This window comes from Burkholderia sp. S-53, from assembly GCF_025560745.1.
GTDB classification, from domain to species: domain Bacteria; phylum Pseudomonadota; class Gammaproteobacteria; order Burkholderiales; family Burkholderiaceae; genus Burkholderia; species Burkholderia pyrrocinia.
The window spans coordinates 1,873,731-1,931,092 of sequence record NZ_CP090484.1 but is presented as its reverse complement, the minus strand read 5'-3'; the positions used below and the strand labels follow the sequence as shown (position 1 = coordinate 1,931,092).

Below are 57,362 nucleotides of genomic sequence, written 5' to 3'. Positions count from 1 at the left end.
CGGCGATCCGCCCGCCGCGGATCGCGAGCCAGCCGTCGTCGACCACCTCGCGCGCATCGACCAACCGGCCGCGCACCACCTGCTCGAATTCGCTCATCTCCACCTCCTGCATTTTTGATCACGAGCAGTTTAGGCAGCGCTCTGCCAGAATGTCTCATGCCGATTTATCGCCCCCACATAACATGGAGTTAAGGCTGTGCGTCTGAACCTGCGCCAGATCGAGGTGTTTCGCGCCATCATGCTGACCGGCTCGATCAGCGGCGCCGCAAAGCTGCTGCATGTGTCGCAGCCGGCCGTGTCGCGGCTCATTTCGTATGCGGAGCAGCGGCTCGGCCTCGCGCTGTTCGAGCGCATCAAGGGGCGGCTCTACCCGACGCCGGAAGCGCAGCGGCTGTTCGTCGAAGTGAATGCGGTGTACCAGGGCGTGCAGCGCGTCAATGAAATCGCGGAAGACCTGATCGAGAACCGGATGGGCCACCTGCGCATCGCGTGCAGCCCCAATCTCGGGCAATCGCTGCTGCCGCGCGCGATCGCCGCGTTCTACGAGCGCTTTCCCGACGTGCGCATCATCCTGCACACGATGATCCCGAGCGTATTGCTGCAGGCCGTGCTCACGCAGCAGGTCGAGCTCGGCATCGCGTTCCTGCAGGACACGCACCCGAACGTCGAGAGTCAGCTCCTGTATGAAAACCGGATGGTCGCGGCCGTGCCCGCATCGCATCCGTTCGCGCGGCGCAAGACGCTGGCCGTGCGCGATCTCGCGAACCAGCCGCTGATCGGTTATGGCAGCGACATTCCGCTCGGGCAACTGGTGCGGCGGCTGTTCAGCGACGAAGGCCTCGTGCCGCAGGTCAGGATCGAAGTGCAGCAGGCGCACGTCGCGTGCGCGCTCGCGCAGGCCGGCACCGGCATCGCGCTGATCGACGAACTGACGGTCGCGGGGCCCATTTGGCCGCAGATCGTCGTGAAGCCGATCGTGCCGACCATCGCCGCGCCGGTCAGCGTGCTGCACCCCGTGCTCGCGCCGCTGTCGCGCCTCGCGCACGAGTTCATCGACACGCTGCACGCGCTTTCCGCAGACGCATGAATTGCGCCGTCAACGCGCCATCGCGGGATTACCCTAGCCTTAACATCGCGTTATGAAGTCTCCATAAAATAGCAATAACGCTCAATATTCGGCGTCCCTAGAATCGTTTGGACAGTACCGCCACACAAGGCTTTCAGCCCGGCGCGTACAGCCCTTTTCCTCACTCAGGACAAACGACAAATGGGACGCATTCTGTCTTCGAAGGACGTCGAAGCCGCCGTCAAGGGCGGCTCGGTTTTCGCATGCGGCGGCGGCGGCTGGGCCGACCACGGCCGTGAACTCGGCACGCTCGCAGTCACGATCGGCCGCCCCGAACTGGTGGCCATCGACGAATTGCCGGACGACGCGTGGATCGCCACGGCCGCCGCGATCGGCGCGCCGGGCGGCCTCACCGACTGGCAAATGCTCGGCGCCGACTACGTGAAGGCCGCGCAACTCGTGCAGGAAGCACTCGGTGCGCCGCTCGCCGGGCTCATCATCGGGCAGAACGGCATGTCGAGCACGCTGAACGCATGGCTGCCGTCCGCGCTGCTCGGCACCAAGGTGGTCGACGCGGTGGGCGACATCCGCGCGCATCCGACCGGCGACATGGGCTCGCTCGGTCTCGCATCGAGCACGACACCGATGATCCAGGCCGCGGCCGGCGGCAACCGCGCACAGCACGCGTATATGGAAGTGGTCGTGCGCGGCGCGACCGCGAAAGTGTCGCCGGTGCTGCGCAAGGCGGCCGACATGGCCGGCGGCTTCATCGCGAGCTGCCGCAACCCGATTCGCGCGTCCTACGTGCGCCAGCATGCGGCGCTCGGCGGCATCAGCCGCGCGCTCGCGCTCGGCGATGCGATCATCGACGCCGAACGGCGCGGCGGCAGCGCGGTGATCGATGCGATCTGCGCGGCCACGCACGGCGAGATCATTGCGAGCGGCAAGGTCGAACGCAATACGCTCGAATACACGCGCGAGGCATTCGACGTCGGCCTCGTCTATGTCGGCAGCGGCGCGCAGCGCGCGGTCATTCATGTGATGAACGAGCACATGGCGGTGGACGACGCGCACGGCGAGCGCATCGCGACCTACCCGGACGTGATCACGACGCTCGATGCCGAAGGCCGCCCCGTCAGCGCCGGACAGTTGAAGGAAGGGATGGAGATCCACGTGCTGCGGGTCGCGAAGGCGCACATTCCGCTTTCGTCGTCGGTGTTCGATCCCGCGGTCTACCCGCCGGTCGAAGCCGCGCTCGGCATCTCGATCGCCGACTATGCGCTCGCGCGCTGAACGGAGGGCAACAACCATGACCCGCACCTTCGAAGTCACGTCCGGCACGACGCTGCGCTGCAAGGGCTGGCGCCAGGAAGCGCTGCTGCGCCTGCTCGAGAACGTGCTCGCCGTCGGCGAGGATCCCGAACAACTGATCGTCTACGCGGCGCTCGGCCGCGCGGCGCGCGACTGGCCGTCGCACGATGCGATCGTACGCACGCTGAAGACGATGGACGAGGACCACACGCTCGTCGTCCAGTCCGGCAAGCCCGTCGCGCTGCTGCGCACGCATGCGAGCGCGCCGCTCGTCGTGATGGCGAACTGCAACCTGATCGGCCAGTGGGCGAAAGCCGAGCACTTCTACGAACTGGAACGGCGCAACCTGATCTGCTGGGGCGGGCTCACGGCCGGCGACTGGCAGTACATCGGCTCGCAGGGCGTGATCCAGGGCACCTATGAAATCTTCTCGCGCATCGCCGAGCGCCATTTCGACAACGACCTGCGCGGGCGCTTCATCCTGACGGCCGGCCTCGGCGGAATGGGCGGCGCGCAACCGCTCGCAGGCCGGATGGCGAATGCGGCGACGCTCGTCGTCGAGATCGACCAGACGCGCATCGACAAGCGGCTGCAGATCGGCTTTCTCGAACGGCAGGCGCACGACCTGGACGAGGCGCTCGCGCTGATCCGCGACGCGCAGGCGCGGCGCGAGCCGATCTCGGTCGGCCTGCTCGGCAACGCGGCCGACGTGTTCCCGGCAATCCTCGCGCGCGGCGTCGTGCCCGACATCGTCACCGACCAGACGGCCGCGCACGATCTCGTGTACGGCTATGTACCGTCGGGCTACACGCTCGACGAAGTGCGCGCGCTGCGCGACAGCGACCGCACGCAACTGATGGACGCGAGCCGCGCGTCGATCGTGCGTCACGTCGACGCGATGCTCGGCTTCAAGGATCGCGGCGCGATCGTGTTCGACAACGGCAACCTGATCCGCACGCATGCGAAGGACGGCGGCGTGGCGCGCGCGTTCGAGATCCCGGTGTTCACCGAGGCGTTCCTGCGCCCGCTGTTCTGCCGCGCGATCGGCCCGTTCCGCTGGATCGCGCTGTCGAACGACCCGAACGACATCCGCATCATCGACGACTACCTGCTCGAACACTTCCCGGACAACCGGATCGTCACGAACTGGATCCGGCGTGCGCGCGAATGCGTGCCGTTCGAAGGCCTGCCGGCGCGCATCGCGTGGCTCGGCCACGGCGAGCGCACGCGGCTCGCGCTCGCGGTCAACGCGATGGTGCGCGACGGCGTGCTGGCCGGGCCGGTCGCGTTCACGCGCGACCACCTCGACGCCGGCGCGATGGCGCACCCGAACATCATGACCGAGAACCTGCGCGACGGCTCCGACGCGGTGGCCGACTGGCCGCTGCTGAACGCGATGATGAGCTGTTCGTCGATGGCCGATCTCGTCGCGATCCATTCCGGCGGCGGCGGCTACAGCGGCTACATGACGAGCGCAGGCATCACCGTCGTCGCCGACGGCAGCGCGGCGGCGAACGAGCGGCTGACGCTGTCGATGACCAACGACACCGCGCTCGGCGTGATCCGCTATGCGGACGCCGGCTACGAAGAAGCGCTCGACGAAGCGGAACGCAAGCAGATTCCGCATATCCGGCTGTAATTCCGTCCCGCACGACAACAGGAGATCGAAGTGAAGCAATCTGCCGTTCCCCTCGACACGGCCACGGCCGTGTCGCCCCCCGCTTCGAGCGCCCGGCGCGCGATCGCCGCGGCCTCGATCGGCAACGCGCTGGAATGGTATGACTTTTCCGTCTACGCGTTCTTTGCCGTGTATATCGCGCAGAACTTCTTCCATCGCGGCGACACGGGCACCGGGCTGATCGAGGCGTTCATGGCGTTCGGGATCGGCTTCATCGCGCGGCCGCTCGGCGCGCTCGTGATCGGCGTGTACGGCGATCGCGCAGGCCGCAAGGCCGCGCTGACGCTTACCATCCTCGTGATGGCGGCCGGCACCGCCATCATCGCGTTCGCGCCGCCGTTCACCGCGATCGGCATCGGCGCGCCGCTGCTGATCCTGTGCGGCCGCCTGCTGCAAGGCTTCTCGGCCGGCGGCGAAGTGGGCGGCGCGGCGGCATTCCTGATCGAGCACGCGCCGGCGGACCGCAAGGGCCGCTACGCATCGTGGCTGCAGGCGAGCATGGCCGCGTCGAACGTCCTCGCCGCGCTGGTCGCCACCGGCGTGACGCTCACGCTGTCGCACGAACAGATCGGCGACTGGGGCTGGCGGATTCCATTCATCCTCGGTCTCGCGATCGTGCCGGTCGGCCTGTGGCTGCGCAAGACGCTCCACGAAACGCCGCATTTCCGCGCGGAGATGGCCCGTGCCGCGCACGCGCCGGCCGAGCGCAAGACGCCGCTGCTGCAGGTCGTGCGCGACTATCCGCGCGCGCTCGTCGTCGGCACCGGGTTCTCGGTGTTGTGGGCCGTCTGCGTGTATGCGCTGGTGATCTACATGCCGACGCATGTGCAGCGCGCGCTGCACTTCGACGGGCGCGACGCGTTCATCGCGTCGCTGGTCGGCAACTGCCTGATGGCCGTCACCTGCGTGTGCGCGGGCGGCTGGTCCGATCGCTTCGGCCGGCGCAAGGTGCTCACGGCCGGCGCGGTGCTGATGCTCGTGTCGGTGTATCCGTTGCTGCGCTGGCTCGCCGACGTGCACACGCTCGCCGCGCTGATCGCGGTGCAGAGCGCGTTCTGCGTGATGGTCGCGATCTTCACCGGCGTCGCGCCGGCCGCGCTGTCGGAGCTGTTCCCGACCCGCGTGCGCGCGACCGGCATGTCGCTGTCCTACAACATCGCCGCGACGATCTTCGGCGGCTTCGCGCCCGCGATCCTCGCATGGCTCACGCAACGGTCCGGCAACCCGTTCGCGCCTGCCTGGTATGTGATGGCCGCGAGCGTCGTCGCGCTCCTGTCGATCGCCGCGCTGTCTTCCACGTCACGTCACGCCTGAAATCGGAGAACTGCCTCATGCAACGCTTCCTCATGCGGAGCGCGGTCGCGCTCGCGCTTTTCGCCGCCGTCCCGGCCTTCGCGGACGTCACGCTCGACGGCCGTTCCGTCACGCCCGAATCGATCGCGCGCATCGCCGACGGCGAGGCCGTGTCGATCGCACCGGCCGCCCGCCAGCGGGTCGTCGCCGCGCACGACGTGCTGCTGAAGGCCGCCGCGGCCGGCCAGCAGATCTACGGGCTGACGGTCGGCGTCGGCCTCAACAAGGACCGCGAGATGGTCGATGCGCACGGCAAGCTGTCGCAGGAGGTCATCGACGCGTCCACGCGCTTCAACATCGGGTTGATCCGCGCGCACTCGGGCAGCGTCGGCCCCGACATGAGCGTGCGCGTGGCCCGCGCCGCGATGGCCGCGCGCCTGAACGCGATGCTCGACGGCGGCGCCGGCGTGCAGCCGGCGATCGTCGACGCGTACGCGCAGCTCCTCAATCGCGGCGTCACGCCGGCGATGCCGGCGGACGGCTCGATCGGCGAGGCCGACATCACGATCCTGAGCCACGTCGGCCTCGCGATGCTCGGCGAAGGCGACGTGTACTACCAGGGCCGCAAGCTCGCCGCCGCCGACGCGCTGAAGTCGGCCGACATCGCGACGATCCGTCCGTACGGCAAGGATGCGCTCGCGATCCTCAGTTCCAACGCGTATTCGGCCGGCATGGCGGCGCTGGCGCTCACCGACATGGCGCGTCTCGCGCACGTGTCGAAGCTCGTGTTCGCGCTGAGCCTGCAGGGGCTGAACGGCAACGTGTCGCCGTTCCGCGAGGACACGCTGGCGTTGCGGCCGTTCCCGGCCACGCAGCGCGCCGGCGCGGCGCTGCGCACGCTGCTCGCGGGCAGCAGCCTGTGGAACAAGGATCCGGACCGGCCGCTGCAGGATCCGCTCAGCTTCCGTTCCGGCGTCTACCTGCTCGGCGAAGAGGATCGCACCTACGACGAGGCGCGCGCGCTGCTGCAGGTCCAGCTCAATTCGAGCGACGACAACCCGGGCGTCGCGGTCGGCGTCACGCCGAAGTCGAACCGCGCGCAGGATGAGGCCGGTTATGTCGACGGCGGCGGCGCGGTGCTGCCGAGCGCGAACTTCGAGCCGCTACCGTGGGTCCTCGCGTTCGAACAGCTCGGTCTCGCGCTCGGCCACAACGCGCTCGCGTCCGCACAGCGCATCGTCAAGCTGAACGACCCGCACCTCACCGGCCTCTCGCGCTTCCTCGGCACCGAGAACACCGTGCACGCGTTCGGCGCAATGGAAAAGCCGCCGACCGCGCTCGCGATGACGGTGAAGTCGCTCGCGATGCCCGTGTCGCTCGACTACCTGCCGGTTGCCGGTGGCATCGAGGACATCGCGACGAACGCGCCCGACGTCGTGCGGCGCGTGCAGAAGCAGATCGACGCGAGCTACACGCTGCTCGGCCTCGAACTCGTCGAAGCCGCGCAGGCGATCGACCTGCGCCAGCGCAAGCAGCCGTCGTTCACGCTCGCGCCGGCCACGCAGCCGCTGTACCGCGCACTGCGCGCGAAGGTCGCGTTCCTCGAGCGCGACCGCCCGCTCACGCCCGACTTCCGGGCCGCCGATACGCTGCTGCGCGCGTATCGCGACTGAGCGGCGCACCGCCCTTCCATCGTTTCATCGCTTTACCCGCCGCCGCGATCGTCGCCCGATCGCGGTGCGGGCCTGCACGTCCGTACCTCTACACGCAACCTGATTGAACCGCCGTTCGCCCTCTTTCACCCACACCGCACCGGAACACCACCATGAAAAAACTCCTGTTCGCGCTGCCGCTCGCCGCGGCCGCCACCGCCCACGCGCAAAGCAGCGTCACGCTGTACGGCATCGTCGAGGACGGCGTCGACTTCGTATCGAACGTGCAGGGCAAGCATCTCGTGCAGCTCGCGTCGGGCGTGACGGCCGGCAGCCGCTGGGGCGTGCGCGGCACCGAGGATCTCGGCGGCGGCCTGAGCGCGATCTTCCGGCTCGAAAGCGGCTTCGACATCAACTCCGGCCGTCTCGGCAGCGGGCTCGCGTTTTCGCGCAACGCGTACGTCGGCCTGAACGATACGAAGCTCGGCACGCTCACGCTCGGCCGCCAGTGGGATTCGATCGTCGACTACGTCGAGCCGTTCACGCTGAACGGCAACATCGGCGGCTACTACTTCGCGCACCCGAACGACATGGACAACACCGACAACGGCTTCCCGATCTCGAACGCGGTCAAGTACCGCAGCCCGACGATCGCAGGCATCACGTTCGGCGGCCTCTACGCGTTCGGCGGGCAACCCGGCCGCTTCTCGGACAACGCGACGTTCAGCGTCGGCGCGAGTTACGCGGCGGGGCCGGTCGGCTTCGGCATCGGCTATCTGCGGATCAACAACCCTGGCGTGTCGACGCAGGGCTACCAGAACTATCCGGGCTTCACGAACGCGATCTACGGCAACTACCTCGACGCGGCGCGCGCGCAAAAGGTGTTCGGCGTCGGCGCGTCGTACCAGGTCGTGCAATGGCTGAAGGTGCTGGCGGACTTCACGAACACGAACTTCCAGCAGGGCAGCGCGGGGCACGATGCGACGTTCCAGAACTACGAGCTGTCGGCGCTCGTCACGCCGACACCGGCGGTGACGGTCGGCACCGGCTACACGTACACGACGGGCCGCGACCATGCGACGAACGCGGAGCCGAAGTATCACCAGTTCAACCTGAGCATCGAATACGCGCTGTCCAAGCGCACGAGCGTCTATGTGATGGGTGCGTTCCAGAAGGCGGCGGGCGATGCGCCGGTCGCGCAGATCGCGGGCTTCAATCCGTCGAGCAACCAGAAGCAGGCGGTCGGGCGCGCGGGTATCCGGCACGTGTTCTGACGTTCCTGACGGCTGACGGCCGCGCATCGCGCGTGCCGGCGGCCGGTCCGCCCGCCTTCGCTTTTTCCACACGATTCGATCAGTATGCCTATCCATTCAACCCGGAATGCCGGCCGGCGTCGTCGCCTGCTGTCTGCCGTCGGCGCAACGCTGATCGCCTGCACGATCGCCGACGACGTCGCGGCCCAGTCGTCCGTCTCACTGTACGGGCTGGCCGACGTCTATGTCGGCGCACAGAAAAGCCTCGGCAAGCAGCGCGCATACGCGATGAATTCGGGCGGCTTCACGACGAGCTTCTGGGGGATCGGCGGCCGCGAGGATCTCGGCGGCGGCTACGCGCTGCAGTTCGCGCTCGAAGCGTTCATGCGCCCGTCGAACGGCGGCGCCGGCCGCTTCGGCGGCGATACGTTTTTCGGGCGCAACGCGTATGTCGGCGTCGCGACGCCGTACGGTGTGCTGCGCGCGGGACGCAACACGACGCCGTATTACATCTCCGTCGTGCGCTTCAACCCGTTCTCGACTTCGTTCGGTTTTTCGCCGGCGCTGAACCAGATGTACAAGGGCGTATCGGGGCAGGGCCTTGTCGGCGACAACGACTGGAGCAATTCGGTGCTGGTTTCGACGCCCGGCGAGCACGCGCTACAGGCGAGCCTGATCTATGCGACGGGCAACGAGCCCGGTCACACCGGCGCGAACCAGTGGGGCGGCACCGTCACCTACGACCGGCAACGCGCGTTCAGCGCGACGCTCGCGTTCCAGCAGGCGAAATACGACCGCATACCGGGCGACCTGAACGCATCCATAACCGGCTTCACGCAGCAGGACGCCGTGCTGGCCGGCGTCGGCTACGACCTGAAGTTCGTGAAGTTCACCGCGTTCTACCAGTACGTGCACGACGCGATCGACGGCGGCGGGCTCGGCACGCACAGCGGGCAGGTGGGCGCGGCCGTGCCGGTCGGCTTCGGCACACTGCTCGCGTCGGTCATGGCCGCGAAAAGCCACGGCCGCGACCGCCCGTCGAGAACGACCTGGGCGCTCGGTTACGACCACCGGCTGTCGAAACGGACCGACGTCTACGTCGCGTTCATGCGCGATCGCGCGAGCGGATACGGGAATGGCGATTCGGCCGGGCTCGGCCTGCGCACCGCGTTCTGAGCCTGCGCGCGCCGGGGCGGCGCAACCACGGTGCGCAGACGCAGGCCGCGCATGTGGCACGCGTACTGGCTCAGGCGTTGCGCGATTGATCGCGATCTCAAAGCGCACGTGCCGCAAACGCGCAGCCCGCCTGCATCACCGCGGCTCGCCCATCCCACCCATCAGCGCCATCAACTGCTCGCGCAGCCACTGGCTACCCTGATCCTGATCGGCGCTGCGATGCCAGTAGCAGAAGTATTCGAGGCCCGGCATCTCGAACGGCAGTTCGAGGATGCGCGCCGGATAGCGCTGCAGCAGCCGCAGCGGTGCCGTCAGCGCAAGATCGCCGCGCATCGCGATCAGCGGCGCGACCATGTAGTGCTGCACGCGCATCTGGATGTTGCGGCGCAGCCCGAGGCGCGTCAGTTCCGCGTCGACGTGCCCGCTGCCCTTGCGGCGGCTCGACACGTGGATGTGCCCCATCGACAGGTAGTCGTCCATGGTCAGCGTGTCGCCCCTGAACGGGTGATCGTCGCGGATCATGCATGCATAACGATCGCGCACGAGCAGCGCCTGGTGCAGATGCGGATCGCCGATCAGCGGCGCGTCGATCGCGATGTCGACGGAGCCGTTCGCAAGCGCGGTCGCCACTTCGCGGCGGTCCATCGTATAGCTGCGCACGTGCATGCCGGGCGCTTGCCGCTGCAGCAGTTCGCCGAGCGCCGGCAGCAGCAGCGCTTCGGTCAGGTCGCTCATGCTGAGCCGGAATACGCGCTCGGAAGAAGCCGGATCGAACACGTCGCCTTCGTGCGCGCTCGAATCGAGCAGCTGCAGCGCCTCGCGCACGCGGCCGACGATGTTCTCGGCCATCGGCGTCGGCATCATCCCGGCCGGTGTGCTGACGAACAGCGGATCGTTCAGCGTCTTGCGCAGCCGCGCCAGCGCGTTGCTGACGGCCGGCTGCGTGAGGTTCAGCACCTCGGCCGCCCGCGTCAGGTTGCGCTTGTTGTAGATCGCCTCGAATACGACGAACAGGTTCAGATCAATCTTCGAAAGGCGCATCGCCGGATCTCCTTGCCGGCATCTTACGGCGGGCGCCATTCGTTCGTCCATGCCGGCCCGGCGAGCAGCGCCGGACGCGTCGCCCATCCCGGCGCGCCGCTCAACCGCGCAGCGGCGGCGTCAGGTAAGGCGCGGTCGAGCCCGGCTCGCCGTCCTTGATCTCCATCCGCGCGATCGCCTGCAGGTGCACCTCGTCCGGGCCGTCGGCGAAGCGCAGCGCGCGGCCCCAGGTCCACAGATCGGCGAGCGGCGTATCGGGGCTCAACCCCGCCGCGCCGAACACCTGCATCGCGCGGTCGCAGACGTCGGTATACACCGTCGGCACCAGCGCCTTGATCATCGAGATCTCCTTGCGCGCGGCCTTTGCGCCGACCTTGTCGATCATCCACGCGGCCTTCAGCACCAGCAGGCGCGCCTGATCGATCTCGATGCGCGAGCGCGCGATCCATTCGCCGACCGTGCCGTGCCGGTTCAGCGGCTTGCCGAACGCGACGCGCGACTGCGCGCGGTCGACCATCAGTTCCAGCGCGAGCTCGGCCGCGCCGATCGAACGCATGCAGTGGTGGATGCGGCCCGGCCCGAGGCGTGCCTGCGCGAGCGCGAAGCCGCTGCCTTCCGCGCCGAGCAGGTTGCGCGCCGGCACGCGCACGTTGTCGAACGTGATCTCGCAGTGCCCTTCCGGCGCATGGTGATTGACCACCGTGATGTTGCGCACGACCGTCACGCCCGGCGTGTCGCGCGGCACGAGGATCATGCTCTGCTGCTGGTGCGACTCGGCGTCGGGATCGGTCTTGCCCATCACGATGAAGATCTTGCAGTTCGGATGCGCGGCGTTCGTGATGAACCACTTGCGGCCGTTGATCACGTACTCGTCGCCCGCACGCTCGATGCGCGTCGTGATGTTCGTCGCATCCGACGACGCCACGTCGGGCTCCGTCATCGCGAACGCCGAGCGGATCTCGCCGCGCAGCAGCGGCAGCAGCCACTGTTCGCGCTGCTCGGGCGTCGCGAACATGTGCAGCAGCTCCATGTTGCCCGTGTCCGGCGCATTGCAGTTGAACACCTCCGACGCCCAGCTCACGCGCCCCATGATCTCGGCGAGCGGCGCGTATTCGAGGTTCGTCAGGCCCGTGCCGGGCTCGTCGTCCTTCAGGTGCGGCAGGAACAGGTTCCACAGCCCTTCCGCCTTCGCGCGTTCCTTCAATTCCTCCATGAACGACACGGGATACTGGCCCGCATGCACTTCATCGTTCCACTGACGAATGCGCGGCACGATGTGCGCGTCCATGAACGCGCTTACGCGCTCGCGCAGTTCTTCCACTTTCGGGGTGTAGCCAAAGTCCATGATCGACTCCTCGAGATTCCGTGTTCGGTTCGGTCAGAAGGCCGAGACACCGCCGTCGACGGCGACGGCCTGCCCGGTCAGGTAAGTGTTTTCCTTCGCGCACAGCGTCAGCATCGTCGCGACGATTTCGTCGGGCCGGCCGAGCCGCTTCATCGGCGAGCCCTGCGCGAGAAAGTCCTGGCGGTCGCCGATATCGCTGTCGGTGACCATCGGCGTCGCGCTGTAGAACGGGCACACCGCGTTCACGCGAATGCCGTGGCGCGCGTATTCGAGCGCGGCCGTCTTCGTGAGCCCGACCACCGCATGCTTCGACGCCGCGTACGCGGCCAGCTTCGGCGCGCCGCCGAGCCCGGCAATCGACGCGACGTTCAGGATCACGCCTTCGCGCTGCGCGAGCATCTGGCGGATCTGGTGCTTCATCCCGAAGAACACGCCCTTCGCGTTCACCGCGAAGCTCAGGTCGAGATCGGCTTCGTCGGTGTCGATCAGCGCCTTCATCGGCGGTGCGATCCCCGCGTTGTTGATGCCGACGTCGAGCCGCCCGAAGCGCGCGACGGCTTCATGCACCAGCGACGCGACGTCCGTTTCGACGCGCACGTCGCAGCACTGCGCGACGACGTCGGCGCCGGCCGCGCGCAGCGGCGCGGCCACGCGTTCGAGCGCGTCGTCGTTCAGGTCGCCGAGGGCGAGCCGCGCGCCCATCGCGGCGAGTTCGCTCGCGAGCAGCGCGCCGAAGCCGCTCGCGGCGCCGGTGATCATCACGGCCTGGCCGGCGTAGCTGTCGAGTTTCATCGCGCGCTCAGATCGTCAGGCCGCCGTCGACGACGATGCATTCGCCGTTCGTGTAGCTCGCCGCGTCCGACACGAGATACAGCACGGTGCCGGCCATTTCGCGCGGCTCCGCGTGGCGGCGCAGCGGGATCTTCGCCTTCCACGTCTCGTAGATGTCCTTGTCGGCGAACAGCGCGCCCGCGAACTTCGTCTTCGTGAGGCCCGGCAGCAGCGCATTCACGCGGATGCCGAGCGGCCCGCACTCCTTCGCGAACGCCTTCGTCATGTTGACGACGGCCGCCTTCGTGATCGAGTAGATGCCTTGCCGGTCGCCCGGCTGCAACGCATTCACCGACGCGGTGTTGACGATCGCGCCGCCGCCGTGCGTCTTCATCAGCTTGCCGGCCTCGACCGACATGAAGAAGTAGCCGCGGATGTTCACGTCGACGGTCTTGTCGTACGCGGCGAGATCGGTATCGAGGATGTGCCCGAAATACGGGTTCGCCGCTGCGTTGTTGACGAGGATGTCGAGGCGGCCGTGCTTGCCGCGGATATGCTCGAACGTCGCGGCGATGTCCTCCAGCCGCCCGACGTGGCACGCCAGCGCTTCGGCGCGACCGCCCGCCGCGATGATTGCGTCCGCAACCGCCTGGCAGTCGTCGATCTTGCGGCTCGACACGATCACGTGCGCGCCTTGCTCGGCGAGCAGCTTCGCGATTTCCTCGCCGATGCCGCGGCTCGCGCCCGTCACCAGTGCGATCTTGCCCGTCAGGTCGAACAGGTTCGTTGCCATGTTGCTGTGCTCCTCCATTGATGTGTTTGTTCGTGCCGCGGCGCCGCCTGCGCCAGCGTCGCGTTCAGCGATGCGCGTCGATCACGGCGACGGCCAGCTCGGCGAGCCGGCCGGCCATTTCGCCGACGCGCAGCGCCTGCTCGCTCGATGCGTTGCCCTGCAGCGCGCGCGCCTTCACGCCCTGCGCGATCGCCGCGAGCCGGAAGAAACTGAATGCGAGGTAGAAGTGCCAGTCGCGGATCGGCGCGATGCCGCGCAGTTCGCAGTAGCGCGCGACGATCGCCGCTTCGTCGGGAATACCGAGTTCGGCACGATCCTGGCCCGCGAGCCCGCGCACCTGCCCGCCCGTCGGCAGCCGCAGGCACATGCAGAAGTACGCGAGATCGGCGAGCGGGTTGCCGAGCGTCGACAATTCCCAGTCGAGCACGGCCTGCACGCGATAGCCGTCGCGCGCGAACATCAGGTTGTCGATCCGGAAGTCGCCGTGCACGAGTGCCGGCCGGCCCGTGTCCTCGGGGCACGCCTTCGGCAGCCAGTCGATCAGCGTCTCCATTGCGTCGAGGCGCCCGGTTTCGGCTGCGCGATACTGCTTCGTCCACACGCCGATCTGCCGCTCGAAGTAGTTGCCCGGCCGGCCGTAGTCGGCGAGGCCCACCGCGTCGACATCGACGTCGTGCAGCGCGGCCATCGTTTGCAGCAGCGCGTCGTAGCAGGTCGCGCGGTCGGCCTTCGGCAGTTCCGGCAGCGCGGGATCCCAGAAGATCCGGCCATCCTCGAAGCTCATCACGTAGAACAGGCTGCCGATCACGTCGCGGTCTTCGCACAGGTGATACGGATGCGCGACCGGCACCGCGGTGCCCGACAGCGCGGTCAGCACACGGAATTCGCGGTCGACCGCGTGCGCGGATTTCAGCAGCTCGCCCGGCGGCTGGCGGCGCAGCACGTAGCGGCCGCTCTTCGCATTCAGCAGGAAAGTCGGATTCGACTGGCCGCCGGCAAACTTCTCCGTGTCGACCGGGCCTTCGAAGCCCGGCACGTGCGTTTCCAGATAGCGCGTGAGGCGGGCTACGTCGAATTGCTGGGAAGGGTTCGTCATCGTCGCGATCGTTCGTGGGTCAGCCGTAGGTTCGCAGCGCGTGTCGTTCGGGATCCTCCAGATGCGGGATACCGTTGAACGACGCGAGGTGGAACGCGTCGGCGTTGAAGAAAAACTGCGAAAGACTGCTGTTGCGGATCTGCAGGTTCAGCGCGATCGCGCTCGACGGCGGCGCCGCGAGCACCTGCTGTACGGTAACCGCGATCGGGCCGCCGGAGCTCACCGCCAGCACGCGCTGGCCGCCGCCTGCGCGGATCGCCGCGCGCGCGTCGGCCACGCGCTGCTGGAAATGCGCCCAGGTTTCGGGGGCCGCGTCGCCAAGCTTGTCCTCGGTCCACAGCTGCAGCACCTGCCGGAGCGCGCGGAAGTGATCCTTCATCGCGCCGGCCGCGAGCCGCGCGATCTCCGGGTAGTCGCTCGCGGCGGCCGCGAACAGCCCGTGGAAATCGTATTCGTTCAGGCCCGAATGGCGGTCGACCTCGACGCCTTCGCGGCCCATCCCGCGCAGGATCGCGGCAACCGTCTGCGCATGGCGGTTCATCGTGCCGCAGATCACGCGGTCGAACGTCAGCCCCTGCCGCGCGAAGTATTCGCCGAGCCACACGCCCTGCTGGTGGCCCGCCGCGGACAGCCGGTCGTAGTCGTCCGTGCCGAACGACGCCTGCCCGTGCCGTACCAGAAAGAGTTCAGCCATTGCGCTCGCCCTGAGGGAAAACCGAAGGCCCAGCATAGCGACCAGGGATGCATTTTTGAAATTTATTTTCTGAATCAACCGGTATACATCGCATGAATTCCGCGCATCCAGACAGTGCGCTTGCGCCGGCTTTCATCGGCCCCCCCCCCCCCCCCCCCCGCGTCGCGGCACGCGAATTGCGACAGCGCACACCGTGTCGAATAAATCCAAGGAGGGATGCGATGCTCGGTACGATCCTCATCATCATTCTGATTCTGCTGCTCATTGGAGCATTTCCTGCATGGCCGCACAGCCGAAGCTGGGGTTACTGGCCGTCGGGGACCGTCGGGCTGATCGTCGTCATTGTCGTGATACTGGTGCTGCTCGGTCGTATCTGAGCACGGACGCGCGTGCCGCTGCATGGGCACGCGCGTTCCGGTCTGGCGTTCCGATCTGCCATCGTGACTTCTTTACACGCGAAAGTAAGCCGTAAAGGGAAACGCGCCTGCGTGGTCCGTATGGCCCGCGCTTACTCCCGCGTCCAGCCGTTCTCGTAAAGCTTCCCAGCCAGCACGCCGAGGCGCGACGCGAGCACGTAGTTCTCGCCGTCCTCGATCAGCGCCGAACGCACGTCGCGGAACAGCTTCTCGATCGGGAATTCGCGCGTGGTGCCGTTGCCGCCGAACAGCTGGAACGCCTCGTGCGTGATCTTCATCGCTTCCTCGGTCACGCTGACCTTCGCCTGCGCGGTCGCATAGGGATGACTCTGCGGCGACATCCGCGAGAACGCGAGGCTGCGGCGCGCGATCGCGCGCGCCATCTCGAGCCGACGCAGCATCTCGCCGATGCGCAGGTGCGTCATCTGGTGATCAATCAGCAGCGCGCCGCCCTGCTTGCGCTCGTGGCAATACGCGAGCGCCAGTTCGAACGCGGCCCGCGCCGCGCCGACGAACACCTGGCACATGTGCGTGCCCGCATACGACCACGTCGACGCAAGGTTGCCGAGATAGTCGTCCTTCAGCGCGACTGCGAAGCGCTTCGGTACCTTCACGTTGTCGAAATAGATCTCGCCCTGCGGCAGCGAGCGCTGGCCGATCTTGTCGAGCGGCTTGCCGCGCGACACGCCGGGCAGATCGAGCGGCAGGATCATCGCGATGCCGTTCGTGAACGCGCTGCGCTCGCCTTCGCCGTAGAAGCCGTCGCCGTAGTCGGCCGCCATGTACGCGAGCGCGACCTGCGCGACCGAGCCGTTCGAGATCCACGCCGAGCTTTGCCCGTTGATCACGATCTCGTCGACGCCGACCTTCGCGGTCACGTTGCCGACCGGCTGGCGGCCGTTCCCGGCGAGTTCCTGCCGATACAGGATCGCCGCGTCCGAGCCGCGATCGGGCTGCGTGTTCATCCAGCAGCCGACCTTGCCCGCGCACATCTCGACCAGCTCGACGTTGCCAACCGTGTGCGCCATCATCAGCGGCATCGTGGCCGCGCCGATCGACACGGCGAGGCCCGAATCGCCCCAGCCGAGCTCCTCGCCGATCAGCGACTCGATGCGCACGGCAGTCTCCGGCGGAAACTGCGCGATCAGTTGCGGATCGAGCCCGAGCTTCGCGCTCTCGACGATCGCGGCCCAGTACGGCGAGCCCGGCGCGATCACGTCCTCCGCCGTCATCCGGTCGAGCTCGCGGCCGATCGGCCGCAGCACGTCGCGCGCAAAACGATGAACCGTGTGCTGGATTGCGCTTTCCTCTTCGCTCAGCGGCGTCTCGAAGCCGGTCAAGCCGACCACGGGCAGCGCCGCGGACTTGTTCAGACGAATCATCTCCGTTCTCCTCCTGGACTCGAATCATGTCGGCCCGGCAGCGGACGCGCCCGGCCATCCCACATCTAGTAATACATACCAAACATAGGTCATCATGACAAACACGGGAAGCAAAAAAAAGACAGGGTATTCCCCTGTCTCCGTTCGCATGGCCGCGGCGGCGGATCGCGCCGTTATTTGCCCGCGGGCGCCGTCAGTGTGCCGTAGGCGATCGCGCGCGACGTCGCGATGAAATACGCATCGAGCGCCTGCGTCTGCCGGCCGGTGCCGTACTGCATCGCGAGGCCATCGGCCAGTGCGATCAGCATCGTCGCCGCATGCCGGCTGTCGGCCGCGCTGAACGCCGGAGTGACCGCGCGCAGCAGTTGCGCGAGGTCGCGCGTCAGCGTCGCGTACCACTCGTCATAGAGTTTGAAACACTCGGGATCGGTGGCCGCAAACGACAGCAAATGCCGGAATAGTGCGTTGTACTTGGCATCCTTCGCATCGGAGACCGAGCGCTGCATGATCTCCTCGAACACGTCGCGCGGCGACGCTTCGCTGCTGATCGCGCGCTTCATGTCGTCGAGATACGCCTGGATGACCGGCTCGATGACGGCCCGCAACACGGCGATGCGCGTCGGGAAGTAGTACTGCAGATTGCTGACGCTGATCCCTGCCGCCGCCGCAACCGCGCGCTGCGAGAACTCCAGCGGCCCGCCTTCCAGCAACAGCTTGCGTGCGACGCGAATGATCGTGTTGCGCGTGCGCAGGCCCTGCGCCCGCAAGCCGTCGGTGTTGCCGGCTGCGGCGGTGGGAGTCGAAGTGCGCCGCTTTCTCGTACTGCGCGGCTCGTTGGACACTGTCATCGTGTTCGTCGTGAAGAGGGCGTTTCGGCTTCGTCGAATGGATGCTCCGTGCCTTACGGAGCGCCAACGACTATACCCGATGCGCGCTGCATTTTCCATCGAGCCGCCCTGCGTCAGGCGGCCCGGCCGGATCCACGTGTGCGTGTCGCGAAGATCGCATGCCGCTACACCGGCCGCACCTTGCGGTTCACGCGTTCGTCGAGCAGGTTCGCGACGCCGAGCATCGCGGTCATCGCACACCACCGCAGCGGCTCGGGCGGCACCGACGGCGTCTTGTGCGTCAACGTGTCGAGCAGCGGCGATCGCCCATCGTGAATGCGCTCGGCCAGCACGCGCCCGATCAGCGATTGCGTGCCGACGCCATGCCCCGAACACCCGGCCGTGTAGAACACGTTGCCGTGCGCGCCGGCCACACCGACCACCGGCAACGCATCGCCCGCGAACGAGATGTAGCCGCTCCAGCATGCGCGCACCGGCACGTTGCCGAGTTGCGGAAAGCGCGTGTGCAGCGCCTTCAGCAGCGCGCGATACGCGTCGTCGTCCGGCACGTTCGGCGTCTGCGAGCCATACACGTAATGCAGCCGCTTGGTCGTCAGCAACAACGTGTTGCACGCGGTCAGGCGATGGCTCTCCATCGTCAGGTGCGGCGTGACGATGCCCTCGCGATTCGGCCAGCCGAGCGCCGCGAGCTGCGCGTCGGACAGCGGCTCGGTTTCGAGCGCCGACACGCGCAGCGGCATCACCTTGTCGCCGAGCAGGCCGAGCTGCGGCGTGTACGCATTGGTCGCGAGCACCAGCATCGGTGCACTCGCGCTGCCGCGTGCGGTGCGCACGCGCACCGTCTCGCCCGCGTCGAAATCGAGCAGCGCGGTGTTCTCGTACAGCTTCACGCCGGCCGCGAGCGCCGCGCGCCGCAAGCCCGTCACGTACTTGCCGGGATCGAGCGTGCCGCCGCCCGGCACGTATGCGCCGAACAGGAAGGCCGGCGGAATGCCGCGTTCGCGCATCGCCGCGCCATCGAGAAACTGCGCGGGCGAGCCGAGTTCGATGCCGGTGGCCATGCTTTCGCGCAGGCGCTTCTCCTGCGACGGATGCACGCCCGCGCGAATGATGCCCGACGCACGGTAGTCGCAGTCGATCGCGTATTCGACGAGCTTGCGTTCGACGTATGTGACGCCCTCTTCGTAGAAACCGACGATCCGCTTGGCCTGTTCGTGGCCGACCCGCTTGAGAAACAGCTCGTATTCGAGTCCCTGGCCGCCGGCGAGATAGCCGGCGTTGCGCCCGCTCGCGCCGAAGCCCGCGAATTCGCGTTCGAGCACGACGACGCTCGCGCCGCGCGCCGCGAGTTCCAGCGCGGTGGACAGACCGGCGAAGCCTGCGCCGACGACGATCACGTCCGCCTGCATGTCGCCTTCAAGCTCAGGTTGCGCGCGCTCGGGCGCGTCGATCCAGCCGCCGACGGGACGATACTTCCGCAACGCGGCGTCGGCGCGCATTTCCTCGCCCCAGCGCGCGAGCGGCCCGGCCGCGTCGGCGCCCGCCGCCTGCATCGACGCCGCCGCGCCGACCCCGCCCGACGCCTGTCGCGTCGTCTGCCCTGCCTGCGCTCCCTGCCCGAGCGCGATTGCGCCGTGTGCGTCGCCCATGTCCGCCTCCGTCAGTCCTTGCTGAGAATGTGAATCGCCAACGCGGCCTCTTCGACGCCCTGCAAGCCGCCGCCGTTTTCCTGGATCGCATGACGCGCGCCGTCCACCTGCCGCGCACCCGCTTCGCCGCGCAACTGCGTGACCAGCTCGTACAACTGCCCGATGCCGGTCGCGCCGAGCGGATGGCCCTTCGATTCGAGGCCGCCCGACGTGTTGATCGGGATGCGCCCGCCGAGCGTGAACTCGCCGCGCTCGGCGGCCGGACCGCCTTCGCCGAGCGGCACGAAGCCGAGGTTCTCGGCCTGGATGATTTCGCCCATCGCCGACGCGTCGTGCACTTCGGCCACGTCCATGTCCTCCGGCCCCACGCCGGCCTGCTCGTATGCCTGCAACGCGGCGAGCCGGCCGATGTGCTTGTGCGGCTCGTCGATGCGACGCCGCGTGAAGCTGCGGATCACGCTCGCGGCGATCCGGATGCAGCGGCTGCGATCGGCGCCGATGCGCTCCAGCCCTTCCTCCGTGCATAGAATCGCGGCCGCCGCGCCGTCCGACAGCGGCGCGCACATCGGCAGCGTGATCGGGTACGTGATCGGCGCGGCCGCCAGCACCTCGTCGATCGTGAACGGCTGGCGGAACTGCGAATACGGGTTGTGCACCGAGTGCCCGTGGTTCTTCGCGGACACGGCCGCGATCTGCCGCTGCGTCGTGCCGTACGTGTGCATGTGGTGCCGGCACATCGCCGCGTAGATCTTCATGAAGCGGCTGTACGGGCGCTCGGACTCCGAGCCGGGCGGCGGCTCGATCCCTTCGCCGAGCCGCGCGAGCGTCGCGAAATTCTCGTCGACGCGCGATACGTCCCAGCCGGCCTCGAACAGCGCGAACGATTTCGCCTTGTCCGCGACGTTCATCTTTTCCGCGCCGAGCGCGAGCGCGACGTCGCACGCGCCCGACTGCAGTTCGCGCACGGCGAGGTGCACGGCCGTACTGCCGGATGCGCACGCGTTCTCGACGTTGAACACCGGAATGCCTTCGAGGCCGATCTTGCTGAACACGACCTGGCCGGGAATCGACAACTGCCCCTGCAGCGGGCCGTTCGTGATGCCCGCATAGAACGCGGCGCGAATTGCATCGGCGTGGCAACCTGCGTCCCGCAATGCGCGTTGCAGCGCCTCTCTCGCCAGATCGTCGAGGCTGCGGTCGAGATGCCGGCCGAACACGGTCATCGCGATACCGGCGATGTAGATGTTGCTCATCGTATGGAATCCATATGAAGCAGGTTCAGATCCTGCGTTGCTGACCCTGCCAGTACTGTTCGCGCAGGTCCTTCTTCAGCACCTTGCCGGCCGTGCTGCGCGGCAGCGCCGCGACGAAGTCCACGCTCTTGGGCGCCTTCACCGAGCCGAGCTTCTCCTTGCACAGCGCGACGAGCTCCTCCGCGCTCACCTGCTGCCCGGCATTGAGTTCGACCACGGCCTTCACGGCCTCGCCCCATTTGTCGTCGGGCACGCCGATCACCGCGCAATCCTGCACGGCCGGATGCGCCCAGATCACCTGCTCGATCTCGCTCGGATAGACGTTGAAGCCGCCGCTGATGATCATGTCCTTCTTGCGGTCGGTGATGTGCAGATAGCCGTCGCGATCGAGATGGCCGATGTCGCCGGTGTGCAGCCAGCCGTCGACGATCGTCTCGGCCGTCTTGTCCGGCGCGCGGTAGTAGCCCTTCATCACGAGGTCGCCGCGTACGCAGATCTCGCCGGTCTCGCCCTGCTTCAGCAGCTCGCCGCACTCGCCGACGATCTCGACGCGCACCAGCGGGTTCGGGCGGCCGACCGACGCGAGCCGTGTGTCGGACGCGAGCTTGCCGTCGACAAAGTGCTCGGCCGGCGTCAGGTACGAGATCGACGCGGGCGCCTCGGTCTGCCCATAGCCGCCCGTCATCACCGGGCCGAACACGTCGATCGCGCGCTTGAGTTTCTCGACCGACATCGGCGCGGCGCCGTACAGGAAATAGCGCAGCGACGAGAAGTCGACCTGCTCGATGCCGGGGATGTCGAGCAGCCGGTAGATCACGGTCGGCGGCAGGAAGAACTCGGTCACGCGGTGCTTGACGATCGCACCGAGCAGCAGCGCCGGGTCCGGCTTCGGCAGCACGACCACCGTGCCGCCGCGCGCGGTGCACGGCAGCGACATCATGCCGGCCGTGTGCGTCATCGGTGCCGCGGCGAGATTCACGGGGCGCGCATCGTCGTACGTCATCGCGATCATGAATTGCGCGAAGTACGTTTGCAGCGAACGATGCGTGTTCATCACGCCCTTCGGCGCGCCCGTCGTGCCGCCCGTGGCCGACAGCGCGACGACGTCGTCCATCGCGTAATCGACGGCCGGCGGCGTCGCCGGCTGGTGCTCGCTCCACGAAGCCAGCGACGGTGCCCACGGCAGGTCGGCGTCGAGGCACACCCACAGCCGGATCTTCGGCAGGCTCGGCCGCAGCGCATCGATCGCGGCCGCGAATGCCTGATGGAAGAACAGCACTTCGCAGTCGAACGCATCGAGCACGTACTGGTTCTCGGCCACCGCGTTGCGGCCGTTCACCGGGATGTACGCGAGCCCGGCGCGCCACATCCCGAGCGCGCAGCTCCAGCCGATCACGTCGTTGTCGGCCCACACCGCCGCCTTCGCCTCCTTCGCGAAGCCGGCGGCGAGCAAGCCGTTGGCGATGCGGCACGACAACTCGCCGATCTCCTGGAACGTGTAGTTGCGATCGTCCTGGATGTACGCGATGCCGTCGGGATTGAGCCGCCAGCCGCGGTCGTAGAAATCGATAATGGCCATGTCACAAGTTCCGTTGGGTCTGGTCCGGTGCGGCGGCGGCCGTCACAGTTGCGTGACCGTCGCGCGCGCGAGCCCGCGCTGTTCGAGGAAGCCGAGCAGGTAGCGATGGCCGAATGCCTTCGAGCCGGACGCGAAGCCGGTGCGCGCGGTATCGCCGTCGAGCAGCTTGAGCACGCCGGCCGCGTGAATCGCGCCCGTCGAGATGTACGGCGTGACGCCGTGCACGGTCGCGCGCACCGCCGCGAGCTGGCCGCGGCCGATCGCGACATCGACGCTGCGCTGGATCGTCGTGCGCTCGCGCGGCGGCATCGTCGGCGTGGTCGACGCGACGACCTGCTTCAGCACTTCGTCCTGTTGCTCGCGCGGCAGGTGCTTGTATTCGGCTTCCCACTTCTGTCCGAACTGGTGCACCAGCTTCATCACGTTGTTGTCGTAGAAGCCCACGCACGAGATGCAGCTGCGCACGCGCGCATCGTGCTCGAAATAGACGGGCAGCGACGTGCCGCCCCACGGCAGGCAGAACACCGGCTGCATCAGCTCCGGCGTCGCGACGGTGAACGACGCGTCCGCGGCGTGCGGCACGAGCGCCTTCTCCCACAGGTAGCAGGACTCGTGGCGCGCGCCGTCGAAGATCGTCGCGGTCGAGCCGATGCTCACGCCGGCCGCGCCGCGCGGGCCGCGCGTCAGCGTGGCCGTCTCCAGCGCATCGATGCCCGGCGTTTCGAGCGCGAGCTCGGCGGCGATCTCGGCGAACGTGTACATGTACGCGTTCGACGACGACACCAGCAGGCCGGCCTGGCGATACTGCTCACCGAATTCGTCTCGCACCGCACGGATATACGACTGTTCGCCGGTCGTATCGAGGTGGTGACAGCCGGCCTTCAGCGCGGCCTCGACGCCGACGAGCCCGAAGCTCGAGAACGGCCCGACCGTGTTGCACACCACCTTCGCCCCGCGGAAAGCCTTCACGAGCGCATCGACGTCGTGCTCCGCCTCGATGATTTCGTATTGCGCGGATTCGAGCCGCACGACGCGCTGCGCCATCATTTCCTTCGCGCGGCCCGCATTGCGCGCGACCGCCGTGAACGGGATGTTCTGGTCGATCAGCCAGTCCATGATCAACATGCCGGTGTAACCGCTTGCGCCATAAACGACGACGGGGTGCTTAGCCATGCTTGTCTCCTGAAACGTGAATTGTCGAGAACCGGTTCGGTTCGAGGTCGGGTACTGCTGCTTCGTATCCAGCGCGTTCTTTTGTAGAACACATTACCAATCTTAGGTCACTATGACAAAGTAAAGCGTAAAGAAAAAGGCAGGGTATTCCCGGGCCTGGCGCGTTTCGCACATCACTTCGCCGCTCCGTCCGGCGACAGGCCGGCCAGATAGTGCGCAACCGCACGCGTGTCGTCGCCCGACAACGTCGCGGCCAACGCGTTCATCGCGCCGGTCGGATCGTGCCGCTCGCCCGAGCGGAACGCCGCCAGTTGCGTCTCCAGGTAGAGCTGCCCCTGGCCGGCCAGGCGCGGCGCCGGATCCTTACCCGTCAGCGCCGCGCCGTGACACGCGCGGCAGCTTCGCGCCTCCACGAGCGCCAATCCCCGCTTGTCGAGCGCCGCGTCGGTCGGCACGGCCTCGTTGCGCGCCGGCGCCTGGCGCGCGAAATAGGTCGCCAGCGCGGCGATCTTCGCGTCGTCGAGTTCGCGCGAAAGCGGCCCCATGTATGCGTTGCGACGCTGGTCCGTGGCGAACGCGCGCAGTTGCGCGGCGATATACGGGGCCGGCTGGCCCGACAGCGACGGATACCACGCGTTCTGCGACTGCCCGTGCGCGCCGTGGCAGAAGAAGCACGTCTCCTGCGGCTGCGGCCACGCGCCGCCGTTGACCTTGTCGGCTTCGCCGATCGCGGCCATCGCTTTCTCGTAGCGCATGCCGTCGACCACGTCGGGACCGTACAGCGTGCCGGCTGCCGCCACGCCCGCGATCACGAGCGCCGCGCCGATCATCCAGGTTCGTTTCACTCAGGCCTCCTTGCCGCGGCCGGCCAGTTTGCCGAGCGCCTGCAGCGCCGCACGGTGCCCGGAGCGCACCGCGCCGTCCATCGCGCCAGGCCACAGGTCGGCCGTCTCGGTGCCCGACCAGATCAGCCGGCCGGCCTCCGGGCGCAGGAACTTGCCCCATTTCGTCCAGAAGCCTGGCGGCAGCGGATGGATGCACTGCAGCGTCCACGGATCGACGCGGCCCCAGTCATAGTCGTGGAACTGCGTCGGGTGCAGCGCCTTGTCGCCGAGCGCACGCGCGAAGATGGCCGACAGCGTCCGTTCGGCGGCCTTCGGCTCGGCCGGCAGCGCGCCCGGCGCGACGAACGCGGCGAGCACGCCGATAGAGCCGTCCGGCGGCGAGTTGTCGTACGCCATGAACACCGGGCCGCCGACCTCGAAGATCTGTCCGTTGTAGCCGTCGTCGCGCCAGAACGGCCGGTCGTACACGTGCACCGTCTTGCGCATCGGCGCATTCGCCGGCCAGTTCCGCTGCAACTGCGCGCGGCCGTCCGGCAGCGGCGGATCGAACACGATCTGCTGGCACAGCGCCGGATTGAGCGCGACGATCACGCGCCGCGCGCGCAGCACGCCGCGATCGGTCTGCACGTCGACCACGTCGCGATCCCAGCCCGAGATCTTGCGCACCGGGCAGGACAGTTGCACCTTCGACGCGCCGAGTTCGCTCGCCATCCGGAGGCTCAGCACCTGCGAGCCGCCGACGAAGCGCGTTTCCTGTGCGCCGCCCTTGGTCGATTCGAGCTTCGCGTAGTCGCAATCGGCGCTGTTGATCATCGACAGGTAGTGCAGCAGCCCGAGCTGGGCCGGAGCGCCCCCGAGCGACAGCTTCGCCGCGAGGCCGAGGAAGTAGCCGTCTTCATAAGTCACGCCCTGCTTGAGCAGCCAGTCGCCGTAGGTCAGCTTGTCGAGCTCCGCCGCGTGCTGCGCGGTCCACGGCTCGCGCGACGGCACGCCGCGGGCGAGTGCGGCGAGCTTCGCGCCGAGCGCGTCGTCGCCCCCCGAGCCGCCGTGGAAATCCTGGGCGACACGCGCGTCGCCGGCCAGCACGACGGTCTTGCCCGCGTAATACGTCGGGAACGTATCGACGCCGAGCTCGCGTGCGAGATCGGCAATCGCCGTCTGCCCCGGGCCGATCCACTGGCCGCCGGCTTCGGACACCACGCCGTGCCCGAGATCGTGGTTGTAGGTCCGCCCGCCGACGCGATCGCGCGCCTCGACCACGACGAACGATTCGCAGCCGGCGCGCTTCAGGTCGCGCGCGGCGGTCAGCCCCGCGAGCCCGGCGCCGATGATGACGACATCGAACACGCCGCGATCGGCGGATGCCGACGCCGACGCCGCGCCTTCGGCGAACGACACCTCGCCGGCGGCGAGCGACGCGGCGCCGGCGGCCGCGGCGCGCAATATCCGCCGCCGGGCCTGCATGTCCGGCTTGTCCTTGGGCTTCATTTGGTGTGCTCCATGCTTCCTCGTTTTTCTCGACGAATTCAATTCACGGCGCGGCCAGCACGCCGTCCTGCGAAAACAGCACCGGCTTGCCGCGCGCGTCGATCAGCGCGGCAGTGAGCGTCGCGCGATCCGCGCGCTGCGCGACGTCGAACGGGCCGCCGGCCACGCGCTGCGTCAGCACGAGGCCGTCCAGCCCGACGCCCGTCAGCCCGCCGCCGGTCGCGACGAGATCGGTGATCGAGCTGTGCGCGCCGGTATTCAGCGCGGTCCACGTCGTGCCGCCGTCGCGGCTCTCGAACAGGCTGCCGAGCAGCCCGCCGACGACGATCCGGCCATCCGGCATCGCGACGCCCGACCACAACGTGCCCTTGCCGCCCGTCGGCAGATAGGTCCAGTTCGCACCGCCGTCGGTCGACTTGAGCACCATCCCCTGTTCCGAGACGATGTAGCGCGCCTGCGCGGCGTCGGCGAACACGTGATAGAGATTGCGGTCGGCCTTGCCGCCACCCGGCGGCTTCGGCAGCGTCGTGCGCGCCCACGTCTTGCCGCCGTCGTGCGTCTGCAGCATCAGCGACCACAGGCCGACGGCAATCCCGTCCTGCGCATTCGTGAACAGCACCGAGAACAGCGGCTGGTCGACCGACGTATCGAGCCGCTGCGTGACCCACGTGTCGCCGCCGTCGTCGGTCGCGAGAATCGCGCCCCATTGGCCGACGGCCCAGCCGTGCTTCGCATCCGCGAACGACACGGCCGACAGCGTCGCCGATATCGGCACGCGCCGCGCCTGCCGCCAGGTCTTGCCGTCGTCGTCGGACAGCAGCACGATGCCGTGCTCGCCGACCGCGACGATCCGCGATCCGGCGCGCGCCGCATCCATCAGCATCCGGTGCGCCGGCGCAGCCCACGCATGCGCGGGCTTCGCGGCCCAGGCCGCCACCGTTCCGTCCTGCGGTTGCGCGAAGGCCGCCGCGGCGGCGCACAGCGCGGTACAGGCAATGAGCGTCTTGATCATGGATGAACCTCCGTAGGGATGTGCGCGGGCATCAGTGGCTGAACAGCACCGACCAGCCGGCATGCGCGACGCCGAGCGCGATGACGGGCGGCTTGTCGGCAACCTGCGCGGCCGCCGCCTGACGTCCGGCGTCGCCGTCGTTCGACGACGGGGCCACGGCCGGTTCGCCGCCCGTGGCGTGGCGCACGCTGACGCGTTGCGCGTTGGTTGCGAACGCGCGGGCCGGCGCGGGCTGTTGCGCAACCGTTTCATGGAAGCGTGCGAAGCCTGTCGCCACGAGGCAAAGTGCGCCGCACACAGCAAAGGTCTTGACCATGACTAGATCTCCGTCGGGATGTGCGTCAACTTCAGTGGCTGAACAGGCCCGGCGCGCGGGCCGGCTTGCGGCGCGGGAACCAGCGTTCGAGCAGCGACGCGAGCGCGGGCAGCGCGGTCATCGCCATCACCAGGTTCACGATGAACATGAACGCGAGCAGCTTGCCCATGTCGGCCTGGAACTTGAGCGCCGAGAAGCTCCACGTCGCGACGCCGATCGCCAGCGTGATCGCGGTGAAGATCGTGGCCACGCCCACTTCGAGCATCGCGTGCTGCACGGCCTTCACGATGTCCTGCCCGCCCGCGAGATGCACCTGCAGCCGGTTGTAGATGTAGAACGCGTAATCGACGCCGATGCCGACTGCCAGCACCATCACCGGCAACGTCGCGACGGTCAGCCCGATCTGCAGCTCCTTCATGAACCAGTAGCCGATGAACGTCGCGACCGACAGCGGCACGCAACAGGCGAGCATCGCGCGCCAGTCGCGATAGGCCAGGAACACGAGGACCAGGATCGCCGCATACACGTAGAGCATCATCGGCAGCTCGCTCTTCTCGACTTCGTCGTTCGTCGCGGCGAGCACGCCCGCGTTGCCTGCGGCGAGCCGCACCGTGATGCCCGGGAACGGATGCGACGCGCGGTACTGCTTCACGTCGTCGAGGATGCGGTTGATCGTCGTCGCCTTGTGATCGGTCAGGAACAGGTGCACGGCCGTCATCCCGCAGTCGCGGCTCATGAAGCCCTTCAAGCGCGACACGTCGACCGACACCGCGCCGTAGTTCTCGGCGGCGATCGGCACGACGTTCATCTTCGGGAAGTCCTCGTTGTAGCCCTGGTTGTACGCGCGCAGCATCGCCGAGTACGACTGCACCGATACGACGCCAGGCTCGGTCTTCATCGCGGCCGAGAAGTCGTCCTCATACAGGCCGACCGCCGGGTTGTCGCACGCCTTGCCGGTCGATTCGATCGCCACCGTCAGCCAGTCGAGGCCCATGTCGTAGTTGCCGGCGATCGACGTCGCGTCGCGGTTGAAGCGCGCGTCCGCGCGCAGCTCCGGCGCACCCGGCTGCAGCGTGCCGATCACGCGATCGCGGCTTTGCCACGCGGCGAGCGCGAAGATCGCCACCGTCAGCGCGACGGTGACGCCCGCGTACTTCGGCTCCGCCACGCGTGCGAGCACGCGCAGCGGCTTCGCACGCTGCTGCGCGCGCTTCAGCGAGTTGTCCGCATAGGTTTTCGTGAAGTTGAAGCACGATGCCGCGACGGGCAGCAGGATCAGGTTCGTGACGATCTTGTAGGCCACGCCGAGCGACGCGGTGATCGCCAGCTCGCGCACCATCGGAATCGGAATCAGCAACAGCGTGATGAACGACACGAACGCGGTGATCAGCGCGAGCACGCCGGGGATCAGCAGGCCGCTGAAGCTGTGGCGCGCCGCATCGAACGAACTCTGCCCGTGCGCGATCTCGCGGACGATGAAGTTCACCTGCTGCACGCCATGCGACACGCCGATCGCGAACACGAGGAACGGCACGAGCACCGCGAGCGGATCGAGGCCGAAGCCGAGCAGCTTCAGGGTGCCGAACTGCCATACGAGCGACGTCAGCGAGCACGCGACCAGCAGCACCGTGAAGCGCACCGAATGGCAATACCAGTACACCGCGAGCGTCGTCAGCAGCAGCGCGACCGCGCAGAAGCCGAGCACGGCCGTCGCGCCGTCGGCGATATCGCCGATCTGTTTCGCGAAGCCGATGATCTGGACGTCGTAGCCGGCATCCTCGAACGGCTTGCGGATCTTCTCCTCGAGCAGGTGATTGAATGCCACGTAGTCGAGCACCTTGCCGGCGCTGTCGCGCTCGTTCAGCTCGGCCGTGATCATCGCGCTGTCCTCGCCGTGAGACACGAGCGTGCCGACGTAGCCGCCGAGCGTCGTCGCGCGGCGCACGCGCGCGACGATGTCGGGCGTCAACTGGTCGGGCGTGACCGTGCCGGGAATGATCGGCTCGGCGCGAAACCCTTCGTCGGTCACTTCGTTGACGAACGCGTTCGGCGTCCACAACGAGCGCACGCCGATCCGGTCGACGTTCGGCAGGTACGTGACGGCCTGCGTGACGTCGTACAGCCGCGTCAGCCCCTGCTTCGACCAGATCGACCCGTGCCTCGCACGCACGACCACCGTGATCCGGTTCGCGCCGAGCAGGTCGTTCCGGTATTGCTGGAACGTGCGGATGTACTCGTGCCCGATCGGCATCTGCTTTTCGAAGCCGGCATCCATGCGCAGTTGCACGGCGAACACGGCCATCGCGACGGTGAACAACGCGATCGCCGCGAGTACGATCGCGCGGTGACCGAAGAAAAGCCTTTCCAGGCGACTGACCAGACGATTGAGCACGACGTTACCCCTTCATGTATTGCGGTGGCCCACCTGCCACCCGCCACCCGCCGCCGTCAGAAATTCCGCGTGACGAACAAGCCGACGAAATTGCGGTCCGCATAAGGCTGGCCCACCGTGTTGTGACCGCCCCAGAACGAAGTGAAGTTGATGCCGGCCTGCCAGTTCGGCGGGTTCTGGTTGAACAGCACGTAGACGTTCAGCGACTTCGCACCCTGCATGTAATTCGCGGTGAAGGTCGGTGTGTAGCCGTACAGGCCGGTGCTGAACGTCAGGCCCGGCGTGACCTGCCAGCCGGGAATCAGCGTGCCGTCATAGGTCCAGTTGAAGTCGATCGTCGCGCCCACCGAGCTCGACGTACCCTGGCCCATCCCGATCGGATAGCCGGCAGCCGACCCGTTGTTCAGCCACGGCAGGTAGCCGGTCTGCGGCACCTGCGTGACGGTCTGGCCGCCGACCGTGCGCGTGACGCCGCTCGGGCTCAGCCCCGGGTAGTAGATCCACGTCAGTTCCCACGTCAGCGCGGCCGAATCGGCGCCGAGCAGTTTCAGGAACGGATACTCGCTGCGCGTGAGCGCGAGCAGCCCGTTGATGTCGTACTGGAACTTCTTCTTGTCGACCCATTGCGGGCAGTCCACGCCGGCCACGCCGTTCGTGTTCAGGTCGAGCGGGCCGCCCGCGCCGTAGCAGCTCGACAGCGCGACCGCATCGCGCGGCCGGTACGACAGTTCGGTGCCGATCGCCCACGGGCCGACGCCGAAGTTCGCGCTGACGCCGAACAACTGGCGCCGGCCGAGATACGACCATTGCTCGGTGCCGTTCGCGAGCGACGCGAGCACCGGCGACTTGTCGGTGTAGTTCAGGTAGTAGAACGCGAAGTTCGCGTCGAACGAGCGCGGCGAATAGTTGAACTTCACGCCGAACTGCGGCCGGTATTTCGCCGGCAGGTTCGTCGTGCTCGGCAGGCCGATGTCGTTGAACGGCGGCCCGGCGTAGGCGCCGTTCACGAGCCCGTTCTTGATCGCATTGAGCGTGTCCTGGTTGCCCGCCGCACCCGATCCGCCGATCGCGTTCGCGATCGTGCCGGCGCTCGGGCCGGTCACGTTCAGGTTGTTCGTGTTGATCGTGAACGGCTCCGCGCCGCGGCCGAAACCGTTCGTCACCGACCAGTACGAGCCGACCGGCGGATAGCGGTTGCCGTTCCACTGGAACTGGTAGTACGCCTCGGTGCTGAACCCGTGCGACAGGTCGGCTGCCAGGCTCACCATCGGCGCGGGCAGCAGCGCCTGCTTGAGCTGCGAGCCGGGAATCAGCAGCTTTTGTGTGTCGATGGAGTTCGTCGCGTTGATGCCGCTCTGCGCGAACATGCTCTCGCCCCAGTTGATCACCTGGTTGCCGAGCCGCACGTGCGCGTTGCGCCCGCCGATCGTGAAATCCTTCTGCGCCCACAGGTCGAGCAGCTGCGCGTTGTAGACAACCTGCGCGGCGGCCGTGCTCGACAACGGCGTGCGGTTCGTGTTCTTGGCCATGAAGTCGTACATGCCGGTACCGCGCACCATGAACTTCAACCCCTCGCTCGGCATCTTCAGCAGCAGCTCGCTGGTCGCGCTGATGTAGGTGCTGAACGGTTGGCCCCTGCGATAGTTCAGGTCGCCGTTGTCCGCATAGCCCCACTGGTTGGTGTTCGCGCCCGCGCCGCAGCCAAAGGCGTTCGGGTCGCCGGTGAGCGAGCAGCTCGGGTTTTTGGTGCGAATACCGGCGCCGGCCGTGAGGTTCGACACCCACGAGCCCTGCAGGGCCCCGCCGTTCAACGTGAAGTCATACGCGTACGCGCTCGACGTCGCGGCGCCCGCCATCGCGACCGATACCGTAGCATTCCTTAACAATCTTGCCGGTTCCATGATCCACCTCCGCCCCTGTTCGATGCCGGCGCACGATCGTTGCGCGCGCCGGTCCTTGTATCCGTCAGCCGGTCACCGTCAACGTTCGCTGACCGAGCGCAGCGATTCCGCCGTGTAGAAATCCTGCTTGAAGCGCGGATCGTCGGCCTGACCGAACCAGCGAATGTCCTTGCCCTGACCGATCGACGACGCATCGAACACATAGCGGCCATTGATCATGTCGTACTGCGCGAGCGGTTCGTTGTCGCAGGTGCCACCAAGCTCCCATACCGGAATCGGGTAGCTTTCCCGCACCTTCCACAACTTGCCCTGCGCGTCGTAGTCCTCGTCGACGAGCGCGAGCCAGCTGTCTTCGTCGAGATAGAACACCTTCTTCGACGCGACGTGCCGCGCGCTCGGCTTCAGCGTCGCTTCGACGACCCACACGCGATGCGTCTCGTAGCGACGGTTCGCCGCGGCGAGGCCGTCGGGCGTCGCGACGTCGTGCAGCTTGCTCTTGAACCGGTACATGCCGAACGCGTTGTACGGGACGAGCATTTCCTTCTTGCCGACCAGCTTCCAGTTGAACCGGTCGAGCGAGCCGTTGATCATGTTGGCCTCGTCGATCAGGTACTGGTTCTCGAAGCCGATCAACGGCGCGTCATGCGTATAGGCCGGCATGCGTCGCACGCGGCGCTGTCCCGGGAAGTAGTAGTAGGTTTCCGAATCCTTGTTGAAGTACTGCCGCTGAACGAAGGCCTGCCCGGCCAGCGCGGCCGGCGAGTTCATCTGGAAATAAACGGCGGCGCTCAACTGGTCGACCTCCTGCGGCGAGGTCTTGCCGAGCTTGGCCGACGGGAAATAGAACGTCTGCGGGCCGACCGCGTCGATCCATTCGCTGCTGCCGGGGCGCGGCGAAATGCTCGTGGCGACCTGCGCCCATTCGACGCCTTCGCCGCGATAACGCATCTCGTAGTTCAGGATCGCTTCGATGCCGTTCTTCGGTTGCGGGAACGGCACGCCCGGCAACGCGGCCGCGGCGAGGTTCTCGCCGCTCGCATCCAGCTTCGCGGCCGTGAGGTTCGCCTTCGAGTTCTGCTCGGCGGCATCCGGCAACTGGCATTCGCGGTGGGACGGGTAGACGTCCATCCGGTAGCCCTTCTTCTGCTTGATCAGCGCGACCTGGCCGGGCGACAGCTTGTCCGCATACTTGTCGACGTTCGCCGCGTCGATCGAATAGAGCGGCTTCTCGTTGCGATGCTTCCAGAAATCGCCGCGTACCTTGCCCCACTCCCAGCCGGCGTCGGGCGACTGCTTGCCCGCATAAGCCGGCACCGCGCCGTCCTTGCTCGCCGAACGGTCGGCGCCGGCCGGTGTCAGGTCGTCCGCCGCGACGGCGGTGCCGATCGCGACACATGCAGCGGCCGCGATCGCGGACGTGGTCCAGAAACGATGCTTCTTCATCATAGTTCTCCTTCCTGCTCCGCCTTCGCTCGCCCATCCCGGACGAAACGCATTTGTTTCGATCGTCGTCGTCAATCGACGATGACGTCGCGCCCTGATCGAGGCCGGCCGGGGTCCCCGGCCGGCCTCGTGCCAATCGACTGCTATCCCGTTACTTTTTTGTCAGGACTGCGATTCATATGGAACGCAAATCCCGCGAAAAACCCTCGTGCCTTCCGTCAGCCCTTGCCGGAGCCGGCCACCGCCACCGCGCGAATCTCGACGCACAGCCCCGGCAGCGCCAGTTGCGTGACGCCGACCGCTGTCCACGACGGGTAACGGTCGGGGAAATACACGTCCTTGACCGCCGCGAAGCCTTCGGTCTCGCATTGCAGATCCGTGTGGAAAGTCGTGAGCTCCACGACATCGGCGAGGCTCGCGCCGGCTTCCTCGAGGATCGCCTTCAGGCACTCGAACGCGATCCGCGCCTGGGCCTGCACGCCGTCGGCCGGCTGCATCTGCGCGTCGAGGCCGACCTGGCCCGACACCCAGATCGTGTCGCCGACGCGCGTCGCCGGCGAGAAGTGGTACGCGTCGTACCACGGCTGGAACGCGGCCGGCACGATCAATTGCCGCTTCGGTGTTGCTGTCATGATGGGTTCTCCCGGTTCAGACGAGTTGACGGAAACACGGCGCGCGGAACGGATCGCCAGCCTTCAGCCCGGCGAGTTCCTCGACGAACAGCACGCCGGCCGGCGTGAATCCCGAGCGGCTTTCGTCGGGCAGCGGGCTGAACACCGCGTCGTCGCCGAAAAAGCGCAGCACGAGCGTATGACGATCGGGGAAATCGGCATCGACCGCGCCGCCGCCGTGCAGCACGCCCGGATGGAGCAGCAGCACGTCGCCCGGCTTCGTTTCCCACGACAGGATGTCGTACGCATCCGGCGCCGCGCGGCGCTCGGCCTCGATGTTCGGCAGGCGCGGCCACACGTCGCCGCCGTGCAGCGGGTCGGTCGGATCCTCGGCGTTCTGGAACGTCGTGCCGTCATGCCGCACGCCGTGATGCGAGCCGCGCACGATCTCCAGCGCATTGCGCTTGGGCACGTGCTCGAAGCTGATCCACGCGTTGCCGAAGTGCATGCCCTGCCACGGCAGGTACGACGTGTCCTGGTGCCACGGCGAGCGTGCGCTCTTGCCGCCGCCCTTCATGAACAGCTCCTCGGCGAAGTACCACACGTGCTTCGAACCCCACAGGTCGGCGAACAGCTGCCCGAACGGCAGCGTGCCGACCAGCGCGTCGAGCCGCTCCTTCGCATACGGGTTCGCGTTGTCGTTGTGCGACTTGTATTCGGTGCCGTCGAGCAGCGTCGTCGCCATCGGGCCCGGATTCTCCATTCCCCAGTCGAACACCGCGCGGCATTGCGCGAGTTGTTCGTCGTTGAGCACCCCTTCGATGAGCACGGCTCCGTCCTCGAAGAACGCCTTTCGCTTCATTGCATCCATCGTCTATCTCCCGATTCGTTCAGCCTCAACCGGCGGTTCGTCTTCACTGCCGGCACATCAGTAGAACATGATGACTATGTTAGGTCATCATGACAAAAATAATTAAAAGAAAAAGACGGGGTATTCCCTGTTTCGTCTGCATGATCGAACGTCTGTGGCCGCCCACCGTCGGCCCGTCATGACAATCGGCTTTCGGCCTTCATACAGGCGCACGACAACGCGCGGCCACCGCGTCTTCGTGCCGTCATTCACTCACGCGGTCGAACACCGTGTGCGTGATGAAGCCGACCAGCACCGCGTCGGCCAGCGCATCGGCCGCGCCGTGCGACTGCATGCCGTCGCACAGCGCGGTCAGGCCGAGCGCCAGCACCGGCGTGGGCAACGGCAGCGACACGCCGGCCCGCGCCGCATACGCGTCGATGCACGCGGCCGCGAGCGCGTGCCGGTCGCGCAGCAACGCGCCGAACCGCGCACGGAACTGCGGATCGCGCGCCGCCTGGAGCTGCGCATCGAGCCACATCAGGTGCCAGGCGGGCTGCGTCGTGCCCCTTCGCCAGTACGCGAGCATCGCGCGCTGCGTATCGTCGTCCGGGTCGTGCGCGCCGACGATCCGCTGCAATGCCGCGGCAGCCTCGTCCTGATCGCGTCGCAGCAACTCGAACAGCACGTCGGCCTTGCCGCGGAAGTTCGAGTAGAACGCACCACGCGTATACCCTGCTGCCGCGGCAATGTCTTCCACGCTCGCGGCCGCATAGCCTTTTTCCGCGAAGATCACTCGCGCGGCGTCGATCACGCGTTCGCGCGTTGCATCGCGCCGCTCGGCGCGGGTCGGGCGAACTCGGTCCATCCGCGCTCCGCTATCGCGGCGGCCGAACCGGCAATCGGTGCGATCGGTCTCCGTTTCCTCAGTACAGCTACTCATTTCGGATACGACAACACACCGGCATCGGCCCGACTGCGCCCCTTCTCCCGCTCCAGTGCGCAATACGCGTAATAGAGCGCGACGGTCAGATACGACCAGGTCAGCAGCGCCATGACGTAGAAATTGAACACGACGTTGGTTTCCTCGCCCGGGATCTTGTAGAAGTCGTAGATGCACGCGATCGCCTGCGCAGCGACGAGCGCGATCGTCGTCGTCAGCGCATGGAACGCGTGGCCGGCACGCACGAGCCGCCACACGAAACCGGCGAGATAGATCGACATCAGCGTCCACATCGCCACGTAGAAGTACGGCAGCGCGTGCTGCAACACGCCGGCCACGAGCGCGATCGTCCCGAGCGTCGCGAGCACGAACAACGTCACGTCCTGCCGCATCGACGGACGGTAGCCGTGCGTGACGGCCATCAGGCCGGCGACCGCGATCACCGGCATCCCGAACCCGCGCGAGAACGCGTCGAGAAAGTGCGAGATGAAGTACGACACCGGCGATTCGGTCGCGAAGAAGATCACCGCGTTGGACGCGGAGATCGTCACGATCCACCACTCGAGGCCGATCAGGAAGTTGCGCTTGCGCACGAACTTGAAGCCGTAGACGCCAGTGGTCGTCGCGAGCGTCGCGCTGGAAAGGCAAAGAACAAGTGATCTGTGATCCATGGTTCGAACTCCCGAGGTCGATTGCTGCCGTTGATTCACTGCCGGGTGGGGTTGAGGCTCGCGAGATAGGTCGCGACCGCCGCCCGATCGTCCGCCGACATCGCCTGCGCGACGCGCTGCATCGTGCCGGTCGCCTCGCTGCGCGAACCCTTCGCGAATGTGTCGAGCTGCGCGAGCAGATAGTCGTAGCCCTGCCCGGCCAGACGCGGGAATTGCGCCTGCCCCGTCAGCCGCGCACCGTGGCAGGCCGCGCACGCGCCGCCCGTCACCAGTTGCTCGCCTTTCGTGCGCAGTCGGGCATCCGGCTTGAAATAGTGGTTGTCCAGTGGCGCCTGCTTCGCGTAATAGCCGGCCAGACGCGTGATCTCGGCTTCGCTCATCGTCATCGCGAGCGGGACCATCGTCGGGTTCGTACGTTGCCCGCCCGCAAATGCGCGAAGCTGCGCGGCCACGTATTGCGCCGGCTGGCCGGCAAGGCTCGGATACGTCTGACTGAGCGACGTGCCTTTCACGCCGTGACAGCCCATGCACGCGTCGGTCACGCGCGGCCACGGGCCGCCGTCGTCGTCATCGGCTTGCGCGGCCGTATCGATATGGTGTTGCAGGCGATAGAAGCCAAGCAGCGTCGGGCCGTAGAGCGCCAGCAACGTGCCGATCACCACAAGCACCACGAGCGCCGCGACGAGCAGCATGCGTTTCTTCATCTTCGCTCTCCTAAGCACGACGTAGCGCATTGAGCGCCTGAAGCGCGCTTTGGTGACCGGATCGCACGGCGCCGTCCATGTAGCCGGCCCAGATGTTCGCGGTCTCGGTGCCCGACCAGATCAGGTTGCCGCACGGCGCGCGCAGCGCGTCGCCGTGCGCACTCCAGAAACCAGGCGGGATCGCCGACACGCACGTGAGCGTCCACGGGTCGGCGAGCCCCCAGTCGCGATCGTGGTACGACACCGGCGCACGCGCTTCGTCGCCCCATGCCTGCGCATAGAGATCCATGTGCATCTGCTTCGCGGCCTGCGGATCCGACGGCACCAGCGCATTCCGGACGAACGCGTTGATCACGCCGATCTCGCCGCCCGGCGGCGAATTGTCGTAAGCCCAGAACACCGGCCCGTCGGTCTGGAAGATGTGGCCGTTCAGGCCCTTGTCGCGCCAGAACGGCCGGCGGTAGACCATCGCCGTCTTGCGCGCCGGCGAATGGGCCGGCCAGGCACGCTGCAGCGCGACGCGCTTGTCGGGCAGCGGCGGGTCGAACTGCACCTGGTGGCACAGCGCCGGGTGAAGCGCCATCACGACCTTTTTCGCGCGCACCGTGCCGCGATCGGTTTCCAGCGTCACGACGTCGCGATCCCAGCCGACGATCCGCCGCACCGGCGACGACAGCCGCACCTTGTCGCCCAGTTGCTGCGCCATCCGGATGCTGAGGATCTGCGAGCCGCCGACGAAACGGGTTTCCTGCGCGCTGTGCTTGATCGAGTCGAGTTGCGCGTAATCGCAATCGGCGGAGTTGATCATCGACAGGAAGTGCAGCAGCCCCATCTTCGCCGGCGCGACGCCGCCCGACAGCGAGATCGACGCGTTCCAGCCCATCCGGTCTTCCGCCTTGATGCCCTGCGTCGCGAGCCAGTCGCCGACCGACAGCCGGTCGAGTTCGCCGGCTTTCGGCGACGTCCACGGCGCACCGGACGGCACGTCGCGCGACAACTTGCTCAGCTTCGCCGCGACGGCCTCGTCGGTGCCGAACGTGCCCTCCAGGTCGAGCTCGGCGCGCCCGTCGCCGCCGAGGATCACTGTCTTGCCCGCGTAGTAGCTCGGGAACGTGCCGACTTCCAGCTCGCGGGCGAGATCGGCGACCGCCGTCTGGCCCGGGCCGATCCACTGGCCGCCGACTTCGGTCACGAAGCCGCCGCCCACGTCGTAGTTCAGCGTGCGGCCGCCCACGCGGTCGCGCGCCTCGAGCACGACGAAGGATTCGCAACCCGCGTAGCGCAGGTCGCGCGCGGCCGTCAGGCCGGCCAGCCCGGCGCCGACGATCGCGACATCGAGTACGTCGCCGTCGTGGCCGGCGGCAGGCGCTGCATCGGCCTTCGCCCGTGCGGCGCCGAGCGCGAGACCGCCCGCCGCGACCGACGCGCCCGCGACCTTGAGCCACTGCCTGCGCTGCAGGTCGGCCGCCCCGCTGATGGATGACTTCCTGGACATGATCTGTGAATGACGCCTGCAATGGGCGCGAACGCCGGCCGCCCTGGCGGCAGGCGGCCATCGTTCGCGCGGAATCCGACGACGGGATGCGATCCCGATCCGCTTCACCTGCCACCGCCCGCCTGCCCCTGACGGGGCGCGAATCCGGTTCGCATTCCTGCCTGTACACGCGCCGTACTGCTCCGTACCGGTAAGGATTTTCCGGCGCCCTGAATTAGTACATATTGCAAAAGTTAGGTCATGATACATAAAACAGGATCGAAAAAAAAAGACAGGGTATTCCCCTGTCGTGCGGCGCATTGCAGCGCTTCCGAAAGGTCGCGGAAAGACGGCGCACGCGACGGCGATCGGCGCGGCCGCGCCCGTCTCCGTTCGGTTGCGCGGGCCGTACGGTAGTATGGCGATTCGATGGAACCCCGATGGATCTGAACGAGTGGCCATGCCCGAATTTTCTTCTTCTCCCGGCGCCGGCCAAGGCGCGCAAGCGCTCGTCCTCATCGCCGAGGACGAACCCGAGATCGCCGAGATCCTGACCGCCTATTTCGCGCGCAACGGCCTGCGCACCGTGCACGCCGCCGACGGCCGCCGCGCACTCGAACTCCACCTGTCACTGAAGCCCGACCTCGTGCTGCTCGACGTGCAGATGCCGCACGTCGACGGCTGGAAGGTGCTCGCCGAGATCCGACATCGCGGCGACACGCCGGTCATCATGCTGACCGCGCTCGACCAGGACATCGACAAGCTGACCGGGCTGCGCATCGGCGCCGACGACTACGTGGTCAAGCCGTTCAACCCCGCCGAAGTCGTCGCGCGCGCCCAGGCGGTGCTGCGCCGGTCGATGGCCGGCTCGCGCCAGGACGAGCAGCGCGTGCTGCGCGCCGCGCCGTTCGAGATCGATCTCGAGCACCACGAAGCGACGGTCGAAGTCGACGGCGCGCGCCACACGCTCGTGCTGACGCTCACCGAATTCAAGCTGCTCGCGCAGCTCGCGCGCGCGCCGCGCCGCGTGTTCAGCCGCGCCGAGCTGATGGCCACCTGCCTGCCGGAAGGCGACGCGCTGGAGCGCACGGTCGACAGCCACGTCAGCAAGCTGCGCAAGAAACTCGACGATCTCGGCGTCGCGGGCGTGCCGGCCAGCGTGCGCGGCGTCGGCTACAAGCTGTGGAGCGGCGAGTGAGACTCGATGGCCTGAGCCGCCAGATTGCGCTGACGATGGGCGCGATCGCGTTCGGCATCACGGTGTTGATCGTCGTGACGGCCTATGCGTTCTACTACCTGCTGTACCAGTACTCGCCGGAGTCGTTCAAGCCGGAGAGCTGGCTCCCGAGCGGGCCGGAGTGGGTGTGGATCACGTCGACCACGCTGGTCGGCCTGCTGATCGCGATCGTCGTCGCGATCAACCTGTCGCGGCGCATCCTCGTGCCGCTCAATTCGGTGACGGACAGCATCCGCCGCGTTGCCCGCGGCGATCTCGGCGCACGCGCGGTCGCCGGCGACCGTTCGCTGAAGGAAGCGGCGCTGCTCGCCGACAACTTCAACGCGCTCGCGAGCGAACTGCAGCGCGTGACCGACGAGCAGACGTTCTGGAACGCGGCGATCGCGCACGAGCTGCGCACGCCGGTGACCGTGCTGCGCGGCCGGCTGCAGGGGCTCGCCGAGGGCGTGTTCACGCCGAGCGACGCGCTGTACCGCAGCCTGCTCGCGCAGGTCGAAGGGCTGACGCGGCTGATCGAGGATCTGCGCGTGGTCAGCCTCGCCGACAGCGGCCACCTGAGCATCGAGATCCGCGACACCGATCTCGCCGCCGAGGTACGCGCGGTGGTCGACGTGTTCGCGCACACGCTGCAGGCCGCCGGCCAGCATCCGCAACTCGATCTCGACCCGCGGCGCATGTGCTGCGACCCGGTCCGCATCCGCCAGGCATTGCTCGCGCTGCTGGAGAACGCGCGCCGCCACGCGGTGCCGGGCACGATCCGGATCCAGACGCGCATCGAGAACGGGATGTGCCGGCTGCGCGTCGAGGATGACGGCCCGGGCATCCCGGCCGAATTCGCGCCGCACGTGTTCCACGCGTTCCGGCGCGTCGACGAGTCGCAACCTGGCGGCAGCGGCCTCGGGCTCGCCGTCGTCGCGGCGATCGCGCATGCGCATCGCGGCGAAGCGCTGTGCGAGCCGACCGGCGCGGGCGGCACGCGGTTCGAGGTGCGATGGCCCGACGATCTCGTGCCGGTGCCCGAAAGCGAGCGCTTCCCGGCGTAACGCGCGGGCCTCGCCGCTCACGCGCGCGGTTCGCGCCCCGACCTGTTCGAGCGGCGGGCTGAACCGGCGCATTCTCCCCGATGCCCGGCGCGGCGAGAAAGAGCCCGCCACCGCCCGACCACCACATTTTGTGCATCGCACGACCAACCCTGAGCAAAAAGTATCGGTTCCCGAACTCTTTTGATGTGGTGATCGCATCGCCCGCGTCACACCATTGTTCCTGCCGTCATCGGCGGCATTCGAACAAGCAGAATCAAGGAGACACGGGTGAACAAGATGCGAATCGTCGCAGCCGGCGTGCTGCTCGGCGCCTGTCTGCCGGGCGTCGCGGCCGCGCAAACCTGCAAGGTGCCGACCCTTCGGGTGCTCGCGCAGAAGAGCCTCGGCCTGTCGGTGATGGAAAAGTCGCTGGCCGACTACGAGAAGAAGAACGGCACGAAGGTCGAGATCAGCTATTTCGGCGAGAACGACCGCCGCGCGAAGTCGCGGCTCGACGCGTCGACCGGCGCGGGTTCCTACCAGATCTACTACGTCGACGAGGCGAACGTCGCCGAATTCGCGTCGGCCAACTGGATCGTGCCGCTTCTGAAGTACTACCCGAAGGACTACGACTACGACGACTTCCTGCCCGGCCGCCGCGCGGTCGCGAGCTACAACGGCGTCGCGTACTTCGCGCCGCTGATCGGCGGCGGCGACTTCCTGTTCTATCGCCGCGACCTGCTCGACGCCGCGCACATCCCCGTGCCGAAGACGCTCGACCAGCTCGTCGCCGCGATCAAGCAGCTCAACGCGCCGCCGAAGCTGTACGGCTGGGTCGCGCGCGGCCAGCGCGGCTCGGGGATGAACGTGTGGCGCTGGTCGCCGTTCATGCTCGGCATGGGCGGCGCATGGACCGACAAGGGCGGCCAGCCCGCGTTCAATTCGCCGGGCGCGGTGAAGGCCACGCGGCTCTACAGCGACCTGTTCAAGTACGCGCCGCCGGGCTCGGCGACCTACGACTGGAGCAACGCGCTCGAAGCGTTCCGCTCGGGCAAGGTCGCGTTCATGATCGAATCGACGCCGTTCGCCGACTGGATGGAAGACACAAGCAAGTCGAGCGTGGCCGGCAAGGTCGGCTACACGCGCCCGCCCGCGCCGCTGCCGTCGGCCGCGTACGGCCACGGCTTCGCGATCTCGGCGGTCGGCGCGAAGGACGACTGCACGCGGATGGCCGCCGGCCGCTTCATCGCATGGGCAACCAGCAAGGACCAGGAGCAGGCGCGGCTGCGCAACGGCGTGTTCAGCGACTACAACCGCTCGAGCACGATCGGCAGCCCGTACTTCAAGCAGCACGTCGCGCCGCAGATCCAGGCCGGGCTGAACGACACCAACCCCGTCACGCAGGTGACGATCTGGCGCACGCCGCAATGGCCGGATATCGGCGACAACCTCGGCATCGCGCTCGAACAGGTGTTCACCGGCACGCAGACGGATATCCGCGGCACGCTCGACGACGCGGACCAGTACGCGAAGGACGCGCTCGAACATGGCGCTCGCAAATGACGGCGCCGGCGGACGCGCGCTCGGCGTCCGCCCGGCCTCTTCCCCACCGTCGGCCCGGCGCGGCCGCGCGCGCCGCGACCGCACGAGCCTGCCGTGGGTGTTCCTCGCGCCGACGCTCGCGCTGCTCGCGGTCCTGAGCCTCGTCCCGACGATCGCCGCGATCAACCTCGCGCTGCGCAACCGCGTGCTGCGCTACCCGGACAGCGAATTCGTCGGCCTGCGCAATTTCGTGCGACTCGCGTCCGATCGGCGCTTCCTGAACGCGATCGAAGTGTCGGTGCTGTGGGAAGTCGTCACGGTCGCGGGCGCGGTGCTCGTCGGCATCGCGCTCGCGGTGTTCCTGTTCGAGCGCGTGCACGGCCGCTGGCGCCGCTTCGCGTCGCTGGTGCTGATCATGCCGGTGCTGCTGCCGCGCGTGTCGGCCGCGTTCATCTGGAAGTTCATGTATGCGCCGCTCACCGGGATCCTGAGCTGGCTGCTCGGCGCGCTCGGCGTCGAACACACCGCGTTCCTCGCCGATCCGCATCTCGCGCTGTACGCGGTCGCGCTCGTCGACGTGTGGCAGTGGGGGCTGTTCTTCGCGGTCGTGATCCTGAAGCTGCTGGAGACGCTGCCGCCCGAGCCGCTCGAAGCCGCGCGGCTCGACTACGCGACGACGTGGCAGGTGCATGCGTACATCGCGCTGCCGATGCTGAAGGCGCCGCTCGTGAGCCTCGTATTCATCAAGATGGTCGAGTCGCTGCGCTCGTTCGACCTGATCTACGTGATGACGAAGGGCGGCCCCGGCATCGCGACCGAGACGCTCGATCTCTACGCGTACCAGCAAGGCATCGGCCTCGCCGGCAAGGTGTCGTATGCGTCGGGCATGGCCGTGCTGATGATGGTCGCGACCACGCTCGTGTTCACGCTCATCTGGAAGAGGGTCAACAAATGGGACGACTGATGGCTCGCCGAATGGCCCGCCGCGGACCCGCTGCCGCCGCCACCGTTTCCACCGTCGCGATCGCCGGCGCGATCCTGCTCGTCGCCGCGTTCCCGCTGTTCTGGGCCGTGCTCAATTCGCTCAAGCACCTGCTCGACATCGTCACGCCGACGCCGCGCTTCTTCTTCACGCCGACGCTCGCGAACTACGAGCAGGTGCTGTCGAGCCCCGAGGTGCTGATCGGACTCGGCAACAGCATCGCGATCGTCGGCGTGGCCGTGCTGATCGGCGCGGTGCTCGGCGTGCCGGCCGCGTACGCGATCGCACGCTACCCCGTGCGCGGCAAGCGCGACATCCAGTTCTTCCTGCTGTCGCTGCGCTTCCTGCCGCCCGTCGCGGTCGCGCTGCCGCTGATCGCGATCTGGGTCGATCTCGGGCTGTACGACACGAAGCTGTCGATGATCGTCACGTACCTGCTCGTCACGCTGTCGACCATCACGTGGCTGTCGATCCCCGTGTTTCGCCGGCTGCCGCGCGAGATCGAGGAAGCCGCCGCGCTCGACGGCTACGGCCCGTACGCGGTGTTCTGGCATATCGCGCTGCCGGTGTGCGCGAGCACGCTGCTCGGCGGCATCGTGTTCAGCTTCGTGCTGGTGTGGAACGAATTGATGATCGCGCTCGCGCTGACGTCGTCGCGCAGCGCCACGCTGCCGGTGGTCGCGTCCGCGTTCACGTCGCTCGGCCAGGAAGTGCCGTGGGGCGTGATCAACGCGTCCACGGTGCTACTCGCGCTGCCGCCGCTCGTCTTCGTCGGCATGCTGAGCCGGCTGCTCAATTCGATGGTCAAGGGAAAATAAGGAGAACACGTTGAAAGCACTCGTCCTCGAACGCACGCGCGAACTCGCGCTGCGCGATATCGACCTGCCGCAACAGGTCGGCCCCGGCGACGTCCGGATCAAGGTGCATACGGTCGGCGTCTGCGGCAGCGACGTGCATTACTACGTGCACGGCGGGATCGGCCCGTTCCGCGTCGACGCGCCGATGGTGCTCGGCCACGAGGCGTCGGGCACCGTCGTCGAGACGGGCGCCGACGTCACGCACCTGCGCGTCGGCGACCGCGTGTGCATGGAGCCCGGCGTGCCGCGCCTCGATTCGCCCGCGACGCTGCGCGGGCTCTACAACCTCGATCCCGACGTGCGCTTCTGGGCGACGCCGCCCATCCACGGCTGCCTGACGCCGTTCGTCGTGCATCCGGCCGCGTTCACGTACCGGCTGCCGGACAACGTGTCGTTCGCCGAAGGCGCGATCGTCGAGCCGCTGTCGATCGGCTTGCAGGCCGCGAAGAAGGCGGCGATGAAGCCGGGCGACCTCGCGGTCGTGATCGGCGCCGGCACGATCGGCGCGATGACGGCGCTCGCCGCGCTCGCCGGCGGCGCCGCGCGCGTGATCCTCGCCGACGTCGTGCCGGACAAGCTCGCGCTGTTCGCCGGCAACCCGGCCGTCACGACCGTCGACGTGCGTACGCGGCCGCTGGCCGACGCGGTGGCCGAAGCGTCCGGCGGCTGGGGCGCGGACGTCGTGTTCGAGGCGAGCGGCAGCGCGAACGCATATGCGGGGCTCGTCGACCTGATGTGCCCGGGCGGCTGCGCGGTGCTGATCGGGATGCCGGTCGCGCCGGTGCCGCTCGACGTGGTTGCGCTGCAGGCGAAGGAAGGCCGCATCGAATCGGTGTTCCGCTACGCGAACATCTTTCCGCGCGCGCTCGCGCTGATCGCGTCCGGCGCGATCGACGTGAAGCCGTTCATCTCTCGCACGTTCCCGTTTTCCGAAGGCGTGCGCGCGTTCGAGGAAGCGGCGAGCGGGCACCCGCGCGACGTCAAGATTCAGATCGAAATGGATTGAGCCATGGCCCGAATCGTCTGCCACGCTTTGTCGAAGCACTACGACGGCGGCCCCGCCGTGCTGCATCCGCTCGACCTCGAGATCGCCGACGGCGAATTCATCGTGCTGCTCGGCCCGTCCGGCTGCGGCAAGTCGACGATGCTGCGGATGATCGCGGGCCTCGAGGCGATCACCGGCGGCGAGCTCGTGATCGGCGACGCGATCGTCAACGACCTGCCGTCGCGCGAGCGCAATGTCGCGATGGTGTTCCAGAACTATGCGCTGTATCCGCACATGACGGTGTACGACAACATCGCGTTCGGCCTGCGGCGGCTGAAGGTGCCGGCCGACGAGATCGATCGCCGCGTGCGCGACGTCGCGCGCATCCTGAGCCTCGACGCGCTGCTCGACCGCCGCCCGCGCGCGATGTCGGGCGGCCAGCAGCAGCGCGCGGCGATCGCGCGCGCGATGATCAAGACGCCCGCCGTGTTCCTGTTCGACGAGCCGCTGTCGAACCTCGACGCGAAGCTGCGCACGCAGTTGCGCGGCGACATCAAGCGGCTGCACCGGCAACTGAAGACGACCACGCTGTACGTCACGCACGACCAGCTCGAAGCGATGACGCTCGCCGACCGCGTCGTGCTGATGCGCGGCGGCCACATCGAGCAGATCGGCACGCCGGCCGAGCTGTACGGCCAACCGCACACGGTATTCGCGGCCGGCTTCGTCGGCACGCCCGCGATGAACTTCGCGGACGGCACGATCGAGCGGGTCGGCGCGAGCGTCCTGGTCGACTGCAACGGCGCACGCTGGCCGCTCGCGTCTTCACGCTTCGCACGGCTGCGGGACGGCCAGCAGGTCAAGGCGGCGATCCGCCCGAACCACCTGCGGCTCGTCGCCGAAGGCGATCCGACCCCCGGCACGCTCCCGCTGACCGGCACGGTCGAGCTCGTCGAGCTGCTCGGCGCGGAGGCGCTCGTCACGCTCGACTGGCGCGGCCAGCCGTGCGCGGCCCTCGTGCCGGCCCCGATGGCCCCTGCGCCGGGGGCCGTGGTAGCGTTTCGCTTCGACGAAGAAGCGCTGCATCTGTTCGACGCCGGCACCGAGCGCAACGTCACGCTGCCGGACGCGCACCCGATCGCGCACGCGGCGCCGCCGACGGCCGCGACGCGCGTGACGCCGCCTGCCGCGACGGGCTGGTCGACGTCCCGTCCGTAGCACGCCGGCACGCCCCGACGGAGCACACGATGAACCCGGATCTCGAGATCGTTCCCACCCACCGCGACGAATCGTTCCGCGCGTGGGTCCACGACTATCCGCACTCGGTCGCGAAGTGGCACTTCCATCCCGAATACGAGATTCACCTGATCCAGGCGTCCCGCGGCAAGGTGTTCGTCGGCGACCACATCGGCGATTTCGGCCCCGGCAACCTGATCGTCACCGGGCCGAACCTGCCGCACAACTGGGTCAGCGAGCTCGCCGACGGCGAACGCGTGCCGTCGCGCGACGTCGTGCTGCAGTTCTCGCGCGATGCGATCGAGAAGATGGTCGGCGCGTTCAGCGAGCTGCAGCCGGTGATCGAGCTGATCGACGATGCGGCGCGCGGCGTGCAGTTTCCCGACCGCGTGGGCATCGAGGTCGCGCCGCTGATGCTCGAACTCGCGAACGCGCACGGCTGCCGGCGCGTCGAAATCCTGATGTCGCTGTTCGACCGGCTGTCGTCGTGCCGCGAGCGGCGCGTGCTCGCCGGGCCCGGCTACCGCAGCGACGCGCAGCACTACATGTCGTCGACCATCAACCAGGTGCTGTCGTACCTGCAGCAGAACCTGCCCGGCATGCTGCGCGAAACCGACGTCGCCGCGTTCGCCGGCATGAGCGTCAGCACCTTCACGCGGTTCTTCCGGCGTCACACCGGCTCGTCGTTCGTGCGCTACCTGAACCGGCTGCGCATCAACGAAGCGTGCGAGCTGCTGATGTTTTCCGACCTGACGGTGACCGACATCTGCTACCGGGTTGGCTTCAACAACCTGTCGAACTTCAACCGTCAGTTTCTCGCGATGAAGCAGGTGCCGCCGTCGAAATTCCGCGCGCTGCACCGGCTCAACGAACCGCACGACCGCGGCGACGCGCCGCCCGCGCGACGCGCGCCGCCGCCGCCGCGCACCCCAGACAGGACGCTTCATCCGTGACATTTCTCGGCATCGATCTCGGCACGTCCGAGGTCAAGGTTCTGCTCACCGATTCCCGATCGGTCCCCCTCGCAACCGGCTCGGCCACGCTGTCGATCAGCCGGCCGCATCCGCACTGGTCCGAACAAAGCCCGCAGGCGTGGTGGCACGCGATGCTCGACGCGATCGCGTCGGTGCGCGCCGCGCATCCGGCCGGCTTCGCCGCGCTGCGCGGCATCGCGCTGTCCGGCCAGATGCACGGCGCGACGCTGATCGACCGCGCGGACCAGGTGCTGCGCCCCGCGATCCTGTGGAACGACACGCGCGCCGGCACCGAATGCGTGGAGCTCGAGGCGCTGGTGCCGGAATCGCGCGCGATCACCGGCAACATGGCGATGCCCGGCTTCACCGCGCCGAAGCTGCTGTGGCTCGCGAAATACGAGCCGGCCGTGTTTCGCGCGGTGCACAAGGTGCTGCTGCCGAAGGACTACCTGATCTGGCGCCTGTCCGGCGAATGCGTGTCCGATATGTCCGACGCGTCGGGCACGCTGTGGCTCGACTGCGCGCGCCGCGACTGGTCCGACCGGATGCTCGCCGCGACCGAGCTGTCGCGCGCGCAGATGCCGCGCCTCGTCGAAGGCAACGCGGCCGCCGCGCAACTGCGCGACGCGCTGCGGCGCGAATGGGGCATCGCCGGGCCCGTGACGATCGCCGGCGGCGCCGGCGACAACGCGGCGTCCGCGATCGGCATGGGCGTCACGGGCGCCGGCAGCGGCTTCCTGTCGCTCGGCACGTCGGGCGTGCTGTTCGCCGGCAACGACCGCTTCGCGCCGAACCCGGACGCGGCCGTGCATGCGTTCTGTCACTGCGTCGAAGGGCGCTGGCACCAGATGAGCGTGATCCTGTCGGCGGCCGCCAGCCTCGACTGGCTCGCGCGCGCGCACGGCACGACGCCCGGCGTGCTGGCGGCGCACGCCGAACGCGCCGATCCGGCCCGCGCGCCGCTGTTCCTGCCGTATCTCGGCGGCGAGCGCACGCCGCACAACGACGCGCATGCGCGCGGCGTGTTCTTCGGGCTGTCGAACGAACACGATGCCGACGATTTCGCGTATGCGGTGATGGAAGGCGTCGCGTTCGCGATGGCCGACGGCTACGACGCGCTGCGTGCGGCCGGCACGACGCTCGACGCGGTGTCGTTCATCGGCGGCGGCTCGAAGAGCGCGTTCTGGGCGCGGCTGTGCGCGAATGCGACCGGGCTCGCGATGCGGCGCCATGCGGATGGCGCGGTCGGCGCGGCACTCGGCGCCGCGCGGCTCGCACGGCTGGCGGCAACGAACGACAGCCTGGAGGAAGTCTGTGTCGCGCCGCCCGTCACGGAGACGGTCGCACCCGATCCCGCGTCGGTCGATCTGCTGGCGGGGCGGCTCGCACGCTATCGACGGTTGTATCGTGCGCTGCGGGACGAGTTCGCGGCCGGCGACTGAGCGTTAGCGCGATCGCGCTTGACCCGGCCCTTGGGATCGCCTTTATGCTGACCGCAACGAATCGACAGCAAAGAGGTGACGAATGGGTACCGACACGCCCCGTTTGAACGCATCGGCCGCCGCCGCGCGGCTCGGCGTCTCGATCAAGGCGCTGCGGCTGTACGAGCGGCACGGCCTCGTGACGCCCGAACGCACGCCGGCCGGATACCGCGCGTACGGCCCGGCCGACCTCGCGCGCGCCGCCGACATCGCGGCGCTGCGCAAGCTCGGCCTCGGTCTCGCGCAGGTGGCGAACGTGCTCGACGGCGACGCGCGCAGTCTCGATGCCGCGCTGGCCACTCACGAAGCGGCGCTCGATCGCGGGATTCAGGATCTCGTCGGCAAGCTCGACAGCGTGCGCGCGATGCGTGCCGGCCTGGCACGCGGGAGGATGCCGGCCGACGGCGAACTCACGCGGCTGGTCGACTCTGGCGCGGCCGGCGTCGCGTTCAACCTGCCGTGGCCGTGGGGCGGCGAATGGTTCGAGTGTCGCGACATCCGGCCGTTGAACTACATCATCGGTTCGCTGGGGAGCGGCAAGACGCGGCTCGCGCTTCGGCTGGCGGATGCGCTGCCCGGCGCCGTGTTCGTCGGCCTCGATCGGCTGGACGACGATTGTGCCGCGGCATTCGATGCATGGCGCGCCGATCCGGAACTGAAGTCGCGCGTCGATCACGCGTCGGCGCTACTCGTCGGCAACGGCGCGACGCCATCGCCAGCGCTGACCGCGCTGCTCGTCAGCCTCGAAGCGCAAGGCCCCTGCGTGCGAATCGTCGACATGATCGAACAGGATCTCGACCACGCCACGCAACGGGCGTTGATCGCGCATCTGCGCGCAGGCGCGGCCGCCGGCATGCGGCCGCTGTTCCTGCTGACGCGCTCGTCGGCGATCCTCGATCTCGCGGCGGTCGGCCCCGACGAAACGATCCTGTTGTGCCCGGCCAATCACAGCCCCCCAGCGCGCGTGGCGCCTTACCCCGGCGCGCCGGGGTATGAAGCCGTGGCCACGTGCCTGGCGGCGCCGGAGGTCCGGGAGCGGATTGCGCGGCGGCCGGAAGCGCGCGCTATGATGCTCGGTACGGAGCGCGAAATGAATTGAATGTTTCGCGACCTGTCCGTCGGAGAACATGATGGCACGCGACACGCGGGTAGAAATCGAACTCGACGATATCGAATCGACCGAACAGTTGCACGTACGGCTGATGAAGCAGTTGCGTTTCCCGGATTGGTATGGAAGAAACTGGGATGCGTTCCGGGACGCCATTACCGCACTGGTCGATATGCCGCTCATTCTCCGGCTGAAAGGCTGGTCGGAATTCGATCGCCGTTTTCCCCGCGACGCGAAGCTGATGCGCGACTGCCTGCAGGACATGACCCGGCAATATCCGGCCTTCGCATCCCGTGTCGAGTACGATTGATCGAACTCGCCGCGAGCCGCAAGATCGCGCATCCGTTCCTTCCGGACTAGCCTTTTCCGTCACATTCAGCGCCATTTCCATCGTATCGACACAGCCGCTCACCCCTCATGAAACCCGCGATCCATCTGCGTGCTGCGTCTCAGGAAGATCTTCCGTTCCTGCTGACGCTCCGTCGACTCACGATGACCGAGCACCTGGAGCGCGTCGGCGCGCCGACCGACGATGAAGCGCACGACCGGCGCATCCGCGCGAACTTCGACGACGCGATGATCGTCTGCGAAGGCGCCGACGCCATCGGCCTGCTGAAGGCGACGCGCGCCGCCGGCGAATGGCACGTCCATCAGATCCAGATCCTTCCCGCGCGCCAGGGCCACGGAATCGGCGAGGCGGTGCTGCACGCCTTGCTGATCGACGCGGCACGCGCGCGGGTGCCCGTGTCGCTCAGCGTGCTGCACGGCAACCCGGCGCGACGGCTCTACGAACGCCTCGGCTTCCGCGTCGCATCGGAAACCGACACGAGCGCGAACCTGATCTGGCGCGCATGACGCGCGGCGATTCGCCCCCGGCGCATTGCCATCACTGCGTGATCTTCGCGTCCTTCAGCAGATTGCCGATCATCTGCGCACTCGCCTTCTCGGCCGCGATCGCCTGCAACTGCTGCTGAAGCGTCGGCTTCACGGTTTCGAAACCCGGCACCTGCGTCGGCCGCTTCGCATCCAGCTTCACGATCGCGCGCACGCCATCGACCGGGATCGAGTCCTTCGTCGCCGCGCCGACCGTCAGCTTCTCGAGCGCCTGCGCGACCGGCAGCGGCAACCCGGCCGTCTTGCCTTCCGCCGCCGGCGTGTTGAAGCTCACCCACGGCAGCTCGCCGCCGGTATCGCGGCTCGGTGCCAGGCTGTACTGGCGCGCCAGCCCGTCGAACGACTTGCCGGCCTTCAGCTCGCTCAGCACGGTCGCCGCCGCGACCGCATCCTTGACGACGATCACGCGCGGCTTGTACTCGTTCTTGCCGAGCGCCGCCACGAGTTCGTCGTAGCGCGCCTTGACCTGCTCGTCGGTCACCGGCTCCGGCTTCACGTTGTCGCGCAGGTACAGCTGCACCTCGGCCGTCACCTTCGCCTGCTGCATCGCCGCCTTGACCTCGGGCTTGTCCGCGTAGTTCGCCTTCTCGGCCGCCTGCTGAACCAGCACGCGCGTGATCAGCTGATTCTTGATCGCCTGGCGGATCTGCGGCGAATCGGGCTGTCCGGACGCGCGCAGCAGCGTATCGACGTCGGCCTGCGTGATCGGCGTGCCGTTGACGGTCGCGACGGTCGCGGCCGTCTGCGCGTGGGCAAGGCCGCTCAGTGCGCCGGCCAGCGCGACGATCGTCAACAGGCGGTTCGGGGTCGTTTTCATCTTCATCGTTGGGTCGCTTCGAGCATAAGAAACGCAGCAGAGGCAGCCGCGCCCGTTCATCGTGCACGCCCGCACACCGTCCGCGGGAGCCGCAGCCATTGTGCACGGAACCGCATTTCCGCGTCGGGAGGTTCGGGAAGCGGGTTCGACGCGGCGCGGCGCGCATTGTGCCCGCGGTTCATTGCACCCGCGTTGAGCAACAATCCCACGAAAACGCATCGATTGCGCTTACGATTGCTTTCACGACTTCGCGAATGCGCCCGCTGCCCCGAAGCGGCCGCACGTTCAACCCGTCAGGGCGTCCACCGGTACACGGTGATGCTGTTCCCCTTCACGTTGTTCTTCATCACCACGTACTCGCCGTTCGACCGGCGGTACGCGCGGATGCTGTACATCGCATCGATCGCGCTGCTGGTATCGACGGTCGCGGGGCTCGCATTGACCAGCGTCGTGTCGAGATTGCCGGTGCTGAGGTTGAACGCGTCGACGTTCGGCCACAGCGGCCCGCTGCTGCTGAACCAGTAGCCGACGAACAGGTGGTTGCCCGCCGCGTCGATCGATTTCGCGCCGCTGTGCGGCAGCGTGATCACCGGGTCCGGCTTCGTCGTGTTGCCCGCGCGCCAGCCGTGATACACCTCGATGCGCGTGCCGATCGACGTCCAGTCGTTGCTGCCGAGCGCGCCCTGCGCGAGCACCATCGTGTCGCTGTCCGCGAGATAGACGATGCGCGTGAGCGGCTGGATGCTGGCCGGAATGCGGGTCGCGACGCCGGGCCCCCACGACGGCTTGCCGTTCGCGTCGAAGCCGGTCAGCGGGTAATGCGTGATCGCGCCGGTCTTGTCGAGCCCGGCCCATACGCCGCCCTGGCTGTCGATGCTGAAGCCGCCCGTCACGCGCTGCGTCGTGTTGAACGCGGGGCCCGGAATCGAGCCGTCCGGAATCGCGATGTAGCCGTTCGCCGCGTTGAAGTGATAGAAGTAGAAGACCGGCGGATTCTGGCCGGCCGCGACGAGGATCCGGTTCGCGCCGACCGACGTGAGCAGCCCGAAGTGTTCGTCGCGCTGCGTATCGCTCATGTTGATGCGCGGGTCCGACGGGTACGTGAACGGATCGACGGTGTTCGCGACGAACTTGCCGCCCGCGCCGCCGCTGTAGATGTGCGTGCCGCCGTAGAACAGCGCGCCGTCCGTGACCGGGTCCGGCGCGGCGATGCCTTCGAAGTTCAGCGACTGCAGCGTCCAGCGCAGGTTGCCGTTGCTGCCGTACGCATGAATGTCGGTCGCGCCGTTGCGGCCGAGATCCCAGCTGCCGCCCCACGGGTTGTTGAGCACATAGAGGTTGCCGCCGGTGTCCTTGCCGATCCCGGCGATGCGCGTGAAGCGTTGCGGGCCGACCTGTCCCTTGATGCCCGTCGTCGTGTCGAGATAGCCGCCGCGCACGCCGAACGTGCCGGCCAGCGCCGGCTGGCCCGAGATCGAGTAACGCTTGATGTTCTGGTCGGGGCCTTCGTCGCCCACCAGCAGTTGCCCGGCCGCCGCATCGACATACAACGCCGACGGGTGCGAACCGGCCGGCATCCGGATCGTGTTCAGCAGCGCGCCGGCCGGGCTGAAGCCAACGATCGAGCCGGCGCTTTTCTGCGCGACCCACACGTTGCCCGCGCCGTCCACCGCGAGCGCGCCCGGCGCCGACACGCTGATGTCCCGCTGCCACACGCCATCGGTCGTGAACACGCGCACGCGATTGCCGTAGAAGTCGCTCGCATAGAGCAGCGAGCCGGCCGTCGCGAGCCCGGTGACGACGTCGATGCGCGGCTGGTTGGTCGCCGCGCTGATCTGGATCACGCGGTCGCGATACTTCGTGGCGCGGCTGTACCGCCCGACCGCGCCGCTGCCGTAAGTCTTGCCGGGTTGCAGCGCGACGAACAGCGATGTCGCGTTGCCCGTGATCGCGCTGCCCTGGAATTCCGAATGCGTGCCCATCGAGCCGACGCTCTTGCCGTTCTGGTAGATCGCGACACCGCCTTCGTCTTCGTCCCACATCGACGCCGTGTAGATGACGCCTTCGGGCGCGACCCACATCGAACGCGCGACGTTGCCGACGTGGGCCGCGAGCGTGCCGTACGTGTTCGCCAGCCAGTCGGTGGTGTTGCCTGCGTGAGCGGCCGGCGCGATCGCGGCGAGCGCCGCGGCAAGAAGCGCAGCCTGAATACGTTTTCCAGCGACCATGACTGATGCTCTCCTGAATGATGCAAACATTCACATGAGGGGTCGGCCGGCCAGACGGCTTGAAATCCGCGATGCGTAAATTCTTCCGCTGAATCATCCGGCGCAGTCGGTATTACGTGCGGCATGCGTTCGATAATGAGCAGCGCGAGAATAGCGTTATATAAATCGAAAAAAATTGCGAGCCGCTCGTGCAGTCGCACTTTTCACCGGATCGGCTTCTATCGCGTTGCCCGCGCAACCATGCGCCCCGACGGCGTGCGCGGCTGCGCGACAGTGAATGTTCACTTGCGCGCTCGATCGGGAATGGGGGAAATCGGAGAAATCAGGCGTTTCGCCTGCGGGAATATCGCCACTTGTTCGGCGACGACAGATTGAAACCGCGAATGCGGTTTCCGGAGAATCGGGAAATAACTACCGCATGCAATGCAGAATCGTTACCCCAAAACAAATCGCCGGCCTGAATCCGTTTCGAATCCAGGCCGGCGACAGTCATTGATCGCGCAGCAGGCAACGTGCCGTCGCCGCCGCGTTGCCGCGCATCATGCCGATGCCGACGTCTCCGGCACCTTCACCTGCGTGACGCGCCCTCCGTCCGAATCGTCGTCGTTGCGCGGCGCATCGAGCTGCCCTTCCCATTTCGCGACCACGGCAGCCGCGATCGAGTTGCCGACGGCGTTGGTGGCCGAGCGCCCCATGTCGAGGAACATGTCGACGCCCATGATCAGCAGCAGCCCCGCCTCGGGCAGGTTGAACTGGTTGAGCGTCGCCGCGATCACGACCAGCGACGCGCGCGGCACGCCCGCCATCCCCTTCGACGTCACCATCAGCATCAGCAGCATCGTGATCTGCGTGCCCAGCGGCAGATGGATACCGTACACCTGCGCGATGAACAGCACCGCGAACGTGCAGTACATCATCGAGCCGTCGAGGTTGAACGAATACCCGATCGGCAGCACGAAACTCGAGATCTTGCGGTTCACGCCGAACCGGTCGAGCGCGTCCAGCAGCTTCGGATACGCGGCCTCGGAGCTCGCCGTCGCGAACGACAGCAGGAACGGCTCGCGGATCAGCCGGATCAACGTGAATGCGCGCTTGCCGAGGAACGTCACGCCGGCGAGCGTCAGCACGCCCCACAGCAGCGCCAGCGCCAGATAGAAGCTCGCCATGAACTTCGCGAACGTGAGCAGGATGCCGAGCCCTTCGGTCGTGATCGTCGACGCCAGCGCCGCGAACACCGCGACCGGCGCAAACCACATCACCGCGCCCGTCACCTTCAGCATCACCTGCGCGAGATCGTCGATCACGCCGGTCAGGCGCTTGCCCGACTCGCCGAGCGCGGACAGCGCGGTGCCGAAGAAGATCGAGAAAACGACGATCTGCAGGATTTCGTTGTTCGCCATCGCCTCCGCGATCGACTTCGGCACCAGATGGACCACGAAATCCTTCAGCGTGAATGCGCCCGTCTTCAGGTTGAGGGCCGCATCGGTCGCCGGCAACGGCAGGCTCAGGTGGCTGCCCGGCTGCAGGATAGTCGCGGTCAGCAGGCCGAGCAGCAACGACGTGAACGATGCGATGAAGAACCAGCCGAACGCCTTGACGCCCACGCGGCCCACCGCGCTGCCGTCGCCCATCTGCGCGATGCCGACGGTCAGCGTCGCGAATACCAGCGGCGCGATGATCATCTTGATCAATCGCAGGAACACGTCGGACAGCAACGACACGTAGCCGGCGACTTCCTTGGCCATCTTCGGGTCGGGAAACGCGCTGTGGCACGCGTAACCCACGGCGATACCAAGAATCATCGCGATGACGATGTACTTCGTGATGTTGTGTCTCTTCTTCATTAGTAATCCAAATTACAAAGCGTGTGCTTCTAACGGCGGGAACATCATTCGCGTCCGGCTGCGAATCGGAACTCACGTCGCAATGCATGCGACAGGCCCGCTTCCGGCGGTCGCCAGGGCGGGCAGGGGGGGCATTCTAACGCAAATGGCGTGCGGGCTTTCAAATCTGAAAGCCGCGCCGGTTGATCTGCGTCCATTCGGCGCCGGAACGGCGGGTTTTGTCGCGATCCAGCCGAGCTGCGCGAGCGGCCATCCGGCGCCGCGATCTCGACCGACAGGCCGCCCGTGCCGGCCGACGGCGACCGGCGACGACATAGAAAGACGATTGCGACACAACCTCACAAAGATGCTCACACCTCGACACTACCGCGCGTAACCGGTATGTAATATTTCGAAATATTTCGATTGCCGCAATGCCCGACGTCATTGCGCAATCGCGCGTCGGAAACGCGGAACCGCGGTCGAGTCATTGCTCCGGACAACGCGAGTCGTTCGCTTCATCAGCAGTCCTCGCAATGAATGAACGGGAAGGATCGGCATCGTGATGAACATTCTGTACACCAACTTCCATGGCGACTACGGCGGCGGTCAGGATACTTACGTCCGCGATCTCGCCGCCGCGATGAGCCGGCATCACCGCGTGACCGTCGCGTCGCCGCAGGGAAGCCGCCTGTCGCGTCTGTTGAAGGACAGCCCCGACGCGACCATCTTCGACATGGAATTCAAGCCGCGCTGGAACCGGCTGTGCCAGGAGCTTGTCCGGCTGCGCCAGTTGATCGTCTCCGAGCGCTTCGACGTCATTCACGTCAACGGGTCCGCCGATCACCGCCAGGTGATGCTGGCCCTGCTCGGGTGCCGGTATCGGCCCGCGGTCGTGCTGACCAAGCACAACACGTATCGCGCCGACAGCTTCGGCAACCTGCTGCGCGCACGGCTTGCGACCGACCACACCATCGCGGTCAGCGACTATGTGGCGAGCATGCTCGCGCTCAGGTCGCCGTACGGCGAAGTCACTGTCGTCAAGCACGGCGTGCGCCGAACGGCCGCGGAGCGACTGGCGGGCGACGAGATCCGCCGCCGCAAGATCGCGCTGTTCGGATCGTCCGGCGCGGACGCGATCGTACTGGGCAGCAGCGCCGGCACCGCGCCGGAAAAAGGCTGGATGGACCTGATCGCGGCGCTCGGCCGCCTGCCCGAACGCGAGCGCGAGCGGTTTCGCGTGCTGCTGGTCGGTGCGGAGCCGTCCGGCGAACAGCGCGAGCAGATCGCGCGGCACGGCATGGCGTCGCGCACCGCGTTCACCGGACGGCTCGACGACGTCAGGGCGCCGTTCTCGATCATCGACGTGTCGTTCGTCCTGTCGTACCACGAGAGCCTGTCGTACGCGTGCCGCGAAGCGATGTCGCTGGGCTGCCCTGCGATCGTGACACGTGTGGGCGGGCTGCCTGAGAACGTCGAACCGGGCGTGGACGGATGGGTCGTCCCGCCGCGCGAGCCCGAAGCGATCGAAGAGATCCTGCGCGCGATCGTGCGCGAGCCCGGCTGCGTCCGCGCGATGGGGCGCAGCGCGCAGCTGAAAGGCAAGCGCGAATTCTCGTTCGACAAATTCGTCGATGCGACCTTGTCCGTCTATCAGAAATCGATTCGACACAACCCCTATCGTTGGGGGACACCCTTGAGATCCCTGTAATGCCGATGAATATCTGGAAGAAGTATTGGGACCTGCGGACACAGGAGTGTCCGTGCGACGTGCATTTCGTCGAATGGCTGGAATCCGTTCGCCTCAAGGGCATCCGCATCTATCACTTCGGCACCGGCGGCCATCACCATGTCGGCGTCGAATGCGCGCGCCCGCACCTGAACAACACCGTCTTCGGCGTGACGGCATCGCCGAAGGAATACAAGTCGTATGTCGATCTCGTCACGCGGCAACCGGAGATCAGCAAGACCTATCTCGCGTATTTCGGCGACATCTATACGAGCAACTCGTACCTGCTGCCGTCGTTCGACGTCGTCACGCTGTTCCATCTGTGCGA

General features: G+C 67.4%; 51 protein-coding genes (2 of these 51 cut by a window edge). 22 read left to right on the top strand and 29 right to left on the bottom strand.

Features of this window, described 5'->3' with window-relative positions; translation table 11 throughout:
• On the bottom strand, positions 1 to 97 hold the start of the coding sequence (locus LXM88_RS30805) for a dihydroorotase (protein ID WP_262543198.1). Its footprint begins 1,289 nt before the window's first position; the window shows 97 of its 1,386 coding nt (coding positions 1-97); the start codon lies at positions 95 to 97; its stop codon lies off the left edge, out of view.
• A 99-nt stretch (positions 98 to 196) separates the two neighbouring features.
• On the opposite strand from LXM88_RS30805, the gene LXM88_RS30800 reads away from it, so the two are divergent.
• From LXM88_RS30800 to LXM88_RS30770, 7 genes are all read left to right on the top strand, one after another.
• Positions 197 to 1,087 (top strand): LysR family transcriptional regulator, encoded by an 891-nt coding sequence (locus LXM88_RS30800; RefSeq protein ID WP_262543197.1) that lies wholly within the window; start codon positions 197 to 199, stop codon positions 1,085 to 1,087.
• A 180-nt stretch (positions 1,088 to 1,267) separates the two neighbouring features.
• Positions 1,268 to 2,359, top strand: a complete 1,092-nt coding sequence (locus LXM88_RS30795; protein WP_262543196.1) for a DUF917 domain-containing protein — start codon at positions 1,268 to 1,270, stop codon at positions 2,357 to 2,359.
• 16 nt (positions 2,360 to 2,375) lie between these two features.
• Positions 2,376 to 4,016 (top strand): urocanate hydratase, encoded by a 1,641-nt coding sequence (locus LXM88_RS30790; protein WP_262543195.1) that lies wholly within the window; start codon positions 2,376 to 2,378, stop codon positions 4,014 to 4,016.
• 30 nt (positions 4,017 to 4,046) lie between these two features.
• A complete protein-coding gene (locus LXM88_RS30785; protein ID WP_262543194.1) occupies positions 4,047 to 5,369 on the top strand; it encodes an MFS transporter in 1,323 nt (440 codons plus the stop codon).
• Between the two features lie 17 nt (positions 5,370 to 5,386).
• Entirely contained in the window at positions 5,387 to 7,021 is a 1,635-nt protein-coding gene (locus tag LXM88_RS30780) for an HAL/PAL/TAL family ammonia-lyase (RefSeq protein ID WP_262543193.1), read from the top strand.
• A 152-nt stretch (positions 7,022 to 7,173) separates the two neighbouring features.
• The gene (locus LXM88_RS30775) at positions 7,174 to 8,274 is read left to right on the top strand and encodes a porin (RefSeq protein ID WP_262543192.1); all 1,101 of its coding nucleotides are present in this window, start codon (positions 7,174 to 7,176) and stop codon (positions 8,272 to 8,274) included.
• A gap of 84 nt (positions 8,275 to 8,358) precedes the next feature.
• The gene (locus LXM88_RS30770) at positions 8,359 to 9,429 is read left to right on the top strand and encodes a porin (protein WP_262543191.1); all 1,071 of its coding nucleotides are present in this window, start codon (positions 8,359 to 8,361) and stop codon (positions 9,427 to 9,429) included.
• Between the two features lie 135 nt (positions 9,430 to 9,564).
• Here LXM88_RS30770 and LXM88_RS30765 read toward each other — a convergent pair whose 3' ends face one another.
• From LXM88_RS30765 to LXM88_RS30740, 6 genes are all read right to left on the bottom strand, one after another.
• On the bottom strand, positions 9,565 to 10,470 hold the full coding sequence (locus LXM88_RS30765) for a LysR family transcriptional regulator (protein ID WP_262543190.1): 906 nt from the start codon (positions 10,468 to 10,470) through the stop codon (positions 9,565 to 9,567).
• A gap of 100 nt (positions 10,471 to 10,570) precedes the next feature.
• Positions 10,571 to 11,815 carry an acyl-CoA dehydrogenase family protein gene (locus tag LXM88_RS30760; RefSeq protein WP_262543189.1) on the bottom strand — a complete coding sequence of 415 codons (1,245 nt, stop codon included), beginning with the start codon at positions 11,813 to 11,815 and terminating at the stop codon, positions 10,571 to 10,573.
• A 33-nt stretch (positions 11,816 to 11,848) separates the two neighbouring features.
• Positions 11,849 to 12,607 (bottom strand): SDR family NAD(P)-dependent oxidoreductase, encoded by a 759-nt coding sequence (locus tag LXM88_RS30755; protein ID WP_262543188.1) that lies wholly within the window; start codon positions 12,605 to 12,607, stop codon positions 11,849 to 11,851.
• A gap of 7 nt (positions 12,608 to 12,614) precedes the next feature.
• Positions 12,615 to 13,379, bottom strand: a complete 765-nt coding sequence (locus tag LXM88_RS30750) for an SDR family oxidoreductase (protein WP_126368277.1) — start codon at positions 13,377 to 13,379, stop codon at positions 12,615 to 12,617.
• Positions 13,380 to 13,443: 64 nt separating this feature from the next.
• Complete coding sequence (locus tag LXM88_RS30745) at positions 13,444 to 14,475, bottom strand: phosphotransferase (protein ID WP_262543187.1); 1,032 nt, start codon at positions 14,473 to 14,475, stop codon at positions 13,444 to 13,446.
• A gap of 19 nt (positions 14,476 to 14,494) precedes the next feature.
• On the bottom strand, positions 14,495 to 15,169 hold the full coding sequence (locus LXM88_RS30740) for a histidine phosphatase family protein (protein ID WP_262543186.1): 675 nt from the start codon (positions 15,167 to 15,169) through the stop codon (positions 14,495 to 14,497).
• Positions 15,170 to 15,390: 221 nt separating this feature from the next.
• On the opposite strand from LXM88_RS30740, the gene LXM88_RS30735 reads away from it, so the two are divergent.
• Positions 15,391 to 15,546, top strand: coding sequence for a DUF3309 family protein (locus LXM88_RS30735; RefSeq protein ID WP_126368282.1), 156 nt, complete (start codon positions 15,391 to 15,393; stop codon positions 15,544 to 15,546).
• Between the two features lie 131 nt (positions 15,547 to 15,677).
• Here the strand turns inward: LXM88_RS30735 and LXM88_RS30730 are convergent, their stop codons facing one another.
• From LXM88_RS30730 to LXM88_RS30640, 19 genes are all read right to left on the bottom strand, one after another.
• On the bottom strand, positions 15,678 to 16,967 hold the full coding sequence (locus tag LXM88_RS30730; RefSeq protein WP_126368283.1) for an acyl-CoA dehydrogenase family protein: 1,290 nt from the start codon (positions 16,965 to 16,967) through the stop codon (positions 15,678 to 15,680).
• 173 nt (positions 16,968 to 17,140) lie between these two features.
• The gene (locus tag LXM88_RS30725) at positions 17,141 to 17,815 is read right to left on the bottom strand and encodes a TetR/AcrR family transcriptional regulator (RefSeq protein WP_226153285.1); all 675 of its coding nucleotides are present in this window, start codon (positions 17,813 to 17,815) and stop codon (positions 17,141 to 17,143) included.
• A 164-nt stretch (positions 17,816 to 17,979) separates the two neighbouring features.
• The gene (locus tag LXM88_RS30720; protein ID WP_262543185.1) at positions 17,980 to 19,464 is read right to left on the bottom strand and encodes an NAD(P)/FAD-dependent oxidoreductase; all 1,485 of its coding nucleotides are present in this window, start codon (positions 19,462 to 19,464) and stop codon (positions 17,980 to 17,982) included.
• Positions 19,465 to 19,475: 11 nt separating this feature from the next.
• Positions 19,476 to 20,717, bottom strand: a complete 1,242-nt coding sequence (locus LXM88_RS30715) for a thiolase family protein (protein ID WP_226118062.1) — start codon at positions 20,715 to 20,717, stop codon at positions 19,476 to 19,478.
• 25 nt (positions 20,718 to 20,742) lie between these two features.
• On the bottom strand, positions 20,743 to 22,296 hold the full coding sequence (locus LXM88_RS30710) for an AMP-binding protein (protein WP_027790165.1): 1,554 nt from the start codon (positions 22,294 to 22,296) through the stop codon (positions 20,743 to 20,745).
• Between the two features lie 42 nt (positions 22,297 to 22,338).
• Entirely contained in the window at positions 22,339 to 23,469 is a 1,131-nt protein-coding gene (locus tag LXM88_RS30705; protein ID WP_027790166.1) for a saccharopine dehydrogenase family protein, read from the bottom strand.
• A 173-nt stretch (positions 23,470 to 23,642) separates the two neighbouring features.
• Positions 23,643 to 24,314, bottom strand: a complete 672-nt coding sequence (locus tag LXM88_RS30700) for a c-type cytochrome (protein WP_262543184.1) — start codon at positions 24,312 to 24,314, stop codon at positions 23,643 to 23,645.
• Positions 24,315 to 25,802 (bottom strand): flavin monoamine oxidase family protein, encoded by a 1,488-nt coding sequence (locus LXM88_RS30695; protein WP_262543183.1) that lies wholly within the window; start codon positions 25,800 to 25,802, stop codon positions 24,315 to 24,317.
• Between the two features lie 43 nt (positions 25,803 to 25,845).
• Positions 25,846 to 26,814, bottom strand: a complete 969-nt coding sequence (locus tag LXM88_RS30690; protein ID WP_262543182.1) for a WD40/YVTN/BNR-like repeat-containing protein — start codon at positions 26,812 to 26,814, stop codon at positions 25,846 to 25,848.
• 31 nt (positions 26,815 to 26,845) lie between these two features.
• Positions 26,846 to 27,130 carry a hypothetical protein gene (locus tag LXM88_RS30685; RefSeq protein ID WP_027790170.1) on the bottom strand — a complete coding sequence of 95 codons (285 nt, stop codon included), beginning with the start codon at positions 27,128 to 27,130 and terminating at the stop codon, positions 26,846 to 26,848.
• A gap of 31 nt (positions 27,131 to 27,161) precedes the next feature.
• Positions 27,162 to 29,522, bottom strand: coding sequence for an efflux RND transporter permease subunit (locus LXM88_RS30680; protein ID WP_226159895.1), 2,361 nt, complete (start codon positions 29,520 to 29,522; stop codon positions 27,162 to 27,164).
• A gap of 56 nt (positions 29,523 to 29,578) precedes the next feature.
• Positions 29,579 to 31,423, bottom strand: coding sequence for a DUF1302 domain-containing protein (locus LXM88_RS30675; RefSeq protein ID WP_262543181.1), 1,845 nt, complete (start codon positions 31,421 to 31,423; stop codon positions 29,579 to 29,581).
• Positions 31,424 to 31,501: 78 nt separating this feature from the next.
• A complete protein-coding gene (locus LXM88_RS30670; protein WP_262543180.1) occupies positions 31,502 to 32,869 on the bottom strand; it encodes a DUF1329 domain-containing protein in 1,368 nt (455 codons plus the stop codon).
• Positions 32,870 to 33,084: 215 nt separating this feature from the next.
• A complete protein-coding gene (locus LXM88_RS30665) occupies positions 33,085 to 33,498 on the bottom strand; it encodes a RidA family protein (protein WP_262543179.1) in 414 nt (137 codons plus the stop codon).
• A gap of 16 nt (positions 33,499 to 33,514) precedes the next feature.
• Positions 33,515 to 34,348, bottom strand: coding sequence for a phytanoyl-CoA dioxygenase family protein (locus LXM88_RS30660; protein ID WP_027790175.1), 834 nt, complete (start codon positions 34,346 to 34,348; stop codon positions 33,515 to 33,517).
• Between the two features lie 244 nt (positions 34,349 to 34,592).
• A complete protein-coding gene (locus tag LXM88_RS30655) occupies positions 34,593 to 35,195 on the bottom strand; it encodes a TetR/AcrR family transcriptional regulator (RefSeq protein ID WP_262543177.1) in 603 nt (200 codons plus the stop codon).
• Between the two features lie 71 nt (positions 35,196 to 35,266).
• Positions 35,267 to 35,941, bottom strand: a complete 675-nt coding sequence (locus tag LXM88_RS30650) for a hypothetical protein (RefSeq protein ID WP_126368296.1) — start codon at positions 35,939 to 35,941, stop codon at positions 35,267 to 35,269.
• Between the two features lie 35 nt (positions 35,942 to 35,976).
• Entirely contained in the window at positions 35,977 to 36,645 is a 669-nt protein-coding gene (locus tag LXM88_RS30645; RefSeq protein WP_126368297.1) for a c-type cytochrome, read from the bottom strand.
• A 10-nt stretch (positions 36,646 to 36,655) separates the two neighbouring features.
• Positions 36,656 to 38,140, bottom strand: a complete 1,485-nt coding sequence (locus LXM88_RS30640) for a flavin monoamine oxidase family protein (RefSeq protein WP_126368298.1) — start codon at positions 38,138 to 38,140, stop codon at positions 36,656 to 36,658.
• A 439-nt stretch (positions 38,141 to 38,579) separates the two neighbouring features.
• Here LXM88_RS30640 and LXM88_RS30635 point away from each other — a divergent pair, with 439 nt between their 5' ends.
• The 12 genes from LXM88_RS30635 (at position 38,580) to LXM88_RS30580 (ending at position 50,398) form a co-directional block, all read left to right on the top strand.
• Positions 38,580 to 39,317 (top strand): response regulator, encoded by a 738-nt coding sequence (locus LXM88_RS30635; RefSeq protein WP_126368299.1) that lies wholly within the window; start codon positions 38,580 to 38,582, stop codon positions 39,315 to 39,317.
• A complete protein-coding gene (locus LXM88_RS30630) occupies positions 39,314 to 40,399 on the top strand; it encodes an ATP-binding protein (RefSeq protein ID WP_126368300.1) in 1,086 nt (361 codons plus the stop codon). Before LXM88_RS30635 ends, LXM88_RS30630 begins: the two co-directional genes overlap by 4 nt.
• Positions 40,400 to 40,675: 276 nt before the next feature.
• Positions 40,676 to 41,941: an ABC transporter substrate-binding protein gene (locus LXM88_RS30625; RefSeq protein WP_412524175.1), complete on the top strand. Its 1,266-nt coding sequence runs from the start codon at positions 40,676 to 40,678 to the stop codon at positions 41,939 to 41,941.
• The gene (locus tag LXM88_RS30620) at positions 41,925 to 42,884 is read left to right on the top strand and encodes a carbohydrate ABC transporter permease (protein WP_262543174.1); all 960 of its coding nucleotides are present in this window, start codon (positions 41,925 to 41,927) and stop codon (positions 42,882 to 42,884) included. Before LXM88_RS30625 ends, LXM88_RS30620 begins: the two co-directional genes overlap by 17 nt.
• A complete protein-coding gene (locus LXM88_RS30615; protein WP_412524144.1) occupies positions 42,872 to 43,720 on the top strand; it encodes a carbohydrate ABC transporter permease in 849 nt (282 codons plus the stop codon). Before LXM88_RS30620 ends, LXM88_RS30615 begins: the two co-directional genes overlap by 13 nt.
• A gap of 10 nt (positions 43,721 to 43,730) precedes the next feature.
• Positions 43,731 to 44,765, top strand: a complete 1,035-nt coding sequence (locus tag LXM88_RS30610; protein ID WP_126368303.1) for an NAD(P)-dependent alcohol dehydrogenase — start codon at positions 43,731 to 43,733, stop codon at positions 44,763 to 44,765.
• 3 nt (positions 44,766 to 44,768) lie between these two features.
• Positions 44,769 to 45,962, top strand: coding sequence for an ABC transporter ATP-binding protein (locus LXM88_RS30605; RefSeq protein WP_262543168.1), 1,194 nt, complete (start codon positions 44,769 to 44,771; stop codon positions 45,960 to 45,962).
• A 29-nt stretch (positions 45,963 to 45,991) separates the two neighbouring features.
• The gene (locus LXM88_RS30600; RefSeq protein WP_262543167.1) at positions 45,992 to 46,933 is read left to right on the top strand and encodes an AraC family transcriptional regulator; all 942 of its coding nucleotides are present in this window, start codon (positions 45,992 to 45,994) and stop codon (positions 46,931 to 46,933) included.
• Positions 46,930 to 48,396, top strand: a complete 1,467-nt coding sequence (xylB, locus tag LXM88_RS30595) for a xylulokinase (protein ID WP_262543166.1) — start codon at positions 46,930 to 46,932, stop codon at positions 48,394 to 48,396. Before LXM88_RS30600 ends, xylB begins: the two co-directional genes overlap by 4 nt.
• Positions 48,397 to 48,478: 82 nt before the next feature.
• Positions 48,479 to 49,534: a MerR family transcriptional regulator gene (locus LXM88_RS30590; protein WP_262543165.1), complete on the top strand. Its 1,056-nt coding sequence runs from the start codon at positions 48,479 to 48,481 to the stop codon at positions 49,532 to 49,534.
• A gap of 31 nt (positions 49,535 to 49,565) precedes the next feature.
• Positions 49,566 to 49,853: a barstar family protein gene (locus tag LXM88_RS30585; protein ID WP_262543164.1), complete on the top strand. Its 288-nt coding sequence runs from the start codon at positions 49,566 to 49,568 to the stop codon at positions 49,851 to 49,853.
• A gap of 107 nt (positions 49,854 to 49,960) precedes the next feature.
• Positions 49,961 to 50,398 (top strand): GNAT family N-acetyltransferase, encoded by a 438-nt coding sequence (locus LXM88_RS30580; protein ID WP_126368309.1) that lies wholly within the window; start codon positions 49,961 to 49,963, stop codon positions 50,396 to 50,398.
• A 31-nt stretch (positions 50,399 to 50,429) separates the two neighbouring features.
• Here LXM88_RS30580 and LXM88_RS30575 read toward each other — a convergent pair whose 3' ends face one another.
• The 3 genes from LXM88_RS30575 to LXM88_RS30565 all read right to left on the bottom strand — a co-directional run bounded on the left by LXM88_RS30575 (position 50,430) and on the right by LXM88_RS30565 (position 55,326).
• Positions 50,430 to 51,260, bottom strand: a complete 831-nt coding sequence (locus LXM88_RS30575; RefSeq protein WP_126368310.1) for a peptidylprolyl isomerase — start codon at positions 51,258 to 51,260, stop codon at positions 50,430 to 50,432.
• Between the two features lie 287 nt (positions 51,261 to 51,547).
• Complete coding sequence (locus LXM88_RS30570) at positions 51,548 to 53,482, bottom strand: SMP-30/gluconolactonase/LRE family protein (RefSeq protein WP_262543163.1); 1,935 nt, start codon at positions 53,480 to 53,482, stop codon at positions 51,548 to 51,550.
• A gap of 539 nt (positions 53,483 to 54,021) precedes the next feature.
• A complete protein-coding gene (locus LXM88_RS30565) occupies positions 54,022 to 55,326 on the bottom strand; it encodes a dicarboxylate/amino acid:cation symporter (RefSeq protein ID WP_262543162.1) in 1,305 nt (434 codons plus the stop codon).
• 544 nt (positions 55,327 to 55,870) lie between these two features.
• On the opposite strand from LXM88_RS30565, the gene LXM88_RS30560 reads away from it, so the two are divergent.
• Positions 55,871 to 57,016: a glycosyltransferase gene (locus tag LXM88_RS30560; RefSeq protein ID WP_262543161.1), complete on the top strand. Its 1,146-nt coding sequence runs from the start codon at positions 55,871 to 55,873 to the stop codon at positions 57,014 to 57,016.
• Positions 57,016 to 57,362, top strand: the 5' portion of a protein-coding gene (locus LXM88_RS30555; protein WP_262543160.1) for a hypothetical protein. It continues 220 nt past the right edge of the window; 347 of the gene's 567 nt are visible here — the first part of the coding sequence; its start codon is at positions 57,016 to 57,018; the stop codon falls past the right edge of the window. Before LXM88_RS30560 ends, LXM88_RS30555 begins: the two co-directional genes overlap by 1 nt.

Excerpts from the sequence above, each read along its gene's own strand:
- LXM88_RS30795 (WP_262543196.1), top strand. The coding sequence starts at position 1,268 with ATGGGACGCATTCTGTCTTCGAAGGACGTCGAAGCCGCCGTCAAGGGC.
- LXM88_RS30790 (WP_262543195.1), top strand. The coding sequence starts at position 2,376 with ATGACCCGCACCTTCGAAGTCACGTCCGGCACGACGCTGCGCTGCAAG.
- LXM88_RS30780 (WP_262543193.1), top strand. The coding sequence starts at position 5,387 with ATGCAACGCTTCCTCATGCGGAGCGCGGTCGCGCTCGCGCTTTTCGCC.
- LXM88_RS30775 (WP_262543192.1), top strand. The coding sequence starts at position 7,174 with ATGAAAAAACTCCTGTTCGCGCTGCCGCTCGCCGCGGCCGCCACCGCC.
- LXM88_RS30770 (WP_262543191.1), top strand. The coding sequence starts at position 8,359 with ATGCCTATCCATTCAACCCGGAATGCCGGCCGGCGTCGTCGCCTGCTG.
- LXM88_RS30765 (WP_262543190.1), bottom strand. The coding sequence starts at position 10,470 with ATGCGCCTTTCGAAGATTGATCTGAACCTGTTCGTCGTATTCGAGGCG.
- LXM88_RS30760 (WP_262543189.1), bottom strand. The coding sequence starts at position 11,815 with ATGGACTTTGGCTACACCCCGAAAGTGGAAGAACTGCGCGAGCGCGTA.
- LXM88_RS30755 (WP_262543188.1), bottom strand. The coding sequence starts at position 12,607 with ATGAAACTCGACAGCTACGCCGGCCAGGCCGTGATGATCACCGGCGCC.
- LXM88_RS30750 (WP_126368277.1), bottom strand. The coding sequence starts at position 13,379 with ATGGCAACGAACCTGTTCGACCTGACGGGCAAGATCGCACTGGTGACG.
- LXM88_RS30745 (WP_262543187.1), bottom strand. The coding sequence starts at position 14,475 with ATGACGAACCCTTCCCAGCAATTCGACGTAGCCCGCCTCACGCGCTAT.
- LXM88_RS30740 (WP_262543186.1), bottom strand. The coding sequence starts at position 15,169 with ATGGCTGAACTCTTTCTGGTACGGCACGGGCAGGCGTCGTTCGGCACG.
- LXM88_RS30735 (WP_126368282.1), top strand. The coding sequence starts at position 15,391 with ATGCTCGGTACGATCCTCATCATCATTCTGATTCTGCTGCTCATTGGA.
- LXM88_RS30730 (WP_126368283.1), bottom strand. The coding sequence starts at position 16,967 with ATGATTCGTCTGAACAAGTCCGCGGCGCTGCCCGTGGTCGGCTTGACC.
- LXM88_RS30725 (WP_226153285.1), bottom strand. The coding sequence starts at position 17,815 with ATGACAGTGTCCAACGAGCCGCGCAGTACGAGAAAGCGGCGCACTTCG.
- LXM88_RS30720 (WP_262543185.1), bottom strand. The coding sequence starts at position 19,464 with ATGGGCGACGCACACGGCGCAATCGCGCTCGGGCAGGGAGCGCAGGCA.
- LXM88_RS30715 (WP_226118062.1), bottom strand. The coding sequence starts at position 20,717 with ATGAGCAACATCTACATCGCCGGTATCGCGATGACCGTGTTCGGCCGG.
- LXM88_RS30710 (WP_027790165.1), bottom strand. The coding sequence starts at position 22,296 with ATGGCCATTATCGATTTCTACGACCGCGGCTGGCGGCTCAATCCCGAC.
- LXM88_RS30705 (WP_027790166.1), bottom strand. The coding sequence starts at position 23,469 with ATGGCTAAGCACCCCGTCGTCGTTTATGGCGCAAGCGGTTACACCGGC.
- LXM88_RS30695 (WP_262543183.1), bottom strand. The coding sequence starts at position 25,802 with ATGAAGCCCAAGGACAAGCCGGACATGCAGGCCCGGCGGCGGATATTG.
- LXM88_RS30690 (WP_262543182.1), bottom strand. The coding sequence starts at position 26,814 with ATGATCAAGACGCTCATTGCCTGTACCGCGCTGTGCGCCGCCGCGGCG.
- LXM88_RS30685 (WP_027790170.1), bottom strand. The coding sequence starts at position 27,130 with ATGGTCAAGACCTTTGCTGTGTGCGGCGCACTTTGCCTCGTGGCGACA.
- LXM88_RS30675 (WP_262543181.1), bottom strand. The coding sequence starts at position 31,423 with ATGGAACCGGCAAGATTGTTAAGGAATGCTACGGTATCGGTCGCGATG.
- LXM88_RS30670 (WP_262543180.1), bottom strand. The coding sequence starts at position 32,869 with ATGATGAAGAAGCATCGTTTCTGGACCACGTCCGCGATCGCGGCCGCT.
- LXM88_RS30665 (WP_262543179.1), bottom strand. The coding sequence starts at position 33,498 with ATGACAGCAACACCGAAGCGGCAATTGATCGTGCCGGCCGCGTTCCAG.
- LXM88_RS30660 (WP_027790175.1), bottom strand. The coding sequence starts at position 34,348 with ATGGATGCAATGAAGCGAAAGGCGTTCTTCGAGGACGGAGCCGTGCTC.
- LXM88_RS30655 (WP_262543177.1), bottom strand. The coding sequence starts at position 35,195 with ATGGACCGAGTTCGCCCGACCCGCGCCGAGCGGCGCGATGCAACGCGC.
- LXM88_RS30650 (WP_126368296.1), bottom strand. The coding sequence starts at position 35,941 with ATGGATCACAGATCACTTGTTCTTTGCCTTTCCAGCGCGACGCTCGCG.
- LXM88_RS30645 (WP_126368297.1), bottom strand. The coding sequence starts at position 36,645 with ATGAAGAAACGCATGCTGCTCGTCGCGGCGCTCGTGGTGCTTGTGGTG.
- LXM88_RS30640 (WP_126368298.1), bottom strand. The coding sequence starts at position 38,140 with ATGTCCAGGAAGTCATCCATCAGCGGGGCGGCCGACCTGCAGCGCAGG.
- LXM88_RS30635 (WP_126368299.1), top strand. The coding sequence starts at position 38,580 with ATGCCCGAATTTTCTTCTTCTCCCGGCGCCGGCCAAGGCGCGCAAGCG.
- LXM88_RS30625 (WP_412524175.1), top strand. The coding sequence starts at position 40,676 with ATGCGAATCGTCGCAGCCGGCGTGCTGCTCGGCGCCTGTCTGCCGGGC.
- LXM88_RS30620 (WP_262543174.1), top strand. The coding sequence starts at position 41,925 with ATGGCGCTCGCAAATGACGGCGCCGGCGGACGCGCGCTCGGCGTCCGC.
- LXM88_RS30615 (WP_412524144.1), top strand. The coding sequence starts at position 42,872 with ATGGGACGACTGATGGCTCGCCGAATGGCCCGCCGCGGACCCGCTGCC.
- LXM88_RS30605 (WP_262543168.1), top strand. The coding sequence starts at position 44,769 with ATGGCCCGAATCGTCTGCCACGCTTTGTCGAAGCACTACGACGGCGGC.
- LXM88_RS30600 (WP_262543167.1), top strand. The coding sequence starts at position 45,992 with ATGAACCCGGATCTCGAGATCGTTCCCACCCACCGCGACGAATCGTTC.
- LXM88_RS30590 (WP_262543165.1), top strand. The coding sequence starts at position 48,479 with ATGGGTACCGACACGCCCCGTTTGAACGCATCGGCCGCCGCCGCGCGG.
- LXM88_RS30585 (WP_262543164.1), top strand. The coding sequence starts at position 49,566 with ATGGCACGCGACACGCGGGTAGAAATCGAACTCGACGATATCGAATCG.
- LXM88_RS30580 (WP_126368309.1), top strand. The coding sequence starts at position 49,961 with ATGAAACCCGCGATCCATCTGCGTGCTGCGTCTCAGGAAGATCTTCCG.
- LXM88_RS30575 (WP_126368310.1), bottom strand. The coding sequence starts at position 51,260 with ATGAAGATGAAAACGACCCCGAACCGCCTGTTGACGATCGTCGCGCTG.
- LXM88_RS30570 (WP_262543163.1), bottom strand. The coding sequence starts at position 53,482 with ATGGTCGCTGGAAAACGTATTCAGGCTGCGCTTCTTGCCGCGGCGCTC.
- LXM88_RS30565 (WP_262543162.1), bottom strand. The coding sequence starts at position 55,326 with ATGAAGAAGAGACACAACATCACGAAGTACATCGTCATCGCGATGATT.
- LXM88_RS30560 (WP_262543161.1), top strand. The coding sequence starts at position 55,871 with ATGAACATTCTGTACACCAACTTCCATGGCGACTACGGCGGCGGTCAG.